A 56667-nucleotide genomic window follows, 5' to 3' on the forward strand; every position below is an offset into this window, starting at 1 on the left:
GAGGTCGCCACCGACTGGCTGCTGGCCCAGCGCTGGGCCGACCCGAAGCGGGTCTTCGCCACCGGCGGCAGCTACGGCGGCTACATGGTGGCCTGGATGAACGGCCACGTGGCGCCCGGTCGCTACGCGGCCTATGTCTGCCACGCCGGCTGCTTCGACTGGACGGCGATGTTCGCCGACGACGCCTATGTGGCGCACGCCAAGGACCTGGGGGCGTTCTACTGGGCCGACCCGGCCCGCGTCGCCGCCCAAAGCCCGCACACCCACGCCGGCGCGTTCAGCACGCCGACGCTGGTGATCCACGGCGCGCTGGACTACCGCGTGCCCGACGCGCAGGGCCTGGCGTACTACAACACGCTCAAGGCCCGCGGCATCCCCGCCCGGCTGCTGTGGTTCCCGGACGAGAACCACTGGATCCTGAAGCCCCGCAACAGCCGCCTGTGGCACGAGGAATTCTTCGGCTGGCTGCGGGCGCACGACCCGGGCGTCCGGCCGCGCCGACGCCAGCCTTGACCAGCGCCGACCGGCGCTGCCCGGCCCGCACCGCCATTCGGCACAATCGGGCTGGCGCCGCTGCCGGTCGGTGGACGCCCTCGCCATGCTGATCAACTTCTTCTACACGCTGCGCGCCGCCAAGCTGCCGGTTTCGGTCCGGGAATACCTGAGCCTGCTCGAAGCGCTGAAGGCCGGCGTGATCGGCCCGTCGGTCGACGATTTCTACTACCTGGCCCGCACCGCGCTGGTCAAGGACGAGACCCACTTCGACAAGTTCGACCGGGCCTTCGGCGCCTACTTCAAGGGCGTGGAGATGCTGACCGACTTCGGCAAGGAGATTCCGCTGGAGTGGCTGCAGAAGATCCTGGAAAAAGAGCTCAGCCCCGAAGAGAAGGCGGCGATCCAGAAGATGGGCTGGGACGAGTTGATGGAGACGCTGAAGAAGCGGCTCGAAGAACAGAAGGGCCGCCACGAGGGCGGCAACAAATGGATAGGCACCGGCGGCACCAGCCCGTTCGGCCACGGCGGCTACAACCCGCAGGGCGTGCGCATCGGCGGCCCCGGCAAGAACCGCAGCGCGGTCAAGGTGTGGGAGCAGCGCGCCTACCAGGACTACGACGACTCGCTCGAACTCGGCACCCGCAACATCAAGGTCGCGCTGCGCCGGCTGCGCCGCTTCGCCCGCGAAGGCTCCGATCTGGAACTGGACCTGGACGACACCATCCACAGCACCGCCGCCAACGCCGGGCTGCTGGACATCAAGATGGTGCCCGAGCGCCACAACAAGGTGAAGGTGCTGCTGATGATGGACGTGGGCGGCACCATGGACGAGCACATCCACCGGGTCGAGGAACTGTTCAGCGCTGCCAAGAGCGAGTTCAAGCACCTGGAGTTCTATTACTTCCACAACTGCGTGTACGACTTCATGTGGAAGAACAACAAGCGCCGCTACGCCGAGAAATCGCCCACCTGGGACATCATCCGCAAGTACAACAAGGACTGGCGGCTGATCTTCGTCGGCGACGCGACGATGAGCCCCTACGAGATCCTGCAGCCCGGCGGCAGTGTCGAATACAACAACGAGGAACCCGGTGCCGAATGGCTGCAGCGGCTGACCCACGCCTTTCCGAAATACGCCTGGATCAACCCCGAGCCGCAGGGCGTCTGGCAGTACCGGCAAAGCATTTCCATCGTCCAGCAACTGATGCCCCAGCGCATGTTCCCGTTGACGCTGCAAGGATTGGAATCGGCGATGCGGCCGCTGAGCAAATGACGCGCTGGCTCGATGGGCGCTGCGCCAGCCCGGCCTGGCGCGCGACCCTTCTCGCGCTCGCGCTGGCCGGCACGGCGGGCCGCGGTCAGGCCGCAGAGGCCGTCCCGCCGACCCCGGCCGCCTCCGCGCCGCAGCCCGCGGCATCGGCAGCATCGGCAGCATCGGCAGCATCGGCAGCGTCGGCAGCGTCGGCGGCCGAGGTGTCGGGCACCGATCCGTCGACCGCGGAGCCCGCCGCCGCAGACTCGCCGCCGACGACCGCCACCTCGTCGCCCGCCAGAGTGGGCGAAGGCAGCCTCGCCCCGCAGCTCGACATCGAGGCACCGGGGCCCATCAAGGACCTGCTGGCGAAGTACCTGGACCTGGCCCGCGCCATCGCGTTGCCGGGCGACAGCGGCATCGGCCGCTACGAGTGGTCGCGCCTGATCGCCGGCACGCCCGCGCAGGCCGCCAGCCTGATCCAGCCGCTGGGCTACTTCGCGCCGCGGATCAGCCTGTCGCGCGAGACGGGCAGCCCGCAGCGCGTGCACCTGAGCGTCGACCCCGGACCGATCGCCACTGTCGCCAAGCTCAGCTTCAACGTCGAGGGCGAGTTGAACGAGCGCGCCGAACAAGGCGATGCCCAGGCCCGCCGCGACCGCAGCGCGATCGAAGCGCTGTGGCCGCTGACCCCCGGCAACGCGTTCAGCAACGCGGCCTGGGCCCAGGCCAAGACGCAGATCCTCGCCCGCCTCTACACCCAGGGCTACGCGGCGGCGACCTGGGCCGGCACCCAGGCCGAAGTCGATGCGGCCCATCACACCGTGCGGCTGTTCGCGGTGGTCGACAGCGGCCCGCTCTACCGTGCCGGCGAGATCGAGGTCGACGGCCTGCAGCACCAGGATGCCGACCGCGTGCGGGCACTGGCCGGCTTCGTGCCGGGCGACGCGCTGACCGAGAGCCGCCTGCTGGACTACCAGGCCCGGCTGCTGAAGACCGGGCTGTTCGATCAGGTCAACGTCAGCCTGGACAACGACCCCGCGCAAGCCGCCCATGCCCAGGTGCTGGTGCATCTGCGCGAGGCGCCGCGCAAGGCCGCCACCGCGGCGCTGGGCTTCAGCGCCAACACCGGCCCGCGCGCCACGCTGGAATACGTCGACCGGCGCCTGTTCGGCCGGCCGCTGACGGCGCGCGACAAGTTCCTGTGGGGCGGCACCGAGCAATCCTGGGACGGCGACGTCTCGACCCAGCCCGACAGCCACTTCCAGCGCCGCCTGATCGGCGGCACCGTGGACCGCCTGCTGACCGACACCGACGTCGAGCTGTCGCAGCGGGTACGGCTGGGCGTCGGGCAGGACCGGCCCGGCATCGAGCAACTGCGCTTCGTCGAGATCGAGCGCTCGCGCGAATGCGCGCGGCTCAACGGCGTGGCCTTCGACTGCGCCGACATCAACGCCCGCTCGGTGCAGCTGCAGCAGACCCGCCACCATCTCGACAACGACCTCCTGCCCACCGCCGGCTCCACGCTGCAGTGGCAGCTGGGCATCGGCGAAGCCAGCGGTTCGGCCAGCCGCAGCGGCGGCTTCCTGCGCCTGTATGGCCGCGCCACCCACTACTGGCCGCTGGGCAACGAGTGGTACAGCCAGGCTCGGCTGGAGCTGGGGCGGGTGTTCACGCCGTCCGGCGTGCAGGTGCCCGATTCGCAGCGCTTTCGTGCCGGCGGCGACGACTCGGTGCGCGGCTATGCCTGGCGCACGCTGGCGCCGCTCAAGGCCGACGGCAGCGTGACCGGCGGCACGATGCTGTTCACCAGCAGCGTCGAGATCGCCCATCCGATTTCGGCCCGACTGCCGTCGGTCTGGTGGGACGCCTTCTTCGATGCGGGCCGTGCTGCCGACGACCTGTCCGCGCTCCGGCCGGCGCTGGGCTACGGCGCCGGCCTGCGCTGGCGCAGCCCGGTGGGGCCGCTGCGCATGGACCTGGCCTGGGGCCGGGAGGTGCATCACCTGCGCCTGCACCTGAGCGTGGGCATCGCCTTCTGACGCCATGGACCCCTCCGACGCCCGCCCCGACGCCACGCCGGCCCCCGGCGCGCCCGCACGCCGGGGGCGGCGGGCCGCGTGGACGCTGGCGGGCAGCCTGGCCGTGCTGGCCGGCGCGGCCAGCCTGCTCGCCGCCCTGGTCGGGACGCGCAGCGGCAGCGCGTGGTTGCTGGGACGCGTGCCGGGGCTGCAATGCGACGGCGTCCAGGGCACGCTGCTCGGACCCGCGCTGTCGGTGCAGCGCCTGACGCTGCAGCAAGGGGCGAACCGCCTGCAGCTGACCGGATTGCGGCTGCAAGGCCTGGACTGGCAATGGCGCCCGCAAGCCGGCGCGTGGTGGGGCCTGCGCCTGGCCCAGGCCCGTGCCGACGAGGCGATCTGGCAGTCCGGCCCGACGCCCGCTTCGGCACCTCGCCCCGCCGCACCGCGCAGCCTGCGGCTGCCCTTCACGGCCACCATCGGCAAGATCCGGATCGACCGCTTGCAGATCGACGGACAGTCGCCCCTCACCGATCTGCAAGCGACGCTGGCGCTGGGCGCCAACGCCGGGCGCGAGCACCGGCTGAGCGTCTCGCACGTCCGCTACGACCGCTTCGAGGCCAGCGCCGACTGGCAGCAGGACGCCGACGGGCCGCTGGCCGTGCAGGCCCAGGCCTCGCTGCACAGCCTGCCGGAGGCCGGCTCGCCCTGGCAGGCCGAGCTCTACCTCGCCGGCCCGCTGGCGGCCGTCGATGCGCAGGCCCGGCTCAGCGGCGCGCCGGGGGCCGACGCCGCGCATCCGGCGCCCTCGCTGGAAGCCCGGGCGCGCCTGCGCCCCTTCTCGGCCTGGCCGCTGGGCACGCTGCGCCTGAGCACCCAGGCCCTGGACCTGGCGGCCCTGCATCGTGGCGCGCCCCACACCCGCCTCAGCGGCGACGCCCAGGTCGACACCCAGGGCGCCGACCTGCCGATCCACCTGCACCTGCACCTGCGCAATGCCGCCCCGGCGCGCTGGGACCAGGGCGGCCTGCCGCTGCGCACCGTTCAGCTCGACGCCCTGGGCCACACCGCCGTCGACGGTGGCCGCCTGCACCTGGCGCGGCTGGCGCTGACCCGGTTCAGCGCCGAACCCGGCGCCGCCGGCTCGGCGCGCATCGAGGGCAGCGGCGAGTGGGCGCAGGCGCTGCCCGGCGCCGGCGCGTCCGCCGCACTGGGCGAGGGTCATCTGGCGCTGCAACTGGCCGAGGTGCAGCCCGCGGTACTCGATCAGCGCCTGCCGGCGATGAGCTTGTCCGGGCCGGTCGACCTGCGCCTCCAGGGCCTGCCCCCGCCCGACCTGCTGCTGGGCGAGGCGACGGCCACCCCGCACCCGCAGCTGACGATCACCAGCACGCTGCACGGCCAGCGCACCGGGCCGTCGACGGCCGGATCGCCCCTGGTGCAACTGCAGCTCGACGCCCAGGCCAGCGAGGATCACCTCGCGCTGCGCGCGCTGCAGGTCCGCTCGGCCGGTGCGCAGGCCAGCGCAACGGGCGACCTGCGCCGGGAAGGCCCGCAACGCTGGCGCTGGGACCTGCACGCCGCGCTGCAGGATTTCGATCCGCAGGTCTGGTGGCCCGGCGTGCCGGGAGGCGCCTGGCAGCGCGGTCCGCATCAACTCTATGCCACCCTGGACAGCCGCGGCGCCGCAGCGCAGGCCACGCTGCAACAAGCGCTGGCGACGCCGCAGGCGTGGCGCCGCGTGGACGGCCAGACCACGCTGACCCTGGCCCCCAGCCAGCTCGCCGGCGTGCCACTGCAGGGGCGTCTGGCGTGGGACAGCCGCGCCGCCACGCCGCTGTCGGCCCAGCTTCAGTCGGCCGCCAATCAAGTCACGTTGACGATGCAGCGTGGCACCGACCCGGGCATCGAACGCTGGGCCGTCGAGGCCCGGTTGCCGACCTTCGCGACGCTGGCCCCGCTGCTGGCACTGGCCGACCGCTCGGGCGCCTGGGTGCCGACCGCCGGCAGCCTGCAAGCCAACGTGAACGGGACCGGTTCGGCGGCGGCGGACGGCCCGTGGCAATGGCAGGGCCGGCTCGACGCCAAGAACGTTGCCACAGCGGCCTTGCGCCTCGGCGACGTCGCGCTGCAGGGCCAAGGCGGCAATCGCCTCGACGCGCCGCTGTCGATCACGTTGAAGGCCCGCGATCTCCAGGGCGGCGGCGGGCAGGTCGACACCATCGACGCGCAACTCGGCGGCAGCGCTGCCCAGCATCACCTGAGCCTGCAGCTCGACAGCCCGGCCCGCCCGCCGGCCTGGTTCGAGCAACTGTTGGGGGCCCACACCGGCAGCGGCAGCCGGGTGCGCCTGGTGGCCGACGGCCGCTGGCAGACGGCCGCCGCCGACCCGGCCGGTACCGACGCCCGCGCGCCGGGCCTGGCAGCGCCCGCGGCGGACGTCGCGATCCCGCTGGCGGGCCGCTGGGTCGGCCAGCTGACCCAGCTCGAAGGCCGTGCGCGCGACGGCTCCGGTCAGCCCTGGCTGCTCGCCAAGGATCTGGGTCTGTCGCTGAGCTGGAACGACCGGGCTCAATTGCTCAGCGCCGAAGCGCAACCGGGCCGGATCGAGCTGCCCGGCACGGCCCTGCGCTGGAGCACCGCGCATTGGCAGCGCCAGGCCGGCCACCCCTTGCCCGGCATCGACCTGCAGGCCCAGATCGAACCGTTCGCGCTGGCGCCGTTGCTGGCCCGTGCCCAGCCGGACCTGGGCTGGCACGGCGACCTGAGCCTGGCCGGCCAGATCCGCGTGCGCAGCGGCGAGCGCTTCGACGCCGACCTGGTGTTCGAGCGCCGCAGCGGCGACCTGAGCGTGGCCGACGACGCCCGCGACCCCACCAGCCCGATCCGGGCGCTGGGCCTGAGCGACCTGCGCCTGGGCCTGTCCGCCCACGACGGCACCTGGCACTTCACCCAGGCGCTGGCCGGGCGACGGCTCGGCGAGATGGCGGGCGTCGCAACCGTGCACACCAGCGCGGATCGCGACTGGCCGAGCGCCGACGCGCCGCTGGACGGCGTGCTGCAACTGCACGTGGCCAACCTCGGCGCCTGGGGGGCCTGGGTGCCGCCGGGCTGGCGCCTCGGCGGCGAGCTGGAAACCTCGGCCAGTTTCGGTGGCCGCTTCGGCGCCCCCGAGGTCACCGGCCGGCTCAGCGGCCAGCATCTGAGCGCGCTGCAGCCCTTGCTGGGCGTGGCGCTGACCGACGGACAGATCGAGATGAGCCTGCAAGGGGCGACCGCCCGGGTCGACAGCTTCAGCTTCCGCGGCGGCGACGGCCGCATGACCCTGCAAGGCCAGGCCTCGCTGGGCGAGAGGCCGCAGGCGCACCTGCGTCTGACGGCCGACCACTTCCTGCTGCTGGGCCGGGTCGACCGCCGCCTGGTCACCAGCGGCCAGGCCAGCGTCGACCTGACCCGCGACGCCTTGCAGCTCGACGGCAAGCTGGTGGTCGATGAAGGCCTGATCGACTTCAGCCGCGGCAACGCCCCCGGCCTGGACGACGACGTCAGCGTGATCGACGCCGATGCCGCCACGCCGGTCGACCCGGCCGCCACCGCCGCGGCCAAGCCGGCCCGGCCCACGGTGATCCATGCCCAGCTCGACCTGGGGCACCAGCTGCACGTCAAGGGCCACGGCCTGGACACCACGCTGCGCGGCGTCCTCGACGTCAGCAACCCGGGCCGCAAGTTGACGGTGCGCGGCAAGGTCAGCACCGAGCGCGGAACCTATGCCGCCTATGGCCAGAAGCTGGAGATCGAACGCGGCGAGCTGAGCTTCAACGGCCCGGTGGACGACCCCCGCCTGGACATCTACGCGGTACGGCCCAACCTCGACGTGGTCGTGGGCGTGGCCGTCACCGGCAGCGCGCTGAACCCCCGGGTGCGCCTGGCCAGCGACACCGACATGAGCGATGCCGACAAGCTCAGCTGGCTGGTGCTGGGCCGGGCCTCGGCGGGCCTGGGGCAGGCCGACACGGCGCTGCTGCAAAGCGCCGCCATGGCCTTGCTGGCCGGCGATGGCGAAGGACCGACCGACACGGTGCTGAAATCGATCGGCCTGACCGATCTGTCGTTCCACCAGACCACGACGGGCGACGTGCACGACACCGTCGTCACGCTCGGGCGGCAGCTCTCGCGGCGCTGGTACGTGGGCTACGAGCGCGGCGTCAACGCCACCACCGGCACCTGGCAGATCATCTACCGCCTGGCCCAGCGCTTCACGCTGCGCGCCCAGACCGGCGCCGACAACGCCCTCGACGTGATCTGGAGCTGGCGCTGGCCGTGAGGCCACGGCCAGCTGCGATTCACGGCGCGCCATGGAGGTTGCCCGATGGCCCTCCACCGGAGGCTTGCGCCAGCCGACCAGGCCGGGCAAAGTCAGGGCGAAGGGAGTGCCGCTTTTGTCGGCTGGATATATTGGATGAAACCACCGTCAGCGATCCGCAAAGCCAGCATCCATGCGGCCTGGGCCTCTTCAGCACCCGCCGAGTTAGGGAGACAGGCGCCGGAGTTCGGGCGCAAAACTGTCTCCCTATATAAGTTGGCCGTCATGAAACCACGTACCGTATTCCTCGCTCTGGCTGTATTGGCTGCGTCTGCCGTTCGAGCCGCGTCCGCTGACACGTCGTGTGCTCCTGAGGCCATTGCCGCTCTTGACGCTCGTGCTTCCCAAGGCGATTTTCGAGCGCAGTTCTGGCGCGGAACGCAACTCGAAATGGGCGAGTGTGGCGCGAAAGATGTTGAGCGCGCCGATTCGCTGTTTCGCCAATCTGCGGCGCAGGGCTTCCCACCCGCGGTTCATGTCCTTGGAGTCATCCTGCGGCGCGATGGCAAGGACGGCGAGGCAATCAAGTATTTCGAGCAGTCCGCCCAACTCGGGTATCAGGCGGGGTTCGCCGATCTTGGCTTCACCTATGGCTTACGAGATTCTCCCGTGAGAGACGCCGTACTGTCCTACGCGTGGCTCACCGTTGCAATCGCTCGTGAGTCCAAAGCGCCATTGCGCGAGTATCTGGAATCTTCGCGCGCTAAAGTCGCCCGAGCCTTATCCGAGAGCGATCTTGCTAATGCTCAAAGTGTCGCCGAAAGCCTGCGCCAGAAGTTTTCATCCATCCCCGTGTGGTCGGACAAGCAATGAAGGCCAACCCGGCAGTCGAGCGGACCTGCGCGAAAAGCCGCGCAGGCCGCTCACTTCAACGTTGGGCCTCAGCCGCCACCCACTCCGCAAGGCACGCATGATCAAGTCCGTCGGCGGTGTCGCCGTCCTGCCTAAACATCGGCTTTCCTGCCACTGCGGTTCGGTCGTGCTTGAACTCGACCTACCCGATGGCATCGTGAATCCTCGTCGCTGTGACTGCTCCATTTGCCGCAGAAAGGGTGCAATCGTCGCTTCGGTCGTACTGTCTGGCATCAAGGTCATCCAAGGCCAAGACGCACTTAAGCTCTACCAGTTCAACACGAAGGTGGCCCGGCACTACTTTTGTTCCAACTGCGGCATCTACACCCATCATCAACGCCGCTCGTTCCCGGATCAGTACGGGTACAACGTTGGCTGCCTGGAAGGCATCAACCCGTTCGATCTGGAGCCTGTGCCGTTGAATGATGGCGTCAACCATCCAGCAGACCGCAAGCAGTGAAGCATGGGCATCTCGGCGATCTGCGGCCACTGAGGCCTCTGAAGAAGCTCCCTGACGGGCTCCGAAGGTCATGACTTTGCGTTGTGACGGATGGGCGTTTCCTCGGCGCGACTTGCGGCGCAGGCCGCGATCTACCTCGTAGGCCGGCAGCTGAAGGCCCTGCCCCATGTCAAAATGGCGGGCTGGCCCGCCGCCGTAGTTCAATGGATAGAACGGGGACCTCCTAAGTCTCAGATGCAGGTTCGATTCCTGCCGGGGGCGCCACACTTCGCAGGCAGCGCCTGCTCCAGCCGCTCGGTGCTCGAAAAGGCCTTGATTCCAGGGCAACTTTCGGCGCTGGCCGGCATCAGACCCTCTCGGGTCGGTCCTATACTGCCGCATCTTGCGGGCGTCGGAAGCTGAATACATGGGTGCGAAATTGAAAGTGGCCGGGCTGCTGACCCTGGGGGCGGTGGCCGGAGCGTTGACCGCGATCCAGATTCAGGCGATGGCGCGCAGCAGCTACGGGCCGCTGCCGCTCGAAGAGATGCAGCAGCTGGCGGCGGTGTTCGGCATCGTGAAGACCGAATACGTCGAACCGGTCGACGAGAAGAAGCTGATCACCGACGCGATCAGCGGCATGGTCGCCGGGCTGGATCCGCACTCGCAGTACTTCGACAAGAAGAGCTACAAGGAATTCCGCGAGAGCACCACCGGCCAGTTCGTCGGCGTGGGCATCGAGATCGGCATGGAAGACGGGCTGGTCAAGGTCGTCTCGCCGATCGAGGGCTCGCCGGCCTTCCGCGCCGGCATCAAGAGCGGCGACCTGATCACGATGATCGACGACGCGGCGGTCAAGGGCCTGAGCATGGAGCAGGCGGTCAAGCGCATGCGCGGCGAGCCCAATACCAAGGTCACGCTGACGCTGTTCCGCAAGTCCGAGAACCGCAGCTTCCCGGTGACGATCACGCGCGAGGAAATCCACGTCCAGAGCGTGCGCGCCAAGATGATCGAGCCCGGCTACGCCTGGCTGCGGGTCAGCCAGTTCCAGGACCGCACGACCGACGATTTCGCACACAAGCTCGAAGAGCTCTACAAGCAGGACCCGAAGATCAAGGGCCTGGTGCTGGACCTGCGCAACGACCCGGGCGGCCTGCTCGACGGCGCGGTGGCGCTGGCGTCGGCCTTCCTGCCGGCCGATGACGTGGTGGTGACCACCAACGGCCAGATCCCCGAGTCCAAGGCCACGTTCCGGGCCACCCCCGACAACTACCTGCGCGGCACCGGCCCGGACCCGCTGAAGAAGCTGCCGATCGCGCTGAAGACGGTGCCGATGGTGGTGTTGGTCAACGAAGGCTCGGCCTCGGCCAGCGAGATCGTCGCCGGTGCGCTGCAGGATCACAAGCGCGCGGTGCTCATGGGTGCGCAGACCTTCGGCAAGGGCTCGGTCCAGACGGTGCGCCCGCTGACCGCCGACACCGCGCTGAAGATCACCACCGCGCGCTACTACACGCCCAGCGGCCGCTCGATCCAGGCCAAGGGCATCGTGCCCGACATCTGGCTGGATGAAACCGCCGCCGGCGATGTCTTCGCCGCGCTGCGGATGCGCGAAGCCGACCTGCAGCAGCACCTGATCAACGGCGACGCCAAGAAGGACGAGGCCCGCACCAAGGCGCGCGACGAAGCCCGGCAGAAGCTTGAAGAGCAGCTGGCCAAGTCCAAGGAGCCGCCCAAGCCGCTGCCCGAGTTCGGCAGCCCGGACGACTTCCAGCTCAATCAGGCGCTCAACCAGCTCAAGGGGCTGCCGGTCACGGTCAGCAAGACCATGAGCGAGCGCAAGGCCGAGGCCGAGACCGAATAGGCCCGCGCGGGTCCCCGCTCGTTGCGCCAGCGCAGGCGTCCCTTCCATGACTGACGACGACCTGCTGCGCTACTCGCGCCACATCCTGCTCGACGAGATCGGCATCGAGGGTCAGCAGCGGCTGCTGCGCTCGCATGCGCTGGTCGTCGGTGCGGGGGGACTGGGCTCGCCGGCGGCGATGTACCTGGGCACCGCGGGCGTCGGCCGCATCACGCTGGTCGATCCCGACACGGTCGACCTGACCAACCTGCAGCGCCAGATCGCCCACACCCAGGCCCGCGTCGGCCTGCCCAAGGTCCAGTCGGCGCGCGAGACCCTGCAGGCCTTCAACCCGGGTCTGCGCGTCGAGGCGCTGCAGCAGCGGGCCGACGCGGCGTTTCTCGCCCAGGCCCTGGCCGACGTCGACGTGGTGCTGGACTGCTCCGACAACTTCGCCACCCGCCATGCGGTCAACGCCGCCTGCGTCGCCCATCGTGTGCCTTTGGTCTCGGGGGCGGCGATCGGCTTCGATGGGCAGATCTCGGTCTACGACACCCGCTCGGCCGAGCATCCCTGCTACGCCTGCCTGTTCCCACCCGACGCGACCTTCGAGGAGGTGCGCTGCGCGACGATGGGCGTGTTCGCGCCGCTGGTGGGCATCATCGGCACGATGCAGGCCGCCGAGGCCTTGAAGCTGCTGAGCGGCGTCGGCCCGTCGCTGGCCGGCCGGCTGCTGATGCTCGATGCGCGCAGCATGCACTGGGACGAGATCCGCCTGCCGCGCCAGGCCCACTGCCCGGTCTGCGGCCAGCGTCCGCCGCCACCCGCACAAAGGTAAGCTCGCCGCATGAGCGCACACAAGACCGATCTGACCGCCCGCAATTTCCCCAGCGCCACCGAGGACGCCCACAGCGCCCAGGCGCCCAGCCCCTACAGCGGGCCCGAGAGCAGCTACCGGCTGGCCTACACCGACACCGAATTCCTGCTGCGCGAAGAGTTGCGGCCGGTGCGCATGCAGCTCGAACTGCTCAAGCCCGAACTGGTGCAGCGCGAACAAGGCATCGAGAGCACGATCGTGATCTTCGGCAGCGCCCGCATCCCGGCCCCCGAGGCGGCGCGGGTCCGGCTGGCCGAAGCCCAGGCCGGGGGCGACCCGGCGGCGGTCCGCGTGGCGCAGAGCCAGGTCGAGATGAGCCGCTACTACGACGAAGCGCGGCGCTTCGCGCGGCTGGTCACCGAGCGCTCGCGCTCGCTGGCCACGCCCATCGTCGTCAGCACCGGCGGCGGGCCCGGCATCATGGAAGCCGGCAACCGCGGCGCGCACGACGTCCAGGGCAAGAGCCTGGGGATGAACATCGTGCTGCCGCACGAGCAGCAGCCGAACCCCTACATCACGCCCGAGCTGTGCTTCCGGTTCCACTATTTCGCGCTGCGCAAGATGCACTTCCTGATGCGCTCGGTGGCCCTGGTGTGCTTTCCCGGCGGCTTCGGCACGCTCGATGAACTGTTCGAGACCCTGACGCTGATCCAGACCGGCAAGAGCCGCCGCCGCCCGGTGCTGCTGTTCGGCCGCGAATTCTGGGAGAAGCTGATCAACTTCCAGCATCTGGTCGACACCGGCATGATCGGCGCGGACGACCTGTCGCTGTTCCATTTCGTCGAGAGCGCCGAGCAGGCCTGGGACAAGCTGGAGGAGCACTACGCCTTCGACCCGCGCCGCGACGAGGTCGGCGAATACGCCGACGATTGACGCGAGCCGGACCGGGCCGCGACGCGCCACAATCCGGCCCATGCGAAAGAACGTCACCCTCATCGGCGCGCCCACCGACATCGGTGCCGGCGCCCGCGGCGCCAGCATGGGGCCCGAAGCCCTGCGCGTGGCCAACATCGGCCCCATCCTGGAAGGCCACGGCCTGCAGGTGCGCGACCGCGGCAACCTGATCGGCCCGGCCAACCCCTGGCAGCCCCCGGTGGACGGCTACCGCCACCTGCCCGAGGTGGTCGCCTGGAACCGCCTGGTGCACGACGCCGTGTACCAGGAGCTGCAGCAGGGCCAGTTGCCGATCCTGCTGGGCGGCGACCACTGCCTGGGTCTGGGCTCGATCAGTGCCGTCGCACGCCACTGCCGCGAGGCCGGCAAGAAGCTGCGCGTGCTGTGGCTGGACGCGCACGCCGACTTCAACACCCACGTGCTCACGCCCAGCGGCAACGTGCACGGCATGCCGGTGGCCTGCCTGTGCGGGCACGGGCCGCAGGCGCTGATCGAGATCGGTGGCCAGGTGCCGGCGATCAACCCGAAGTGGATCCGGCAGATCGGCATCCGCAGCGTCGACGCGGGCGAGAAGCGGCTGGTGCACGAGGTTGGGCTGGACGTGTTCGACATGCGCTACATCGACGAGATGGGCATGCGTCACACGATGGAACTGGCGCTGGCGACGATGGATGCGCAGACCCACCTGCACGTCAGCTTCGACGTCGATTTCCTCGATCCCGAGATCGCACCGGGCGTCGGCACCACGGTGCCGGGCGGCCCGACCTACCGCGAAGCGCAGCTGTGCATGGAGATGATCGCCGACACCGGCCGCCTCGCGAGCCTGGACGTGGTCGAGCTCAACCCCGCGCTGGACCTGCGCAACAAGACCGCCGACCTGGCGGTGGACCTGATCGAAAGCCTGTTCGGCAAGAGCACGCTGATGCGCCGCTGAGGCGCTCCGCGGCGGCGCGGCCGAGTGTGGCGGCGCGGCACAGTCCGGGCCGAACGCCGGTGCGCGGCACGCCGGCGGCTCCGGGGCAACCCTTGGTTTGCGGGCCGCTGCGCCGGCCCGGCGGGTGGCATGTGGCTTGCGATGGCTGGCCACACCCCACCATCGCACGCCCGAGGAGACCCCATGCTGCGCCGCCCCCCACTCATCGCCTTGACCCTGCTGAGCCTGGCCCTGCCGGCCTTCGCGTCGGACGACGGCGAAACCGTGTTCAAGCAGAACTGCGCGATGTGCCACGTGCCCGGCCTGGCCAACTCGCCGAAGTTCGGCGACAAGGCCGCCTGGGCGCCGCGCCTGGCCCAGGGCCGCGACGCGCTGCTGCACTCGGCGCTCAACGGCAAGGGCGCGATGCCGCCCAAGGCCGGCAACCCGAAGCTGGACGACGACGAGGTCGCCGCCGCGATGGACTACATGCTGGCGGCCGCCAAATAAGCCGCATCGCGCACGGCCCGCTCAGGCCGTCAGGATCCAGCCTTCCAGCGGATCGACCTGCGCCGGCCAGCCCCAGCGCGGCCGGCTGCTGGCCCACCCGGCCTGCAGCAGGCAGATGACAGCGTCCAGCCGGTCGCCGCGCGCGTCCTGCACCAGCGCGTCGCGCTGGGCATGGCTGAGCTTGAGGCGCAGCCCGAGCCGGTGCCGGCCCTGCTCCAGCGCGTCGACCAGGTCCTTGCGGGCGATCAGCCGCTCGGCCGTCTGCTGCGCCGGCGTGTCGCTCTTGTACGAGCGCCGGCCCAGGATCTCGCGCGCCAGCAGGCCCGGGTAGGCCTCCAGGGCGACGCGGCGGGCGTCGCCCGGCTGCAGGCCGGGCAGGTCCACCCCGGCGGCCCTCAGCAAGGGAACGCCGGCGTGCAGCATGAATGCCACCGGCGGGTTGACCCATTTCATGCTCGGCGACGAACCCGCCGGCCCGTCGCAGGCGCGGTGGGCGAACTTGCCGCCCGCGGGCCGCGCATCGCAGAACGCGGCAAAGGTCGCTCGGATCTCCTCGCGCGACAGGCCGGCGTAATGCCGCATCAGCGCGGCCCACTCGGTCGGCCAGCCCAGGTGCTCGACCAGTTCGCGCGGCAGCCCGAACGGCAGGTCGAAGCCGCCGACCCAGTCGCCCGGCTCGGCCAGCCAGTCGCCGAAGGCCGCCAAGCTGTCGTGGCTGGCCAGGCGGTCCAGGCGCAGCACGCGCGCCGCACCGGCGCCGCCCAGCCGGCCCTGCGCCACCACCACCGGCTTGGCGCGCGTCGGCGCGCTGCTGAAATCGACCCCCACCAGCATGGGTTCACCGTGTTGCATGCGGCGATTGTCGGCGCCGGACGCTTCCCCCGGGCCGGCCGGGGGAGTCCTTGCCAAGACCGGGGGGAAGACCGCACGATGGCGCGGCCGGGCCGCTGCTGGGACAATGCAGGCCTTGCGTCGACCGACGCCCCGCTGCCCGCCCGGCCCAGGCCGGCGCCGCCCCCCGCCCCCACCGTGAACGCCACCACCGCCCCCGTGCGCCCCCGCGCCGACACCCCCGCGCTGCCCAAGGCGCTGACGGCATACCGTCCCCACTGGGCCAAGCGCTTCGGCCCCGCGCCGTTCCTGCCGATGAGCCGCAAGGAGATGGAGTCCCTGGGCTGGGACAGCTGCGACGTCGTCATCGTCACCGGCGACGCCTATGTGGACCACCCCAGCTTCGGCATGGCGGTGATCGGCCGGGTGCTGGAAGCCCAGGGCTTTCGGGTCGGCATCATCGCCCAGCCCGACTGGAGCTCGGCCGAGCCCTTCCGCGCGCTCGGCAAGCCCAACCTGTTCTACGGCGTGGCGGCCGGCAACATGGATTCGATGATCAACCGCTACACCGCGGACCGCAAGCTGCGCAGCGACGACGCCTACACCCCCGGCAACGTCGGCGGCAAGCGCCCGGACCGCGCCACGCTGGTCTACACCCAGCGCTGCAACGAGGCCTACAAGGACGTGCCGGTGGTGATCGGCGGCATCGAGGCCAGCCTGCGCCGCATCGCCCACTACGACTACTGGAGCGACAAGGTGCGCCGCTCCATCCTGGTCGACGCCAAGGCCGACCTGCTGGTCTACGGCAATGCCGAGCGCGCGATCGTCGAGATCGCCCACCGCCTGGCCCAGGGCCGGCCGGTGGCCAGCCTGACCGACATCCGCGGCACCGCCTTCCTGCGCAAGCCCGACGAGGCCGCGCTGGCCGGCTGGTTCGAGGTCGACTCGACCGAGGTCGACGCCCCCGGCCGCGTCGACGCCCTGCTCAACCCCTACCTGACGCTGGAAGAGCAAGCAGCCGAGAACGGCGCCAGCTGCAGCCAGGGTGCTGCAGCGCCAACGGCTGCGGCCGACGGCAGCCAGCCGATCACGCTGGTCCGCCGACCGCTGGCCAAGCAGGCGGGCCATGCGGTGGCCACGCCGCGCGAGCGCACGGTGATCCGCCTGCCGGCCTACGAGCAGGTCAAGAGCGACCCGGTGCTGTACGCCCATGCCAGCCGCGTGCTGCACCTGGAGACCAACCCCGGCAACGCCCGTGCGCTGGTGCAGCGCCATGGCGAGGGCCACATCGCGCGCGACCTGTGGATCAACCCGCCGCCGCTGCCACTGAGCATGGCCGAGATGGACCACGTCTTCGACCTGCCCTACGCCCGCGCGCCGCACCCGGCCTACGCCGACGCGCAGGGCGGCTTCGATGGCGCGACCAAGATCCCGGCCTGGGAGATGATCCGCTTCAGCGTGAACATCATGCGCGGCTGCTTCGGTGGCTGCAGCTTCTGCTCGATCACCGAGCACGAAGGCCGCATCATCCAGAGCCGCAGCGAAGACTCGGTGATCCACGAAATCGAGGCCATCCGCGACAAGGTCAAGGGCTTCACCGGCGTCATCTCCGATCTCGGCGGCCCCACCGCCAACATGTACCGGCTGGGCTGCAAGTCACCCGAGATCGAGGCCGCCTGCCGCAAGCCCAGCTGCGTCTACCCCGGCATTTGCAGCAACCTGCGCACCGACCACGCACCGCTGGTCCACATGTACCGGCGCGCGCGCGGCCTCAAGGGCGTCAAGAAGATCCTGATCGGCTCGGGCCTGCGCTACGACCTGGCGGTGACCTCGCCCGAGTACGTCAAGGAGCTGGTCACCCACCATGTCGGCGGCTACCTGAAGATCGCGCCCGAGCACACCGAGGCCGGCCCGCTGTCCAAGATGATGAAGCCCGGCATCGGCACCTACGACCGCTTCAAGGCGATGTTCGAGAAGTTCAGCGCCGAGGCCGGCAAGAAGCAGTTCCTCATTCCCTACTTCATCGCCGCGCACCCGGGCACCAGCGACCAGGACATGATGAACCTGGCGGTCTGGCTCAAGCACAACGGTTTCCGCGCCGACCAGGTGCAGACCTTCTATCCCAGCCCGATGGCCACCGCCACGGCGATGTACCACTCGGGCCACAACCCGCTCAAGGGCATCAGCCGCGACGCCCGCAAGGGCGAACGGGTCGACGTGGTCAAGGGCGACCGGCGCCGCCGCCTGCACAAGGCCTTTCTGCGCTACCACGATCCGGCCAACTGGCCGCTGCTGCGCGACGCGCTCAAAGACCTGGGCCGCGCCGACCTGATCGGCAACGGCAAGCACCACCTGATCCCGACCTGGCAGCCCGCAAGCGAGGTCAGCTACGTCAGCGCCCGCCGCAGCAATTCGACGCCGGCCACCGGCCGTGGCCCGGCGCCGCGGCCCTCGGCCCCGCCGCGCGCCGCCGCGCCCGCTCCCGATCCGCGCCCGATCAAGGGCCGCGTGCTGACCCAGCACACCGGCCTGCCGCCGCGCGACACCGGCGCGCCGGCGCGCAAGGGCAAGCCGGGCCGCAAGACCGGGCGTTGATTCGGGCGTCGAACCGGACGCTGCGGTCCCGCGGCGCTCAGCCCGCGGACGAGGGGGCCGCCGCCGCGGCGTCGTGGTCCAGATCGGGCCGCGACCAGGGGTCGACGTGGGTCATCAGGTTCAGCACGCGGTGGCGCTGCATCACGCGGCGCTGCGCGGCCACGGCGATGTCGTGGCCCTGCTCGACGGTGAGCCGGGCGTCGACCTCGATGTGGGCATCGACCACGATCAGGTCGCCCATCTTGCGGGTGCGCACGTCATGCACGCCGCTGACGCCGGGCGTCTCGATCAGGGTCAGGCGGATCGCCGCCACTTCCTCGTCGTCCACCGCCCGGTCCATCAGATCGCCCAGCGCTTCCCAGCCGAAGGACCAGCCCATGCGGGCGACCATGAAGCCGACGATCAGCGCGGCGATCGGGTCCAGCAGCGGGTAGCCGGCCAGGTTGCCGACGATGCCCAGGCCGACCACCAGCGACGACGCGGCATCCGAGCGGGCATGCCAGGCGTTGGCCACCAGCATGCTGGACTTGACCCGCTGCGCCACCGCCAGCATGAAGCGGAACAGCGCCTCCTTGGCCAGCAGCGCGATGCCGGCCACCCACAGCGCCACGGTCTGCACCTTGGGCACGCTGCCCGGGTCCTGCAGCTTGACGACCGCCGACCACAGCATGCCCGCACCGACGGCCAGCAGCAGCACGCCCAGCGCCAGCGACGCCGCGGTCTCGAAGCGGTGATGGCCGTAGGGGTGGTCGGCGTCGGCGTCCTTGCCGGCATGCCGGCTCGCCACCAGCACCACCACGTCGGCCACCAGGTCGGACAGCGAATGCACGCCGTCCGCCACCAGGCCCTGCGAGCGCGCCAGCACGCCCACCACCAGCTGGGTGACGCTGAGGCTTACGTTCACCACCACGCTGACCCAGGTGCTGCGCGAGGCAGCGACGCGGCGATCGCGCGCGGAAATGATGTCGTGCTCCGAGGTGTCGTCGCGTTCGGTGAAGTGCATGGTCGCCAGTAGGATCGAGAAACGCGGCGACGCGCGTCGTGGCGCGGTCCGCAGGAGCCGCTCAGCTTAACAAACCCGGGCGGCCTGCCGGCGCCCTCCGGCTTGGCTCAGGGCCAGATCGCCTGCAGCAGCCGGGCCAGCCGCACCCCCGCCTTGATCAGCTGGCGGCGCTGCAGCGCCTCGCGCTGCCGGGCGCGCGCGGCCTCGTCGCCGCCGAGCACCGGCCAGCGCGGTGGCCAGCCCTGCGCCGCGCCGAAACGCAGCGGCGCGTAGGCGGCGCCGGCCGCCCGCAAGGTGTCGCTCGCCCACAGGGCGGGCCAGTCCGCCACCGCGCCCGGGGTGGGCGGCACCTGGCGCGCCCACGCGACGGCCTCGCGGCCCAGCCCACGCGGGCCCAGCGCCTCGGGCACGTCGTCCCAGCGGCGGTGCAGCGGCAGGCCGTCCTCGATCAAGCGATTGCCGCCGACCGTGTCATTGGCCACACCGTGGCGCTGCCGGTCCGGGTCGATGCGGTCGCCGTACTCGTCCAGGTAGACGGCGCCTACGTGCAGCGGCTGGTGCAGGTCGGCCACCCAGTGCACCAGCAGGCGCAACGCCTCGGTGGTGTCGTCGAAGCGGAACGGCGGGGGCACCGGCCGGTCCTGCAGCCGGGCCAGTGCGGCCGACACCGCGGCCACCAGATCGTCGTCGCGGGTACCGGCCAGGCCGCGCCGGTAGCCGTCGCGCTGCACGGCCACGTCGGTGTAGTGGTAGCGGCGATGGCAGGCTTCGTCGGCCGGTCCAGCGGTGGCGGCGCACGCACGCTCGCTGAGCCGGACGTAGGCGATCGCCGCCGCCGTCTCCTGCGGCGTCTCGAACGGCCGGCATTCGGGATGGCGACCCGGCTCGGCCCAGGACCCGCCCTCGCCCGCCAGGCGCAGGCCCTTGATGCAATCGGCCCACAGCCCGGCCTGCGCCAGATCCATGCCGCCCAGGCGTTGGCGCACCTGCGCCTCGGCCGCGCTGCCGGCAATCAACTGCTGCGCGATCGCACCGACCGTCTCGTGCCCGCGCAGTCCCCAGGCCCGGACCGTCCCCGGCACGCCCAGGCAGGCCGCCAGCAACGTCAACAGCGCCAACCGCACCGGGCGCCGTGCCATGGCCGGAAAGGTCATCGCTCCCTCGCCTCAGACCGGTGGCGGATGCGAGGCCACGGGCGCATCCTCGGGCTCGATGTCGCTGATCTTGCGCATGTCGGCGATCGAATGGTCGCCGCCCTCCCAGGTGATCGCGTCGGCGTAGCGCATGCCGAAGGCGATGTCGTCGCCACGGTAGGCTTCGGCCGCGTGCACCTGCGCGCCCAGCGACGGATCGCGCGCGGTGATGCTGAGCATGAGGCGCACGCCCGCCGCCGCGCTGGGGTCCTGCAACGCGGCGTGCAATGGGCTGGTCTCGTCGAGCTCGTGGATCAGCGTCCAGGTCAGCGGAAAGAACGGCAGCTCGGAGCGCACCAGCTTCAGGTCCACCGCGCGCCGGAAATGCTGCTCGCCCGGCGTCAGCTCGTGGACCAGCGCGGTCAGCCGCGCCACCGCATCGGTCAGCGCATTCACCCGGCCGTTGCCGATGCGCAGCATCAGCAGGCGGCGGCCGCGCTGGCGGGCCACCACCGCCTGGTGCGCGAACAGGATCTTCGCCTTCGGCTTCGAGAAGCGCACGAAGACCAGCCCGGTGGTGGTGGCGGTGAACAGCATGCCGACGAAGATCTCGGCCGTGACCACCCAGTGCCCATAGTGGGTCGCCGGCGACATCGCACCGTAGCCCACCGTGGACAGCGTCTCGACGCTGAAGAAGAACGCGTCCATCGGCGCGTCCGGCGGCAGGTGGGCGATGCTGCCGGGATGCGCCCAGTACAGCGCCGCGAACAGCAGGTTGACCAGCAGGTAGCACAGCACCAGCACGACGAAGAAGCCGGGCCAGCTGAGCGTCAAGGCGAAGTGGTACGGGTCGTTGAAGTCGTAGCGCGAGACCCCGAGCTTGAGCATGTTCATCGAGCTGGCGCGCTTGCTGAAGGGCGTGCGGATTCGGCGGGTCTTGGCGTGGCTCATGTCGGTGGCTGGCAGGTGGAGGATGGCCGCACGGCCCGCGCAACGCCCGACGGCGGGCCCTCCGGTCGGCTGAGCCTGCAGTGTAGGAGCGTGGCGGCGCGTACCCCTCCCGGCACGCGCTCAGGGCCCGCTAAGGCGGCGCCCCTAGGCTCCAGGTTGCGCAAATTCCTGCGCGTTCACGGAGCCGACACCATGTCCCGCCTCAGCAAGCCGGTTGTTCTGACCTTCACCTTCCTCGGTTTCGCCGCGGCCTGCGGCCTGGCCCTGGCCGCCCAGAGCGACCATGACAACGACGCACTGGCCGTCACCCGCGCCCCGGTCACGCTGGCCCAGGCCGTCACCACCGCCGAGCAGCACGTCCACGGCCGGGCATCCCGCGCCGAGTACGAAAACTCGAAGCAGGGCTGGGTCTATGACGTCGAGGTCGTCAGCGGAACCCAGGTCTTCGACGTCAGGGTCGACGCCGCCAAGGGCAGCGTCCTGGCATCGGCCGCCGACGCGGTCGATCGCGACGACGGTCACGACGCCCGCGACTGAGCCCCTTGCCTGCCTGACGCCGGAGCGCCCGCAACGGGACCGCTCCGGCCACCGATCCCATCATGGAAGACCTGAACCGCTCCCTTTTCCTGTGGCTCGACGCGCCGGTCCATCCCGGCACCGCGTCCCTCGCCATCGCCACCTTCCTGGCCGAGCAGGCGCTCTGGCTCGTCCCGATCGTTCTCGCGCTCGGATGGCTGCGCGGCCGCGAGCGCACCCGCCGCATCATGATCGAGGCCACCGCCGCCGGCCTGGCCGGCCTGCTGATCAACCAGCTCATCGGCCTGGTCTGGCAGCACCCTCGCCCGTTCATGATCGGCCTGGGCCACACCCATCTGGCCCACGTGGCCGACTCCTCCTTCCCGAGCGACCACCTGACCTTGCTGTGGTCCGTCGCCTTCAGCCTGCTGCTGCAGCGTCGCACGCGGCGTGCCGGCACAGCCCTGGCGGTGCTGGGCCTGCCGGTGGCGTGGGCGCGCATCTACCTGGGCGTCCATTTTCCGCTCGACGTGGTCGGTGCGGCCGCCGTCGCCGTCACCAGTGCCGGGCTGGCCCGGCGCACCGCCAGGCACGACCTGCGGCCCCTCTGGCAGCTTGCGGCCTGCATCCGTCACCGCGCCTTCGCCCCGCTGATCGAGCGCGGGTGGGTGCGCCGTTGAGCCCCCTATGACTGGCCTAAGCGGCGCTGAACACACTGACGCGCTGAACCTCCTCCCGCTGCAGGACGCCCCCATGACCCCACCACCCGTTGCCCCCTCTTCGCTCCGCTTCAACAAGGTCCCGGAGGTGACCCTGGCGTTCTGGGTCATCAAGATCCTGTCGACGACGGTCGGCGAAACGGCAGCCGACTTTCTGGCGACCGACGCGGGCTGGGGCGCGGCGATGACCGGCGCGCTCATGGCCAGCCTGTTGGCGATCGCGCTGTGGCTGCAGCTGCGCACGCCGCGCCACACGCCATGGATCTACTGGCTCTGCGTCGTGCTGGTCAGCATCGTGGGCACACAGATCACCGACGGTCTCACCGACGGCCTGGGCCTGAGCCTGTCCATCAGCACGCCGGTCTTCGCGCTGGTGCTGGCCGCGATCTTCGCGGTCTGGCACCGGATCGAACACAGCCTGTCGATCCACGAGATCGTCACCCGGCGCCGGGAACGCTTCTACTGGGCTGCCATCCTGTGCACGTTCGCGCTGGGCACGGCGGCCGGCGATCTCGCGACGGAAGCGCTCGGCCTGGGCTTTGCCGGCGGCGCCATGGCGTTCGGTGCGCTGATCGCGATCACCTACACCGCCTGGCGCCTGCGCGGCCATGCCGTCCTGAGCTTCTGGATCGGCTACATCCTGACCCGCCCCTTCGGCGCGGCGCTGGGCGACCTGCTGACCCAGGCCCGGCCCGCCGGCGGCCTGGGCCTCGGCACGGTCTGGACCAGCGCGCTGTTCCTGACGGTGATCACCCTGCTGGTGACCGCGGCGCAGGCCGGTGCGGACCGCCGCCATGCCGCTGCGGCAGAGGAATGAACTGACGGTGCAGGTTCACGCCAGCCGACGCCGGAACGACATCGCGCTCCCCATCGTCCGGTCTGGCGCGCCCCTCAAGGCCTGGCAGCGCTGGCCGCCGGCTCGGCCGGCAGCAGCGTGACGGGGGCCAGGCCTCCGACGCAGTCTCGCTGCTGCGCGGCCTGGCAGGGCTGGGGGGTGAACCAGTCGTAGTGGCCGCCGGGCTGGTCGAGCAGCAGCCACCACAGGGTCACCGCGACGGCCGCGGTGGCGGCGATGATGGTCAGCCGCTGACGGATGGAGATCGGGCGGTAACGGTCGTCGGGGTCGTCGGGGTCGTCGTCGGGGTCGTTCATGCGGCCACAGGGCGGTGCGCGGGATCGCACTATCGCATGTGCCGGGTGCATGCGCCGGGTGCATGCACCTGGCCGTCGCTCGCCTATCGCCCGCTCACACCGGCTTCCACAGCACCGGCAAGTCCGGCAGCGCGCGGAAGATCTGCGACAGCGCGCCGCTGCGCACCAGGGCGCTGGCGCGCTCGATGTCGGGCGCGAGGTAGCGGTCCACGGGCATCGCCGGGCAGGCGGCGCGCAGCAGCGCGTGAGCCTGTTCCAGCGCCGCCGAGCTGGTCAGCGGGCGCAGGAATTCGATCGCCTGCGCGGCGGCCAGCCATTCGATGCCGAGGATGGTCGCGACGTTGGCGATCATCGGCTGCAGGCGGCGGGCGGCGAAGGTGGCCATCGAGACGTGGTCCTCCTGGTTGGCGCTGGTGGGCAGGCTGTCGACGCTGGCCGGGTGGGCGAGCGACTTGTTCTCGCTGGCGACCGACGCAGCGGTGACGTGCGCGATCATGAAGCCGCTGTTCAGCCCCGCGTTGGCGGTCAGGAAGGGCGGCAGCCGCGAGACGCTGGCGTCGATCAGCATCGCGATGCGGCGCTCCGCGATCGCGCCGACCTCGGCGATGGCCACCGCCATCGCGTCGGCCGCCAGCGCCGCCGGCTCGGCGTGGAAATTGCCGCCGGAGATCATCGACCCGTCCTCGAAGAACACCAGCGGGTTGTCGGTGACGGCGTTGGCTTCCCGCACCAGCACCAGCGCGGCGTGGCGCAGCTGGTCCAGGCAGGCGCCGACGACCTGGGGCTGGCAGCGCAGGCAGTACGGGTCCTGCACGCGGTCGTCGCCGTCCAGCATCTGGCTTTGCCAGGGCGGGACATCCCCCTTGGGGGGCGACCGGTGCGCCGCGCCGGTCTGGGGCCGCATGTCCTTGTGTGACTGCCGGATCGCGCTGCCGGCCAGCAGGCCGCGGTAGTACTGGGCCACGTCGATCTGGCCGGGCTGGCCGCGCAAGGCGTGGATGCGGGGATCGAACGGTCCGTCGCTGCCGCGCGCGGCGTCCACCGTCAGCGCGCCGATCACCAGCGCGCTCTCCAGCACCGGCTCGAAGCTCAGCAGGCCGTGCAGCGCCAGCGCGGTCGAGGTCTGGGTGCCGTTGATCAGGGCCAGGCCCTCCTTGGCGGCCAGTTGCAGCGGCGCGATGCCGTGGTGGGCCAGCAGCGGGCCGGCGGGCTGGCGCCGGCCGTCGACCAGGAACTCGCCCTCGCCCAGCAGCGCCAGCGTCATGTGCGACAGCGGCGCCAGATCGCCCGACGCGCCGACCGAGCCCTGCGCCGGCACGTACGGCACCAGGCCGGCGTTGTGCACGGCGATCAGCGTGTCGATCACCTCCTCGCGCACGCCGGAGTGGCCGCGCGCCAGGCTGGCGGCCTTCAAGGCCAGCATCAGCCGCACCACCGCAGGCGCCAGCGGCTCGCCCACGCCCACCGAATGCGAGCGGATCAGGTTCAGCTGCAGCGTGGCCAGGTCGGCCGCGCTGATGCGCTGGTTGGCGAGCTTGCCGAAGCCGGTGTTGACGCCGTAGACCGGCGCGTCGCCGGCGGCCGCGGCCTGCACCACGGCGGCGCTGGCCAGGATGTCGGCGCGGGCGTCCGGGTGGATGGCCAGCGGCGTCGGGCTGGCGTGCAGGGTCTGGAGTTGTTCCAGCGTCAGGGCGCCGGGGATCAGGGTCAGGACAGAAGTCATGGTCAGGTCTCGGTGGGACGTCTTCAGGCGGGTCGGGTGGGCGGCACGGACTTCAGCCGCGCAGCAGCATCGGCAGATTCAGGCCGTGTTCGCGGGCGCACTGGCGCGCGATCTCGTAGCCGGCGTCGGCGTGGCGCATCACGCCGGTGGCCGGGTCGTTCCACAGCACCCGCTCGACGCGCTTCGCGGCAGCGTCGGTGCCGTCGCAGACGATCACCACGCCCGCGTGCTGCGAATAGCCCATGCCCACGCCGCCGCCGTGGTGCAGGCTGACCCAGGTGGCACCGCCCGCGGTGTTGAGCAAGGCGTTGAGCAGCGGCCAGTCGCTCACCGCGTCCGAGCCGTCCATCATGCTTTCGGTCTCGCGGTTCGGGCTGGCCACCGAGCCGCTGTCCAGGTGGTCGCGGCCGATCACGATCGGGGCCTTCAGCTCGCCGTTCTTCACCATCTCGTTGAAAGCCAGGCCGGCGCGGTGGCGCTCGCCCAGGCCGATCCAGCAGATGCGCGCCGGCAGGCCCTGGAAGGCGATGCGCTCGCCCGCCATGTCCAGCCAGCGGTGCAGGTGGGCGTCGTCGGGGAACAGCTCCTTCATCTTCGCGTCGGTCTTGCGGATGTCTTCCGGGTCGCCGGACAGCGCGACCCAGCGAAACGGGCCCTTGCCGCGGCAGAACAGCGGCCGGATGTAGGCAGGCACGAAGCCGGGGAAATCGAACGCATTCTTCACGCCCTCGTCGAACGCCACCTGGCGGATGTTGTTGCCGTAGTCCACCGTCGGGATGCCCATCGCCAGGAAATCCAGCATCGCTTGCACGTGCACCGCGCAGCCCTTGGCGGCGGCGGCGCGCAGCGCGCCGTGCTGCTGGCCGTCGGCCTGGGCCGCGCGCCACTGCGCCACGCTCCAGCCCACCGGCAGGTAGCCATTGACCAGGTCGTGCGCGCTGGTCTGGTCGGTCACCAGGTCGGGCCGGGGGCCGCCCGCCCGGGCGCGCCCGACCAGCTCGGGCAGGATCTCGGCCGCGTTGCCCAGCAGGCCGATCGACACGGCCTTGCCCTCGGCGGTGTAGCGGGCGATGCGCGCGAGCGCGTCGTCCAGGTCGGCGGCCTGTTCGTCCAGGTAGCGGCTGCGCAGGCGGAAGTCGATCCGGCTTTGCTGGCACTCGATGTTGAGCGAGCAGAAGCCCGCGAAGCTCGCGGCCAGCGGCTGCGCGCCGCCCATGCCACCCAGACCGGCGGTGAGGATCCACTTGCCGGCGGCGACGCCATTGAAATGCTGGCGCGCCGCCTCGACGAAGGTCTCGTAGGTGCCCTGCACGATGCCCTGGCTGCCGATGTAGATCCAGCTGCCGGCGGTCATCTGGCCGTACATCATCAAGCCCTTGCGATCCAGTTCGTGAAAGTGCTCCCAGGTGGCCCACTTGGGCACCAGGTTGGAGTTGGCGATCAGCACCCGCGGCGCGTCGGCATGGGTGCGGAACACGCCCACCGGCTTGCCGCTCTGCACCAGCAGGGTCTGGTCGTCTTCCAGCGTGCGCAACTCGGCCAGGATCTGCTCGAAACAGTCCCAGTCGCGTGCCGCCTTGCCGATGCCGCCATAGACCACCAGGGCATCGGGGTTTTCGGCCACCGCCGGATCCAGGTTGTTCTGCAGCATGCGCCAGGCCGCCTCGGTCAGCCAGCTGCGGCAGTGCAGCGTGGTGCCGGTGGGCGATTGCACGGGGCGCGGGCGGGCGGCGAGGCGGGGAGAGGACAGGTCGGTCATGGGAGTCTCCGTGACGGTTGGGATCGAGAAAAACGACGGCTGGGGTTGCACTCTACTTGTCTAGACAGGCTTATGCAAGTAGGATTCGCTCCATGGTCACCTCCACCCCCGCCTCGCTGGCGCCGTACGCCCGCGTCAAGCAGCACCTCAAGGACCGCCTGGCCGCGGGCGACTGGCCGGCCGGCGTGCTGATGCCGTCCGAAGCAGAACTGGTGGCGCAGTTCGGCGTCAGCCGCATGACGGTCAACCGCGCGCTCAAGGAATTGCAGGCCGAGGGTCTGGTCGACCGGGTCCAGGGCGTGGGCAGTTTCGCCGCGCAGCTGCACCGGGTGTCGTCGATGCTGCAACTGCGCGACCTGCACGAAGAGATCGCCGAGCGGGGCCACCAGCACAGCGCCGTCGTGCACCTGCAGGCCGAGGAGCCGGCCGGGGATGCGCTGGCGGCCCAGCTGGGCCTGGCACCCGGTGCGCCGGTGTTCCACACGCTGATCGTTCATTTCGAGAACGGCGTCGCGCTGCAGTGCGAGGACCGCTACGTCAATCCGGCGGCGGCGCCGCACTACCTGGCGCAGGACTTCAGCCGTACCACGCCGACGAATTACCTGTTCGAGGCCACTTCGCTGTGGCGCGCCCAGTACGCGATCCAGGCCGCCCAGCCGACGGCGCAGGAGGCGCGACTGCTGGGCATCGCCCGGACCGACGCCTGCCTGGTGATCGTGCGCCGCACCTTCAGCCGCGAGGCCCCGATCACGCTGGCGCGGCTGGTGCACCCGGGCCAGCGCTACCAGCTGGACGGGCAGTTCACGCCATGAACCGTCCCGCCGAATCCCCCGCTTGCGCGGTCCTGCATGGCGTCCGCCTCGACGACTGCGCCCCGCAGCCCTGGCGCAATGGCGGCGGCTTCACGCAGGAGCTGCTGACCTGGCCCGCCGGCCAGGCCGAATGGGCCCTGCGGGTCAGCGTCGCCGAGATCCACCAGGACGGCCCGTTCTCGCCGTTCGCCGGCGTCGAGCGCGTGTTCGCCGTGCTGCGCGGCGCCGGCGTGCAACTCAGCCGCGCCGGCGCCACCCATCGGCTGACGCCGACCAGCGCGCCCTGGCATTTCGACGGTGGCGAGCCGCCGATGTGCACCCGGCTCGCAGGCGCCAGCCAGGACCTGAACCTGATGGTACGGCGGGGCGCCGGGCGCGCCGGCATGCGGCGGGTGGCGGCCGGCGAGGCGCCCTGGCCCGCCGGGCCCCGCTGGCGCGCCGTCTACCTCGCCGAGGGCGCGGCCCGCTTGCAGCGTGGCGACGCGCCTGCCGACTTGCTACCAGCCGGCACGCTGGCCTGGAGCGAGGCCTGCGCGCAGGCCTGGCACCTGCAACCGCTGCACCCGGCCACCCAGGCGTTGTGGCTGTGGCTGGACGGAGACCCCCGATGACCTCTTCCCCGACACCCGGCGTCACCCTGTGGCGCGGAGCCCACCTGGCCACCCTGCGCGCCGGCCAGCCCTGGGGCTGGATCGCCGATGGCGCGCTGCTGGCCGAGGCCGGCCGCATCCGCTGGGTCGGCCGTGCCGCCGACCTGCCGGCCGGCCTGAGCGTCGACGCCGAGCACGAGTTGGGCGGCGGCGTGCTGACGCCCGGCCTGGTGGACGCCCACACCCATCTGGTCTACGGCGGCCACCGGGCGGCCGAGTTCGAGCTGCGGCTGCAGGGCGCCAGCTACGAAGACATCGCCCGCGCCGGCGGCGGCATCCGCTCGACGGTCGCCGCCACCCGCGCCGCGCCCGACGCGCTGCTGCTTCAACAGGCGCTGGCCCGCGCGCTGGCGCTCCGTGCGGAAGGCGTGACGACGGTCGAGATCAAGTCCGGCTACGGCCTGAGCGAGGAGCACGAGGCCCGCTGCCTGCGGGTGGCGCGCCAGATCGGCGCGCACACCGGCCAGACGGTGCGCACCACCGCGCTGGCCGCCCATGCGCTGCCGCCCGAATTCGAAGGCCGGCCGGACGACTACATCCGCGCAGTCTGCGACTGGCTGCCGCGCTGGCATGCGCAGGGGCTGGTCGACGCGGTCGACGCCTTCTGCGAGCCGATCGCGTTCACGCCGGCCCAGGTCGAGCGGGTGTTCCTGGCCGCCCTGGCCCAGGGCCTGCCTGTGAAACTGCATGCCGAGCAGCTCAGCGATTCGGGTGGCGCGGCGCTGGCCGCGCGCCACGGCGCGCTGAGCTGCGACCACCTCGAATGGCTGTCGCCCGACGGCATCCGTGCGATGGCGGCCGCCGGCACCGTGGCGGTGCTGCTGCCCGGCGCGTTCTACTTCCTGCGCGAAACGCGGCTGCCGCCGGTGCAGGCGCTGCGCGAGGCCGGCGTGCCGATCGCCATCGCCACCGACCACAACCCGGGCTCGTCGCCCACGCTGTCACCGCTGCTGATGCTGAACATGGCCTGCACGCTGTTCCGCCTGACGCCGGAAGAAGCCCTGGCCGGCATGACGCGCCACGCCGCCGCGGCACTGGGCCTGGGCGGGCAGTGCGGCCAGCTCGCCCCCGGCCTGCGGGCCGATCTGGTCCATTGGGCGGTGGACCACCCCCGCCAACTGGCCTACGCCTTCGGCCAGCGGCCGGCCTGCCGCGTCTGGCTGGCCGGCCGCGAAGCCCTCACCCCCCTTGTGGAAGCCTCGCCATGACCCCGGATGCCCCCTACACCCTGCAGCGCGGCCGCACGCCGCTGCTGATCAGCGTGCCCCACGCCGGCACCTTCATTCCGCCCGAGCTGCGCCACCACTACACCGAGCGGGCGCTGCAGGTCGAAGACACCGACTGGCTGCTGGACCAGCTCTACGCCTTCGCGCTGCCGCTGGGGGCCGGGCTGCTGGCACCGCGCTGCTCGCGCTACGTGATCGACCTGAACCGGCCGCCCGGCGATGCGCCGATGTACCCCGGCGTCAACAACACCGAGCTGTGCCCGACCCGGCACTTCAGCGGCGATCCGCTGTACCGCGACGGCCACGCCCCCGATGCCGCGGAGATCGCGCGGCGCCGCACCACGTACTGGCAGCCCTACCACGACGCGCTGTCGGGCGAGCTGGCCCGGCTGCGCGCCGAACACGGCCACGCGCTGCTGTTCGACGGCCACAGCATCTGCGCCGAGCTGCCGTGGCTGTTCGACGGCCGCCTGCCCGACCTGAACCTGGGCACGGCCAGCGGCGCCAGCTGCGACCCCGGCCTGCGCCAGGCGCTGGTCGGGGTGCTCGCGGCGCAGCGCAGCTTCAGCCAGGTGGTGGACGGCCGCTTCAAGGGCGGCTACATCACGCGCCAGCACGGCCGACCGGCCGAGCAGGTGCACGCGGTGCAGCTGGAAATGGGCTGGCAGTGCTATTTGGACGACCGCCAGCCTCCCACCGTCCAGACCCGCCTGGACCCGGACCGCGTGGCCCGCCTGCTGCCGGTGCTCGCGGCCCTGATGGACGCGCTGCTGACCTGGCTGCCGGAGCACGCCCGATGAGCCGCGCCGGTCTGTACTGGGCCGAGCAGGCCTGGATGGACGATGGCTGGCGCCCTGCCGTGCTGCTGCGCAGCGACGCCAGCGGCCGCTGGGCCGAGGTGCTGCCCGACACGCCCTGCCCGACCGCCGCCACCCGCCTAGCGGGCCCGGTGCTGCCTGGCCTGGTCGACGCCCACGGCCATGCCTTTCAGCGCGCCTTTGCCGGCCTGGCCGAGCGCCGCGAACAAGTGCATGACGATTTCTGGAGCTGGCGCGAACGCATGTACCGCGTCGCCGGCGCCGTCACGCCGGACGACCTGCAGGCCATCGCCACCCAGCTCTACCGCGAGCTGCTGTGCGGCGGCTACACCCAGGTCTGCGAGTTCCACTACCTGCAGCACCAGGCCGACGGCACACCGTACGCCGATCCGTGGGCGATGAGCCAGGCGCTGATCGCCGCCGCCGACGCGGCCGGCATCGGCCTGACGCTGCTGCCGGTGCTGTACGAGCGGGCCGGCTTCGCCCAGCCGACGCTGCAGCCCGGCCAGCGCCGCTTCCGCCTCGATGCCGACGGCGTCTGGGCGGCGCAGCGCGCGATCTCGGCGCAGAGCCATGTGACGCTGAACGCCGGCGTGGCGATCCACTCGCTGCGCGCCGCGGCCCCCACCTCGATCGGCCGCCTGCGGCAGCTGGCCGACGCGATGGACGGGCCCGTCCACATCCATGTCGCCGAGCAGACCGCCGAGGTCGACGACTGCCTGGCCGCCACCGGCCAGCGGCCGATCGAATGGCTGGCGAACCAGGGCCTGCTGGATGCGCGCTGGCAACTGGTGCATGCCACCCACGCCACGCCGGCCGAGATCGACGCGGTGGCGCGTGCCGGCAGCGCGGTGGTGATCTGCCCCAGCACCGAGGCCAACCTTGGCGACGGCCTGGCCGACCTGCCGCGCTGGCTGGCGGCCCGCGTCGGCCTGGCGATCGGCTCGGACAGCCACGTCACGCGCGATTGGCGCGAAGAAGTGCGCTGGCTGGACTACGGCCAGCGCCTGGCACTGCGCCAGCGCAACGTCGGCGCGGCCCCCGGCCAGGGGCAACCCAGCACCGCGGCACGCTGGTGGCAGCAGGCGCTGGCGGCCGGTGCCGGCGCCGCCGGCGCATCGGCCTGGGGCCTGCGGCCGGGCGCACGCGCCGACCTGCTGGTGGCCGACGCCGGCGACCCGGCGCTGGCCGGCCTGCCGGCCCAGGCGATGCTGGATGCGCTGGTGTTCTCCAGCCCGACGCGGCCCTGGCGCGATGTGATGGTGGCGGGCCGCTGGTCGGTGCGCGATGGCCGGACGCCGGGCGGCATCGACGGCGTCGCGCGCTTCGCCGCGGTGATGCGGCGGCTGTGGCCGGTCGGCGCGCCCGCCTGAACGACGTCAGGACGCGCGCCGCGCGATCAGAAGCTTTCCCAGTCCTGCCCGGCCGCCGGGCTCGCCACGGTCTCGGCCAGGGCCGGCGACGCCTGCGGTGCGAGCTTGGCGTCGGACGCCGGACGCGCCACGCCCTTCGCACGGGACGCGACGGGCTGCGGCTGCAGGGCCGGGCGCGCAGCCGCCGGGACGGCCGCCACCGGAGCGACCGCGCCGGCCTGGCCGAGCTTGAACAGCGCCACTGCTTGCACCAGCTGCCGCGCCTGCGTCTTCAGGCTTTCGGCCGCGGCCGCGCTTTCCTCGACCAGGGCGGCGTTCTGCTGGGTCACCTTGTCCATCTGGCTCACGGCCTCGCCGACCTGCGACACGCCCTGGCTTTGCTCGGTGCTCGCCGCACTGATCTCGCCCATGATGTCGGTCACCCGCTTGATCGAGCCGACCACCTCGGCCATGGTCACGCCGGCGCGGTCCACCAGCGCCGTGCCCTGATCGACGCGCTCGACGCTGGCGCCGATCAGGCTCTTGATCTCCTTGGCGGCCTCGGCCGAGCGACCCGCGAGGCTGCGCACCTCGGACGCCACCACCGCGAAACCACGGCCCTGCTCGCCCGCCCGCGCGGCCTCCACCGCCGCGTTGAGCGCCAGGATGTTGGTCTGGAAGGCGATGCCGTCGATCACGCTGATGATGTCGGAGATCTTCTTCGAGCTGTCGTTGATGCCCTTCATCGTGTCGACGACCTGGCTCACCACCTCGCCGCCCTTGATCGCCACGGTCGAGGCCCCCAGCGCCAGCTGGTTGGCCTGGCGGGCGTTGTCGGCGTTCTGCTTGACGGTCGAGCTGAGCTGCTCCATCGAGGCCGCGGTCTCTTCGAGGGCGCTGGCCTGCTCCTCGGTGCGCTGGCTCAGGTCATGGTTGCCCTGGGCGATCTGCACGCTGGCGGTGGCCACCGATTCGGAATGGCTGCGCACGCTCGACACGACCTTGATGAGGTTGGCCTGCATCGTGGCCATCGACCGCAGCAGGCGCGCGACCTCGTCGTCCCCGTCGACATGGATGGTCTTGGTCAGGTCGCCGGCGGCGACCGCGTCGGCCACGTCGACCGCGTGGCTCAAGGCCCTGGACATGCTGCGGATCAGCCAGTAGCCGAACACCGCGGCCAGGGCAACGCCGGCCAGGATCGCGACGATGGCGGCGGCGCGGATCGTCTGGTAGCGCGCCACCGCGGCCGCATAGGACGCCTGGGCGCCGTCGAGCTGCATCTTCATCAGCGAATCGATGTTCGCCCGCACCGGCTCGTAGAGCGGCCGGATGTGCTCGATCACCACCTGCCTCGCTCCGGCGATGTCGTCGGCGCGAAGCGCCGCGATCGCCGGCTTCAGGCCTTCGACGACGAACTTCTTGCGATCGTCGGCAAAGAGCTGGGCGAGGCGGGCTTCTTCGGGCGACAGCTGGTTGGCGCTGTAGCCGTCCCATTGCCTGCTGATGGCGGCGATGTTGGCCTCGACCTCGGCCGTGTTCTTCGCGATTTCCTGCGGCGTCGGGGTGATCAGCGAATTGGCGATCGCCAGGCGGTTGCTCAGCAGCAGACGCTGGATCTCGGCCACCTGGCTGATCGGCACCGTGCGTTCCGCATAGACCGAGTGGAGCGCATCGTTGGTGCGCGAGATCCCGAACAGGCCGACGCCGCCGATGGCGACCAGCAGCAACGACAGGATGCCGATCATCAGCATCAGGCGCGTCGAGATATTGAGTTTGTTCATGGCGATGGTTCCTTGTCGGGCTTCAGGTGGCGCGAAGCGTTGCCAGGGTTCGGTCACCCCGTGTTTGATCCACGTCAGACAATGTCGGCCAAGTCAGCCCAGGACTTGAGCCGAATTGAGGGGTAAACCACGGCCAGTTGATGGCGGGCGCGTGCATCGCGCCGTCGCCGCCGGTGTCGCGACCAGGTCCAGGGACCGCTCAGTACCGCCCGCTGAGCCCCGCCATGCGCAGGTACCAGTGCGCCGCCCAGGCGACGAAGCCGCGCCGCAGCACCGCCATCGCCCCCTTGCGGTAGGGCGCCACGGTGACCCGGCGCGAGACCGCGACGGCCTGGTCGAAATGGCGCGCCAGGGCTTCGCTGAACGGCCCGTCGCGCACCACCACGTTGGCCTCGAGGTTCAGCAGCAGCGACAGCGGATCGATGTTGGAGCTGCCCAGCGTGGCCCAGTCGCCGTCCACCACGCCCAGCTTGGCGTGCAGGAAGGCGGGGGTGTATTCGTGGATCTCGACGCCCTCGGCCAGCAGTTCGTCGTACAGCACCTGCGCCGCCAGCGCCGCGAGCCGGTAGTCGACCTTGCCCTGCAGCAGCAGGCGCACCTGCACGCCGCGTCGGGCCGCCTGGACCAGCGCGCGGCGGAATGCCCGGCCCGGGTAGAAGTACGGCGTGACCAGCTCGATGCGCAGCCGCGCCTGGCGGATCGCCTCGATGTAGCTGCGCTCGATCGCGCGGCGCTGGCGCACGTTGTCGCGCACCAGGAACGCCACCTGGACCGGGGTCGCGTCCGGCGCCGGCGTGGTGTCGGGCCCGAGGATGCGCAACTGCCGCAGCAGCTGGCGGGCGCCTTGCAGCGGCACCGGGCTGCGGGCGAGGGCCCGCATTTCGTCGCGCCAGTCGTGGCCGAACATCGCCCGGCTCCACATCGCACGCGCGGTCTGCACCACCGGCCCGACCGCGGGACCGCGCAGCGCGACCGCGAAATCCAGCCGCGGCGTGTCGGTGGCGCCGTGGTTCAGGTCGTTGCGGTCGTCGATGATGTTGATGCCGCCGACAAAACCCAGCTCGGCGTCGATCACGCAGAGCTTCTGGTGCAGGCGCCGCAACTGGCCCGGCTGCAGCCAGTTCCACCAGCGCTCCAGCGGCCGGAACACCGTCAGCGACACGCCATGCGGCACCAGCCACGCCTGCAGGTGACCCAGGCTGTGGTGCGAGCCGAAGCCATCGACCACCACCCTCACCTGCACGCCGCGGCGGGCCGCGGCGGCCAGCGCATCGGCGACGCGGCGCGCGGCCTCGTCGTCATGGAAGATGTAGGTGGCCAGCCAGACCTCGCGCCGGGCACAGGCCACCGCGTCGATCAGCGCCGGAAACAACTCGTCGCCGCCGCGCAGCAGGGTGACGGCGTTGCCGCCGCTGAACTGGGCCCGCGACTGGCCGTACCAGAACGGCAGCGGCTCGATGCCCGCATCGGCATCGGCCACCTCGCTGCGCTCGGCCTCCAACCCAGCCTCCCGCTCGGCTGCAGGCGTGGGCAGGGCGGATGGCCTGGCGCTCACGCCGGCTCCAGCTCGACGATCAGCGGCAGGTGGTCCGACATCCTCGCCCAGGCGGCACCGCGCGGCACCGAGGTGCCCAGGCAGCGGAAGCCGCGCAGATAGACCCGGTCGAGCGCGAACACCGGCACGCGCGACGGGAACGTCAGCCGCTGCGAGATCCGGCCTGCGGGCGCCACCGCGCGGTTCAGGCCGCAGGCGGCCATCGGCGCGTCCAGCCGCTCGCCCCAGTCGTTGAAGTCGCCGGCGACCAGCAGGGGCTCGCCCGCCGGCACCTCGGCCTCGATGAACTCGGCCAGGCGCTGGGCCTGGCGCACCCGGCTGCTGTGGATCAAGCCGAAATGGGCCACCACCGCATGCAGCTTCAGCCCCTGCCAGGTCACCGGCACATGCAGCAGGCCACGCTGCTCGAAGCGGTGGTCCGACACGTCGTGGTGGCCGATGTCGCCGATCGGCCAACGCGACAGCAAGGCGTTGCCGTGCTCGCCGTCGCGGGTGATGGCGTTGCTGCGGTAGGCCGACGCATAGCCTTCCGGCGCCAGGAATTCGGCCTGTCCCGCGTCGGGCCAGCCCAGCCAGGTCTGGTCGAAGCGGCGCGCGTCGCGGGCGTGGAACAGCCGCACCTCCTGCAGGCACACCAGATCGGCGTCCAGCGCCTCGATGCCCAGCCCGAGGTTGTGGATCTCCAGGCGCTTGCGTGCGCCGATGCCGCGCACGCCCTTGTGGATGTTGTAGGTCGCGACCCGCAGCACGTTCGAGGTGTGCAGGGTGGTGGCGAACGAGGAGGAGGGTTTGGTGCTGCGCATCGGCGGCTTTCAGCCCGCGCCCGTGAAGCGGGGCAGTTGCAGGATGGCCTCGGCGTTGGACGGCGAGAAGCAGCGATCCGCCGCCTCGCGCCAGGGCCACCAGGCGTAGGCGGTGTGCTCGCGCGGCGCCAGGCGCACCGCGGTGCCGGCCGGCACGCACAGGCCGAAGACATGCTCGGTGTTGTGGGTCACGCCCGGCGCGTAGCGGTGGCGCCAGCGCGGGTAGATCTCGTAGACGTTGGCCAGCTGCCAGTCGCGCAGCGCGCGATCGGGCACCTCGGCCGAGCCGACGACGATGCCCGTCTCTTCCTCGACCTCGCGCCGGCAGGTCAGCGCCAGCGGCTCGTCGATGGCGTCCTTCGAGCCGGTGACGCTTTGCCAGAAGCCGGGCGCGTCGGCGCGTTCGATCAGCAGCACGTCCAGCGCCGGGGTGTGGATCACCACCAGCACCGATTCAGGGATCTTGCTCGGACGGATCAGGGCGGCTTCGCTCATGGTGCGATGCTAGCGTGCGGCGGCCCCGGCCGCCGCCGCGCCGCATCAACTCAGCGCAGCCGGGCGATCGCGACGAAGGCCGCCGTCAGCAGCGCGCCGTGCAGCACCGCCGCCGCGATCGACAAGGCCATCACCGGCCGCAGCCGCGCCACCTGCCGCGCACGCAGCGCCAGCCCGAGCGCGGCCGCCACCGACAGCGGCAGCGAGCCCAGGGCCCACCACGCCGTCGAAGGCAGCCAGTCGGCCCACCACCACACCGCCAGCCACGCATGGGCGAACAGCACCAGGGCCGCGTAGACGGCGGCCGACACCGTCGGCCCCAGCCGGACCACCAGGGTGCGCTTGCCGGCCGCCGCGTCGGCCCGGGCATCGGGGAATTCGGCCGCCCACAGCACCGCCGCCACCAGCAAGGCGATGCTGACGCCCGAGATCGCCGCGATCGCGCTGAAGGCGTGGCGCTGCACATAGTCGGCACCGACGACGATCAGCCACCACCCCAGCGCCACCGCCCCCTCGCCCAGCCCGCGGCCCATCAGCGCCACGCCCGGGCTGGAATAGGCCCAGCCCAGCGCCAGGCCGGCCAGCCCCACCAGCAACAGCCCCGGGCCCGCCCGCGCGGCCAGCAGCAGTCCACCGCCCACCACCCCCATCGCCAGGACGCGGGCGGCGTCGCGCATCTGCCCGGCGCTGAATTCGCCGTCCTGGATCACGCGCGAGCCGCCGCTGAACGGGAACAGGCGCTCGGTGTTCAGCGCGTCGGAGCCGCCGATCGCGTCGCCGTAATCGTTGTACAGGTTCACCGCCGCATGGGTCAGCAGGGCCAGCACGACGGTGGCCACCGCGCCCGCCGGGTCCCAGCCGCAACCGCAGGCCTGGGACTGTGCGATGCCCGCCAGCGCGGCCACCAGCGTCACCAGCAGGAAGCCGGGCCGGCTGGCGGCGAGCCAGCGGATCACCACCGGACGACGGTGAACCGGCGTCATGGCGTGCGCCCGCCCGGGGTCTGGCCGGCTGCGGCCCCCGGCGCGATGCCGAAAGGCACAAAGGGGCCCCGGAGGACCCCTTGACGCCCCACGCCGGCCACGCTCAGGCAGCCGTCTGGGTGTTGCGCAGGCGGATGTGCAGCTCGCGCAACTGCTTGTCGTCGACGTTGCTCGGGGCCCCGGTCAGCAGACACTGGGCACGCTGGGTCTTGGGGAAGGCGATCACGTCGCGGATCGATTCGGCCTTGGTCATCAGCGTGACCAGGCGGTCCAGGCCGAAGGCAAGACCGCCGTGCGGCGGCGCGCCGTACTGCAGCGCGTCGAGCAGGAAGCCGAACTTGACCTGGGCGTCTTCCTTGCTGATGTTCAGCGCGCTGAACACCTTGCTCTGCACCTCGGCGCGGTGGATACGGATCGAGCCGCCCCCCAGTTCCCAGCCGTTGAGCACCATGTCGTAGGCCTTGGCGATGCAGGCGCCCGGGTCCGTGTCCATCAGGTTCTCGTGGCCGTCCTTGGGCGCGGTGAACGGGTGGTGCACCGCGTTCCAGCGGTTCTCCTCGTCGTCGTGCTCGAACATCGGGAAGTCCACCACCCACAGCGGCGCCCACTTGTCCTCGAACAGGCCCTTGGACTTGCCGAATTCGCTGTGGCCGACCTTGATCCGCAGCGCGCCGATCGCGTCGTTGACGATCTTGGCCTTGTCGGCGCCGAAGAAGATCAGGTCGCCGTTGCAGGCGCCGGTGCGCGCCAGGATCTCGGCGATGGCGGCGTCGTGCAGGTTCTTGACGATGGGCGACTGCAGGCCTTCGCGGCCCTTGGCGACGTCGTTGACCTTCATCCAGGCCAGCCCCTTGGCGCCGTAGATCTTGACGAACTCGGTGTAGCCGTCGATCTCGCCGCGGCTCATGTCGGCGCCACCCGGCACCTTCAGGGCCACCACGCGGCCGCCTTTGGTGGTGGCGGGGGTGGAGAAGACCTTGAAGTCCACATCCTTCATCACGTCGGTCAGCTCGGTGAACTGCAGCCTGACACGCAGGTCGGGCTTGTCCGAGCCGTACTTGTGCATGGCGTCGGCGTAGGTCATCACCGGGTACACCGGCAGGTCGACGCCCATCGCATTGCGGAACACGGTGCGGATCATGCCTTCGAACATCGCGCGGATCTCTTCCTCGCCCAGGAACGAGGTCTCGATATCGATCTGCGTGAACTCGGGCTGGCGGTCGGCGCGCAGGTCTTCGTCGCGAAAGCACTTGGTGATCTGGTAGTAGCGGTCGAAACCGGCCACCATCAGCAACTGCTTGAACAGCTGAGGCGATTGCGGCAACGCGAAGAAATGACCGTCGTGCACGCGGCTGGGCACCAGGTAGTCGCGCGCACCCTCCGGCGTGCTCTTGGTCAGCATCGGGGTCTCGATGTCGACGAAGCCGTTGGCATCGAGGAACTTGCGCACCTCCATCGCCACGCGGTAGCGCAGCATCAGGTTCTTCTGCATCTGCGGGCGGCGCAGGTCCAGCACGCGGTGCGTCAGGCGCACGGTCTCGCTGAGGTTGTCGTCGTCGAGCTGGAACGGCGGCGTGACGCTGGGGTTGAGCACCTCCAGCTCATGGCACAGCACCTCGATCTTGCCGCTGACCAGGTTGGCGTTCTCGGTGCCGGCCGGGCGCGCACGCACCTTGCCGACGACCTTCAGGCAGAACTCGTTGCGCACGCCCTCGGCGGTCTTGAACATGTCGGCGCGATCGGGATCGCAGACGATCTGCACCAGGCCTTCGCGGTCGCGCAGGTCGATGAAGATCACGCCGCCATGGTCGCGGCGGCGATGGGCCCAGCCCATCAGGGTGACGGTTTCGCCCATCAGCTTCTCGCTGACCAGGCCGCAGTAGGTGGTTCTCATCGGTGCACTCCGGTGATTCGTGGATTCGGATGGGGCTGTGCGGCGGGAACGCCGGCAGCCGATGTGGGCGAGCGCCTTCGGGGGGTGGGGTGTGGGCGACCCTCAGGGCTGACGACCGGGCGAGGCCGTCAGCCCGCCCGATTGGGGTCGGCCCCCTCCGGGCTGTCGGGCCCGGACTCGGCAAGGGGCGTCGGCGCGACCACCCCCATGGAAATGATGTACTTCAGCGCTTCGTCGACGCTCATGCCCAGCGGCTTGACGGCCGAGCGCGGCATCAGCAGGAAGAAGCCCGAGGTCGGGTTGGGCGTGGTCGGCACGTACAGGCCGACGTGCTCGCCCGGCAGCTGCCGGGCGACCTCGCCGCCGGGCTGGCCGGTGACGAAGGCGATCGTCCAGGACCCGGCGTGCGGGTACTGCACCAGCACCGCTTCGCGGAAAGCGTTGCCGTTGCTGGAAAACAAGGTGTCCGAGACCTGCTTGACCGAGCTGTAGATCGATTTGACGATGGGGATGCGGCTCATCAGCGCGTCCCATTGCCGCAGCCACCACTGGCCGAAGATGTTGGTGACGAAGATGCCCGTCATCAGCATCAGCGCGAGCATCACCACCACGCCCATGCCGGGCATGTGGCGCAGGCGCTCCAGGTCGTCGTAGGCGCTGTGCGGCAGCAGCGCCTGGGTGACCGACAGCACCGCGGCGAACATGCCGTCCATCAGGCCGAGCACCCACAGCAGCACCCAGATGGTGATCGCCAGCGGGAGCCAGGTCAGCAGACCGGCGATGAGGTATTTCTTCACGGTGCAGGGTTCATGCGGCGAGGCATGCCGTTGGGGGTAAGGCCATCGCCCACGGGCAGCGAGGTGGCGCCCGGCCGGTCAATGGCAGGCGCAGGAGCCGCCGCACGGGGTGGCCGGCGATGCGCTGCTCGGGGCTGCCTCGGCCGCCGGTGCGGCAGTTGCATCGGCAGCGGCGGCCGCCGGGGCCACGGCGGTGGCCGTGCCGCCGCCGTTGCGGAAATCGGTCGCGTACCAGCCCGAGCCCTTGAGCTGGAAGCCGGCCGCGGTCACCTGCTTCTGGAACTGATCGGCACCGCACTGGGGGCAGACCGTCAGCGGGTCGTCGGACATCTTCTGCAGCACATCACGCGAATGGCCGCAGGCCGCGCAGCGATAAGCGTAGATCGGCATGGCAACACCTTGGGGTCAAAACTTTCAATTATAGGTGGGGGTCATGACGGCCGCTTCAAGTTGACCGTCATGAAGGCTACGCTCCGGCATGGGCCGCCAGCTGCATCACCAAACGCGCCGCCACCGCCCCCAACAGGAAGCCGCAAGCCGACCAGATCAGCCCGCTGAGCAGGCGATTGGTGCGGCGCTGCTCGCTGACCAGCGCCGCGAGCATCGGCGCGGTATCGGCGGGTCGGTGCTGCAACTGCTGGTGCAGCAGGCGCGGCAGCTCGGGAATCAGCCGGGCGTACAGCGGCGCCTCGTCCTTCAACCGGCGCAGCAGCGCGCGCCAGCCGACCTGCTCGTTCATCCAGCCTTCAAGAAAGGGCTTGGCGGTCGTCCACAGGTCGAGCTCCGGATCGAGTTCGCGCCCCAGGCCTTCGACGTTGAGCAGCGTCTTCTGCAGCAGCACCAGCTGCGGCTGGATCTCGACGTTGAAGCGGCGCGAGGTCTGGAACAGCCGCAGCAGCACCTGGCCCAGCGAGATGTCTTTCAGCGGCCGGTCGAACTGCGGCTCGCAGGTGGCGCGCACGGCCTGCTCCAGCTGTTCGATGCGGGTGCCCGGCGGCACCCAGCCGGACTCCACGTGCAATTCGGCCACGCGCTTGTAATCGCGCCGGAAGAAGGCGATGAAGTTCTGCGCCAGGTAGTTCTTGTCGACCTCGGTCAGCGTGCCGATGATGCCGAAATCCAGCGCGATGTAACGCCCGACGTGGCCCGGATCGATGCTGACCTGGATGTTGCCGGGATGCATGTCGGCGTGGAAGAACCCGTCCCGAAAGACCTGGGTGAAGAAGATGGTCACGCCGTCGCGGGCCAGCTTCTTGATGTCGACACCGGCGGCCCGCAGCCGCTCGACCTGGCTGATCGGCACGCCTTTCATGCGCTCCATCACGATCACGCTGGAAGTGCACAGGTCCCAGTGCATCTCGGGCACGATGATCAGCGGCAGGTCGGCCATGTTGCGGCGCAGCTGCGCGGCGTTGGCGGCTTCGCGCACCAGGTCCAGCTCGTCGTGCAGGTAGGTGTCGAACTCGGCCACCACCTCGCGCGGGCGCAGCCGCCGGCCATCGGCCGACAGGCGCTCGACCCAGCGCGCCAGCGTGTGCAGCAGCGCCAGGTCGTCGTCGATCACGTCGAGCATGCCGGGACGCAGCACCTTCACCGCCACCTCGCGGCCGTCTTTCAGCGTGGCGAAATGCACTTGCGCGATCGAGGCGCTGGCGACCGGTTCGGCGTCGAAGCTGCCGAACAGCTCGCCGACCGGCTTGCCCAGCGCCTGCTCGATCAGGCGCTGCGACTGCGCCGCCGGGAACGGCGGCACGCGATCCTGGAGCTTGGCCAGCTCGACGGCGATGTCGGACGGGATCAGGTCGCGCCGGGTCGACAGCACCTGGCCGAACTTGATGAAGATCGGCCCCAGGTGCTCCAGCGCGAGACGCAGGCGGACGCCTCGCGGCGTGTCGTCGAAATTCCGGCCCACGGTCATCACGCGCGCCAGCCAGCGCACCCGGCGCTGGCTGAAGCCGGACAGGGCCAGATCGTCGATGCCGAAGCGCAGAAAGGTGAAGACGATGCGGATCAGCCGCAGCACATAGCGCATGGCGGCCGGGCTCGTCAGGCTTTGCGCAGCACGCCGGCCACGCCCTGGGCGAGCGACTTGGCGGTGGCCAGTGCCCGTTCACCGGCGCGGGACACGGCATCGGCCACCACGGGCCCGAAGACGCGCTCCAGATCGGCGGCCAGGTCCCAGCGCACGTTGGCGATGACCCAGTTGACGTCGGCCGCCAGGCCGGCATCCCCCTCGATCTGGACCGCCGGCAGGCCGCCCTCCACCACGCGGCGCGCGCTGTCCAGCGGCTGCGAGGCATCGACCCGCAGCCGCAGATCGGGCACGTCGGTGGAATCGCCGGCGTCTTCCAGCAGGCCCGCTGGCGTGATGCGCAGGGCCAGCGGCGGCGGTGGAGGCAGCGGCACGCGCCAGCCTTCCACCTCGACCTTCAGCACCCGGCCGTGGTGGGTCTTGAGCCGTTCGGTGGCTGGCGGCGCGGCCGCCAGCACATGGTTGGCCAGCAGCACGAAGCGGGCGGTGGCCGCGGGCAGCACGAGATCGATCAGGGGGTTCGCCATGGGCGTCGATTGTAGAAGTCGGAGCTCAGATCAGCACTTGATGCCGACGTGCAGCGCGACCACGCCGGCGCTCAGGTTGTGGACGTCGACATGGCCGAAACCGGCCGCCTTCATCATCGCCTTCAGCGTGGCCTGGTCGGGGTGCATGCGGATCGACTCGGCCAGGTACTTGTAGCTGGCGGCATCGCCCGCCACCCACTGACCCAGCTTGGGCAGGATGTTGAACGAGTACCAGTCGTAGGGCTTTTGCAGCGGCGCGGCGACCTTGGAAAACTCCAGCACCAGCAGCCGCCCGCCGTCGCGCAGCACGCGCGCCATCTCGGCCAGGGCCGCCTCCTTGTGCGTCATGTTGCGCAGGCCGAAGGCCACGCTGACCAGGTCGAAGCTGCCGGTCTTGAACGGCAGCTTCTCGGCGTCGCAAATCGTCGTGGGCAGCGACAGGCCTTCGTCGAGCAGCCGGTCGCGGCCGGTGCGCAGCATCGCCTCGTTGATGTCGGTGTGCACCACCTGGCCACGCTCGCCCACCTTGCGGGCGAAGGCACGCGCGAGGTCGCCGGTGCCGCCGGCGATGTCCAGCACCCGGTCACCCTCCCTCAGGTTGGCCACCGCGACGGTGTAGGCCTTCCAGGCGCGATGCATGCCCATCGACATCAGGTCGTTCATCACGTCGTACTTGGACGCGACCGAGTCGAACACGCTCCTGACCTTGTTGGCCTTGACGCTCTCGTCGACGGTCTCGAATCCGAAATGGGTTTGCGGCATGGGGGGCTCCGTCAAGAATCAATGGTTGCCGCAGGCGGCACCGGCCTTGGGCGGCATCGGGGCGTCGCGGTCCAGGCCAGCCTGCTGAAGACGCTGCTCGTAGCGAGCCCACAGCTGGGCTTGCTCGGCACCGAGGCGGTACAGGTAGTCCCAAGTGAACAGGCCGGTGTCGTGGCCATCGTCGAAACTGGGCTGGATCGCGTAGTGACCGACCGGCTCGATGGCCAGGATGCCGACCTGGCGCTTGCCGGTCTGCAGCGTCTCCTGCCCCGGGCCATGTCCCTGGACCTCGGCCGAGGGCGAGTAGACCCGCATCAGTTCGAACGGGATGCGAAAGGTCTGGCCGTCGGAAAATCCGATCTCCAGCACCCGGCTGGCCTGGTGCAGGGTCAGCGAGGTCGGCGTGTGCGAGGCGGTCATGGGGTCTCTCCGTGGCGGTCGTTCAGGGCCAGGTGCATGCGGCGGTCGAGTTCGTCGAAATCCACCGCCAGGCGCCCGGTGGCGGGCGGCTCGGGCGTGCGCTGCCGCAGGCCCCAGATGGGCTGGGGGAAATGGCTGTCCCAGTCGAACCGGGCGATCACGTGCCAGTGCAGGTGCGGCACCATGTTGCCCAGCGCCGCGAGGTTGATCTTGGTCGGCGCCAGCGCCTGGCGCAGCACCCGTTCCACCGCGACCACCGCGCTCATCAGGTGATCGCGGTCGGCCGGCGCCAGCTCGCTGAATTCGGCCACGTGCCGGGTCCAGATCACGCGGTAGAAGGCGGGAAACTCGGGCGCATCGAGCACCCGCACCACGCGCAGCCGAGCATCGCGGAACACCGTTTTCCAGCCGGCCCTGTCCGTGGGCTCGCACAATTCGCAGGCGACGGCGTGCAGGCTCACACCAGCACCCGTTCGATGCCGCCCGCGTTGGCACGGGCCACGTAGTCCTCGAGCCAGCGCTCGCCGATCAGCAGCCGGGCCATCTCGACCACGATGTAGTCGGCCTGCAGCAGACCGTTCTGGAGGTCGTCGCCATAGCGGGTCAGGCCTTGCAGGCAGCTGGGGCAGCTGGTCAGGATCTTCAGGTCCTGCCCGGCACCAACCCGCCCGCTGGCGCGCAACTCGGCTTCGCCCTTGCGGATTTCCTCTTCCTTGCGAAAGCGCACCTGGGTGGCGATGTCCGGCCGGCTGACGCCCAGCGTGCCGGACTCGCCACAGCAGCGCTCGCTCTTGACCACGCCGTCGCCGACCAGGGCCTTGACGGTCTTCATCGAGTCCTGCAGCTTCATCGGGTTGTGGCAGGGCTCGTGGTAGAGGTAGCCGCCCGTGGAGTCGGGCAATGTGATGCCCTTCTCCAGCAGGTACTCGTGGATGTCGACGATGCGACAGCCGGGGAAGATGTCCTCGAACTTGTAGCCCTGCAGCTGGTCGTAGCAGGTGCCGCAGCTGACCACCACGGTCTTGATGTCCAGGTAGTTCAGCGTGTTGGCCACGCGGTGGAACAGCACCCGGTTGTCGGTGATGATCTTCTCGGCCTTGTCGAACTGGCCCGAGCCGCGCTGCGGATAGCCGCAGCACAGGTAGCCGGGCGGCAGCACGGTCTGCACGCCGGCGCGCCACAGCATCGCCTGGGTGGCCAGACCGACCTGGCTGAACAGCCTCTCCGAGCCGCAGCCCGGGAAATAGAACACCGCCTCGGTCTCGGGCGTGGTCGCCGCCGGGTCGCGGATGATGGGGACGTAGTTCTTGTCCTCGATGTCCAGCAGGGCGCGCGCGGTCTTCTTGGGCAGCCCCCCCGGCAGCTTCTTGTTGATGAAGTGGATGACCTGTTCCTTGACCGGCGCGGCCCCGACCGTCGACGGCGGCGCCTGGGTCTGCTTGCGGGCCGCCAGCTTCAGCACGTCGTGCGCCAGCCGCTGGGCCTTCATCGCCACGCCCACCATCGCGCCTCGGGCGAGCTTGATCGTCTGCGGATGGGTGGCGTTGAGCATGAACATCGCCGCCGCGTTGCCGGGGCGGAAGCTCTTCTGGCCCATCTTGCGCAGCAGGTTGCGCATGTTCATCGACACGTCGCCGAAATCGATCTTCACCGGACAGGGGCTCAGGCACTTGTGGCAAACCGTGCAGTGGTCGGCCACGTCCTCGAACTCCTCCCAGTGCTTGATCGACACGCCGCGCCGGGTCTGTTCCTCGTACAGGAAGGCCTCGACCAGCAGCGAGGTCGCCAGGATCTTGTTGCGCGGGCTGTAGAGCAGATTGGCGCGCGGCACGTGGGTCGCGCAGACCGGCTTGCACTTGCCGCAGCGCAGGCAGTCCTTCACCGAGTTGGCGATCTCGCCGATGTCGCTCTGCTGCATGATCAGCGACTCGTGCCCCATCAGCCCGAAGCTGGGCGTGTAGGCGTGGCTCAGGTCTGCCGGGTGAACGTAGTCATCAAGCCGCGCGGCTTGATCGCCGGGCCGCCCCAAGATCAAGCCACCCCCTTGGGGGGCGACCGTCGCTTGCGAGGGTCTGGGGGCCCTGAGCAGCTTGCCCTTGTTGAAGCGGCCTTCCGGATCGACCCGGGCCTTGTAGGCGCTGAAGTCGGCCAGCTCGTCGTCGGTCAGGAATTCGAGCTTGGTGATGCCGATGCCGTGCTCGCCGGAAATGACGCCGCCCAGCGAGCGCGCCAGCACCATGATGCGGGCCACGGCTTCATGCGCCGTCTGCAGCATCTCGTAGTTGTCGGAGTTGACCGGGATGTTGGTGTGCACGTTGCCGTCGCCGGCATGCATGTGCAGCGCCACCCAGACACGGCCGCGCAGCACCTCTTTGTGGATGCGCTTGGCTTCGTCGATCACCGGCAGGAAGGCCGAGCCGGCAAACAGCACCTGCAGCGGCCGCAGGATCTGGCGCTTCCACGAGGCGCGCAGCGACTGGTCCTGGATCTGGTCGAAGAAGCTGCGGCCCACGTCGGCCTGCACCACGTCCAAGCCCTGTTTCCACCACTGCCACTGGGTGCGCACCTCGCGGATCAGCGCCAGCGCCTGCTGCACCCGGTCTTCCAGCAACTCGGCGCTGGGAATCTCGTTGGCATCGTCGGTCTTGCCCAGCGGCAGCTCGCGGCGCTCGAACAGCAGCTCCAGTTCGTCGGCCAGCGCGATCTTGTTGCGCAGGCTGAGCTCGATGTTGATGCGCTCGATGCCCAGCGTGTACTCGCCCATGCGTTCGAGCGGGATCACCACGTCCTCGTTGACCTTGAAGGCGTTGGTGTGCTTGCTGATCGCGGCGGTGCGCTTGCGGTCGAGCCAGAACTTCTTGCGCGCGTCGGCACTGACCGCGACGAAGCCCTCGCCCGAGCGGCCGTTGGCCAGGCGGATCACTTCGCTGGTGGCGCGTGCCACCGCGTCGGCATCGTCGCCGACGATGTCGCCCACCAGCACCATCTTGGGCAGGCCGCCGCGCTTGCTCTTGGTGGCATAGCCCACGGCCTTCAGATAGCGGTCGTCCAGGTGTTCCAGGCCGGCCAGGATCGCGCCCCCCGGCCGCTTCATCTCGTCGAACATGAAGTTCTTGATCTCGACGATCGACGGCACGCACTGGATCGGGTTGCCGAAGAACTCCAGGCACACCGTGCGCACGTGGGCCGGCATGCGGTGCACCACCCAGCGCGCGCTGGTGATCAAGCCGTCGCAACCCTCTTTCTGCACGCCCGGCAGACCGGCCAGGAACTTGTCGGTGACATCCTTGCCTAGGCCTTCCTTGCGGAAGACGCGGCCGGGGATGTCGAGCCGCTCGGTGCGCTCCAGCTTCTTGCCGCCGGCATCGAAGTAGCGCAGCTCGAAGCTCGCCACCTCCACGTCGTGGATCTTGCCCAGGTTGTGGTTCAGCCGCACCACCTCCAGCCATTTGGCGTCGGGGGTCACCATCTTCCAGCTGGCCAGATTGTCCAGCGCGGTGCCCCACAGCACGGCCTTCTTGCCGCCCGCGTTCATCGCGATGTTGCCGCCGATGCAGCTGGCCTCGGCCGAGGTCGGGTCGACGGCAAACACGAAACCCGCCCGCTCGGCCGCATCGGACACGCGCTGCGTGACCACGCCGGCGCCGGTCCACACCGTGGGCACGGGCGCGGCCAGCCCCGGCAGCGCCACATGCTCGACCTCGGTCATCTGTTCGAGCTTCTCGGTGTTGATCACCGCACTCTTCCAGGTCAGCGGCACCGCGCCGCCGGTGTAGCCGGTGCCGCCGCCGCGCGGCACGATGGTCAGGCCCAGTTCGACGCAGGCCCCCACCAGCCCGGCCATCTCGGCCTCGGTGTCCGGCGTCAGCACCACGAACGGGACCTCGACCCGCCAGTCGGTGGCGTCGGTCACGTGCGAGACGCGCGACAGGCCGTCGAACTTGATGTTGTCCTTGCCGGTGTGCCGGCCCAGCAACTTGCGGCAGCGCTGGCGCAAGGCCGACACGTCGTCGAAGCGCCGCGCAAAGCGGTCCACCGCCGCCCGCGCGGCCTGCAGCAACTCGCCGACCGCGGCGTCGCGCGCCAGGTCGTCGGCCGGCCTGCGGCGCTTCTCGACCTCTTCCAGACGGTGATGCAGCGCGGCCGTCAGCAAGGCCCGGCGCTTGGGGTTGTCGAGCAGGTCGTCCTCGAGGTACGGGTTGCGCTGAACCACCCAGATGTCGCCCAGCACCTCGTAGAGCATGCGGGCCGAGCGGCCGGTGCGGCGTTCCTCGCGCAAGCGGTCCAGCACCGCCCAGGCTTGCGCGCCCAGCAGGCGCAGCACGATCTCGCGATCGGACAGCGACGTGTAGTTGTACGGGATCTCGCGCAGCCGCGGCGCCGCGGTGTCGCGGGCCGGGCTGGCATCGGCAGCAAGGGAAACGGTGGGAAGCGGTGCGTTCATGGCGGGCAGGCCACACCGGCTGGGCCACGCGGCCACCGGCACCTGTCTGGGGCACGTGAGGGCGAATCGTACCGCAGCGCAGCATCCCCGCCGCCCGGTACGGGCTCCCGCCCGCCGGGCCCGGGTCGACGGCGACCTACGGGTCCTCCCGCTTGTCCGCGATGTCGTCGGCGTGCCACAAGACAGTCCTGTCACAAAAGGCTGCCAGACTGGCGCCCTTCCGCTCTGAAGCTGTCTGTACGGAGACCCTGATGCAACTGAAATCCCTCGCACTGGCCGCTGGCCTCCTGGCCGGCATCGCCTCGTCGGCCCACGCCCAGGTCGAAATCCAATGGTGGCATTCGATGACCGGCGCGCTCGGCGACCGGGTCACCGAGATCGCCAATGGCTTCAACGCCAGCCAGCACCAGTACAAGGTGGTGCCGGTGTTCAAGGGCACCTACCCGGAGTCGATGACCGCGGCCATCGCGGCCTACCGCGCCGGCGACCCGCCGGCCATCGTGCAGGTCTTCGAGGTCGGCACCGCGACGATGATGTCGGCCAAAGGGGCGATCAAGCCGGTCTACCAGCTGATGAAGGAATCCGGCCTGCCCTTCAACCCCAAGGCCTACCTGCCCGCGGTGGCCGGCTACTACACCGACCGCCAGGGTCACATGCTGTCGATGCCGTTCAACGCCTCGACCCCGGTGTTCTACATCAACGAAGACGCTTTCCGCAAAGCCGGCCTGGCGCCGGTGGCGCCCAAGACCTGGAAGGAGTTCGCGGTCACCGCCGGCAAGCTCAAGGCCAGCGGCCAGAGCTGCGTCTACACCACGGGCTGGCCGGCCTGGGTGCAGGTGGAGAACTTCAGCGCCTGGCACAACCTGCCGATCGGCACGCTGGAAAACGGCATCGGCGGCGTCAAGACCGAGCTGAAGATCAACGCCCCGGCGCAGGTCGCGCAGATCCAGATGCTGGCCGATTTCGCCAAGAACGGCTGGTTCACCTATGCCGGACGCAAGAGCGAAGGCGAAGCCAAGTTCTACAGCGGCGAGTGCGCGATGATGACCTCCAGCTCGGCGGCGCTGGCCAATATCCGCCAGAACGCGAAGTTCAAGTTCTCGGTCCACTTCCTGCCGTACAACGACGCCATCCCCGGCGCGCCGCAGAACACCATCATCGGCGGCGCCAGCCTGTGGGTGATGGGCAAGAAGTCGCCTGCCGAATACAAGGGTGTCGCGCAGTTCTTCAACTACCTGTCGAACACCGACCTGCAGGTCAACTGGCACGAGAAGACCGGCTATGTGCCGATCACGCTGGCCGCCTACGAGGCCGCGCGCAAGTCCGGCTATTACGACAAGAACCCTGGCGCCGACGTCGCGATCCGCGAGCTGGACAACAAGCCGCCCACCGCCAACTCCAAGGGCCTTCGCTTCGGCAACTACGTGCAGGGGCGCGACATCATCGAAGAAGAAATGGAAGCGGTGTTCGCCGGCAAGAAGACCGCCCAGGCCGGCATGGATGAAGCTGTCCAGCGCGTCGACGAGCAGTTGCGCCGCTTCGAGGCCACGGCCAAGGAATAAGGCCCGGCGCCGCCGCTGCCGCCCCCGGTGGCAGCGGCCTGCCCCCTCCCCATGGAAAAACGTGTCCTCTTCGGCAGCCGCTGGCTGCCCTATGCCTTGGTGTTGCCGCAGATCGCGGTGACGCTGGTGTTCTTTTTCTGGCCCGCGCTGCAAGGCGTCTGGTATGCGTTCCAGCTGCAGGACCCGTTCGGAGAGAGCTCGCGCTTCGCCGGCCTGGCCAACTTCCGGGCGCTGTTCGCCGACACCACCTACCTGGCGTCGTTCGAGACCACCGCGCTGTTCAGCGCGCTGGTCGCCGGGCTGGGGCTGAGCCTGTCGCTGCTGCTGGCCGTGATGGCCAACCGCGTCCTGCGCGGCAGGCGCGTCTACCGCACGCTGCTGATCTGGCCCTACGCCGTGGCGCCGGCCGTGGCGGGCGTGATCTGGGGCTTCCTGTTCGCGCCCAGCCTGGGCGTGGTCAGCCCGCTGCTGCACCGGCTGGGCGTCGACTGGAACTGGGTGCTGCGCGGCGACCAGGCGATGGCTCTGGTGGTGATGGCCGCCACCTGGAAGCAGATCAGCTACAACTTCCTGTTCTTCCTGGCCGGCCTGCAGGCCATTCCCTCGTCGCTGCTGGAAGCGGCGGCCATCGATGGCGCCAGCCCGCTGCGCCGTTTCTGGACCATCGTCTTTCCGCTGCTGTCGCCCACCACCTTCTTCCTGCTGGTGGTCAACATCGTCTACGCCTTCTTCGACACCTTCGGCGTGATCGACGCCACCACCTTCGGCGGGCCGGCCCAGGCCACCGACATCCTGGTCTACAAGGTCTACACCGACGGTGTGCAATCGGCCGACCTGGGCGGCTCGTCGGCGCAGTCGGTGATTCTGATGGCGATCGTCGTGGCGCTGACGGTGGTCCAGTTCCGTTTCGTCGAACGCCGGGTGGCCTACCAATGATAGAGAACCGTCCCTGGCTGGACCGCTTCGCCCACCTCGTGCTGATCGCCGGCGTGCTGGTGGTCGCGTTCCCACTCTACATCGCCTTCGTGGCGTCCACGCACACGCTGGACGAGGTGCTGACCGTGCCGATGCCGCTGCTGCCCGGCAGCCATCTGATCGCCAATTACAGCCAGGTGCTGCATGCCGGATCGACCCAGGGCGCCAGCGCGCCGGTGGCTCGGATGATGCTCAACAGCCTGGCGATGGCGTTGATGATCGCGGTGGGCAAGATCGCGATCTCCATCATCGCGTCGTTCGCGATCGTCTACTTCCGCTTTCCGCTGCGCCGCACCTTCTTCTGGATGATCTTCGTCACCCTGATGCTGCCGGTGGAAGTGCGCATCATCCCGACCTTCAAGGTCATTTCCGACCTGGGCCTGCTCAACTCCTACACCGGGCTGACGCTGCCGCTGATCGCCTCGGCCACCGCCACCTTCCTGTTCCGCCAGTTCTTCCTGACCGTGCCCGACGAACTGACCGAGGCCGCCCGCATCGATGGCGCCGGCCCGATGCGGTTCTTCTTCGACGTGCTGCTGCCGCTGTCGTCCACCACGCTGGCGGCGCTGTTCGTGATCCAGTTCATCTACGGCTGGAACCAGTACCTCTGGCCGCTGCTGGTGACCACCGACGAATCGATGTACACGACGGTGATCGGCATCAAGCGCATGATCGTCGGCGGCGACGCGGCCACCGAATGGCCGCTGGTGATGGCCACCGCGATGCTGGCCATGCTGCCGCCGGCCGCGGTCGTGCTGTTGATGCAGAAATGGTTCGTCAAGGGCCTGGTCGACTCTGAAAAATAACTTACCTCGCATGGCTTCCATCTCCCTTCGCCAGATCACCAAGGCCTATGGCCAAGGCCCCCACGCGCAGACGGTCATCCACGGCGTCAGCGCCGAGATCGCCGACGGCGAGTTCATCGTCATCGTCGGTCCCTCGGGCTGCGGCAAGAGCACGCTGCTGCGCATGGTGGCGGGGCTGGAACCGATCACCGGTGGAGAGATCGCGATCGGCCCGCGGGTCGTCAACCGGCTCGAGCCCGCCGAGCGCGACATCGCGATGGTGTTCCAGAACTACGCGCTCTATCCGCACATGAGCGTCTACGACAACATGGCTTACGGCCTGAAGATCGCCGGCCAACCCAAGGCCGAAATCGAGCAGCGCGTCGCCCGGGCAGCGCAGATCCTCGAGCTCGGCAGCCTGCTCGACCGCAAGCCCCGCCAGCTCTCGGGCGGCCAGCGCCAGCGCGTCGCGATGGGCCGCGCGATCGTGCGCCAGCCGCAAGTCTTCCTGTTCGACGAGCCGCTGTCCAATCTCGACGCCAAGCTGCGCGCCCAGACCCGGCTGGAGATCCAGAAGCTGCACGGCGAGCTGGGCGTCACCTCGCTGTTCGTCACGCACGACCAGGTCGAGGCGATGACGCTGGCGCAACGCATGATCGTGATGAACGCCGGCCGGGTCGAACAGATCGGCACGCCCGAGGAAGTCTATGCCCGTCCGGCCACGACCTTCGTCGCTGCCTTCATCGGCTCACCGCCGATGAACCTGCTCGAAGGCCGGGCCGAAGGCAGTCGCCTGCACCTGGGCGACCTGGTGCTGGCGCTGCCCGAGCCAGCGCCGCGCGACGGCCCGCTGGTGCTGGGGGTGCGCCCGGAGCACGCGACCCGGGCCGATGCCGGTTGGCCGCTGGCGGTCGACCTGGTCGAGATGCTGGGCGCGGAACGGCTGGTCCACGGACAGCTGGCCGGCCACCGCTTCACGCTGCGCATCAGCAGCAGCGAGCCCGCCCCCCATGCCGGCCAGACGCTGTCGCTGGCCGTGCCTGCGGCCGATCTGCACTGGTTCGACCCCTCCAGCCGCCAACGGGTGCAGCGGCGATGAACACGTTCAAGCTGCCCGACGCCGAGTGGCCGCTGCCGCGCTGGATCGCCCACCGCGGCGCCGGGAAACTGGCGCCCGAAAACACGCTGGCGGCGTTCCGCGAAGGGGCGCGCCACGGCTACCGCGCCTTCGAGTGCGACGTCAAACTCTCGCAGGACGGCCGTCCGTTTCTGCTGCACGACACCGCCCTGGAGCGCACGACCAACGGACACGGCGTGGCCTCGACCTGGCCCTGGCGCGCGCTGTCCGGCCTGGATGCCGGCAGCTGGCACAGCCCGGCGTTCGCCGGCGAGGCCCTGCCCGACCTGGCCGCGCTGGCCACCTGGCTGCAGCAGCAGGGCCATGCGCTCGATCTGGAGATCAAGCCGACGCCGGGCGACGAGGAGCGCACCGGCCGCGAGGTGGCCGCCGAGGCGGCGCGGCTGTGGGCGGCCCATCCCGGAACCCTGCTGCTGAGCTCGTTCCGGCCCGAGGCCTTGCAAGGTGCCCGCCAGACCGCGCCGCACCTGCCGCGTGCCCTGCTGCTGGACAGCGACTGGCCCGGCTGGTTCGACGCCGCGCTGGCGCTGGATTGCGTGGCGCTGATCGCCAACCATCGTCTGGTGGACGCCGCGCTGGTGGCCCGCCTTCACCAGGCCGGCCTGCGCGTGCTGGCCTACACCGTCAACGAAGCCGACGAGGCGCAGCGGCTGTGGGCGCTCGGCCTGAGCGGCTTGATCACCGACGCGGTGGACTGCTTTCCGCCCGACGCGCCGGACGGCGTCTAGGCAGCGCGCCGCTCACAGGGCGGCGTCCTCGACGACCTCGATGCCGCTGATGTCGGCGGCCTGCGGCAGGCCGGTCACGCCCCGGATCGCCGGCAGCCGCCAGGCGACCCAGGCCATCGCGCTGCAGGCCAGGCCGGCGAACAGCAACGACGAGCGCAAGCCCTCGTGCTCGCCCAGCCAGCCGCCGATCAGGGCACCCGGCACCGCCGGCAGCAGGATCAGCCAGCGCATCGTGCTGGTCATCCGGCCCAGCAACGGCGCCGGCGTGACGGCCTGGCGCAGCGCGATGAAGTTGATGAAGATCAGCACCGCGCCCAGGCCGAACAGGCTCAGCATCAGCACCAGGTTCACCCGGCCCCAGACGCCGGCCGGCGCCACCGCCAGCAACAACCAGCCCGCCGCCGTCAACGCGAAGCCCAGCACCAGGCAAGGCCCCGGCCCCAACCGCTGGCTGACCCGGTCGCCGAAGGCGCTCGCCATCACCGTCCCCACGCCCAGCGCGACGTAGCTCAGACCCACGCCCTTCTCGCTCAGGCCCAGCGTGCGGGTGGCGAACAGGATCTGCACCACGATCGCCGCCTGCTGGCACATCTGCCAGATCCCGACGCAGGCCGCCAGGCTGAGCAGCAGGCGGTGGTGGCGGACAAAGCGCAGGCCGTCGAGCAGATCGGTCCAGAAGCGCGTCGCGCGCGGTGCCGGGCGCGTCTCCGTCACATTCAAGCCGCCCAGAATGGCCGACGATCCCAGCAGCAGCGCAGCGTCCACCAGCAACGCCACCGGCGCCCCCAGCAACCGGATCAGCACGCCCGCCACCCCCGGCCCGGCCACCTCGGCGCCCGAGCTGGCCAACGCGTTGCGGGCATGGGCCTCGACCAGACGTTCGCGCTGCACCACCTGGGTCAGCACGATTTGCGCGGCGGATCCCGACACGGTGTTGACCGTCCCGACGCAGAAGCTGACCGCGTAGAGCCAGGCCATGTCCAGGCGACCCACGGCCCAGGCCAGCGGTACCGACGCCACCGCCAGCGCCAGCGTCATCTCGCCGCCGACGTAGACCGGCAACTTGCGCACCCGGTCCAGCCAGACCCCGGCGGGCAGCGAGAACAGCGCGAACGGCAGCATCTCCATCGCGGTCAGGCGGCCCATCTGGATCGGGCTGGCGTGCAGCAGCACGGCCGCCGTCAGCGGCACGGCCAGCAAGGTGACCTGACCGCCGAACGAGCTGATCAGGATGGACGTCCACAGACGCCGATAGGTGGCATCGCGCAGCAAGTCATGGGGCGGCAAGCGCAGCCGCGCCCAAAAAGACCGGAGCCAGGACCTCATGCACCCCCCACCAGAGCTGAATACCGAGAAAAACAGGGCGACCTTCTGCGTGTCCCCAGGTTGGCCGCCGCATCGTATCAGCGCGCGGCGGCGCGTCCATAATGCGAGCCCATGCAGTCGCCCGAGGCCATCGATCGCTATTTCACCGAGCAGGTCGTGGGTCGCCGGTTCGTCGTCGACATGGGCTCGTCGGCCGATGTCCGGCACTGGCCCCGCCGCGGCGTCCTGGTGGACTGGTTGAGCGGCGCCGCCGAGCTCACCGCGATCGCGACCCGCAGCGCCTGGGCCGACGAACCTGCCGACGCGATGCTCGGCCAGCCCGTCTCGCTGCCCGGCCTGGTGCGCTGGCGCCGGCGCGTGCTGGCGGCCGCGTTCGGCGGCTGGTCGGCCTTGCTGGCGGCCGGGCTGTGGTGGTGGTGGAAGGCATGAGCGCGCCGGGCCGCTCCCCAGCGCGAATCCCGCAGCGCGTGGCGCGGAGGGCCGACTCGTGAGCACCCCCTCGGCCCTCGCAGGCCAGGCCTTGCTCGGCGCCGGCAGCGACACCCTCGTCATCGATCCGGTCAAGATGAACATCCTGAACCGCATTGCCGAGGGCTCGGTCGTCGACGGGCTGAACCGCTTCCAGGGGGGCTTGCTGCTGCAGGGCTCGCTGCACGGCCGCGGCGAGGTCGCGGGGCGCCTGGTGATCTGGCACACCGGCCAGTTGCGCGGGCGCTTCCGCGTGCTGGGCGACCTGTACCTGCTGGGACACCTGGGCGGCGTCACCGACGACACCGACCCGGACACCGTGATCGAGTGCCAGGGCACGGCCTACGTGGCCAGCACGGGTGTCTCCACCGGCACCCTGCTGGCGGCGCGGCTGCGTATGTATGATGGGGCGGTCCTTCAAGGCCCGTTCAAGACCCTCAAGAGCGAGGACTCCCTCCCGGTGCTGGGCGACGCGCGATGAAGCGCCGCACCCACGCTCACCGCAACCGACACCTTCCCATGGACTCCTTCCAAGACCCCTCGGCGCCGGTCGACGCCCTGCCTCCCGAAGTGCCGATGGGCCAGGCAATGCCCGGACAGCTGGGCCAAGTGCCGGTGCTGCAGCCGGCGCTGCAGGCGGTGGCGCCGCTGCAGGCCATGGCGCACCACACGACGCTGGCCAGCGGCTTGGCGTTCACCGGCTCGGCCCGCATCGAGGGTTCGGTCACGGTGGCCGGCGAAGTGCAAGGCGACCTGCTGCTGCAAGGCGCTGCCGATGGCCACGTGACGGTGACCGAAACCGGCACTGTGGTCGGCGACATCTCCGCCCCCAACATCTCCGTGCTGGGCCAGACGGTGGGCTTGCTCGACGCCTCGGGCGGCCGGGTCACGCTGCATGAGACGGCGAGCGTCTCGGGTCGCATCCGCTACACCCATCTGCAGGTCAACGGTGCCGACCTCAACGCCCAGCTGGAGCGGGTCCGCCCCGATGCCGAAGGCGCCGGCCGCAGCTGATACGCGCGTCGCGACCACCCAGGAACTGCGGCGCGCCGCCCTGCAGCGCAGTGCCCGGCGCAATGCCCGCGTGGCGCGGTGGCGGCTGGGTTGGCGCTGGCTGCTGTGGGCCCTGGGCCGGCTGGGACGCTGGCTGAGCCTGCCGCTGGCGCTGGGCCTGGCTCTGGCCTGGGCCTGGCACGCCTGGCATGCGAGCGCGGCACCGCAGACGCCTGCCGCGCCGCCATCTGCGGCGTTGCGGACGACCGCCCCGACACCCGCCCCGACACCCACCCCGGCCGCCAGCACCGATCCCGGCGTAGGCATGGCGTTGCGCCTGGATGCCGAGCCGGCGAACCGGCGGCGTCCGGCTCGGCTACCATCCGCGCAGCCTGCTCGTGCCAGTGCCGCTCAACCCGAGGAGTCTTTGTGAACGTGAATGACAGCCATCGCGCCCCTGCCCGCCTGGTGCCGGTCGAGCAACTCAATGCCATCTCCAGCCT

The 56667-nt window shown here is 70.5% G+C and carries 52 protein-coding genes and 1 tRNA gene (2 of these 53 cut by a window edge); 31 read left to right on the top strand and 22 right to left on the bottom strand.

Annotation, left to right across the window (positions count from 1 at the left end; translation table 11 throughout):
- From AC0N04_RS00490 to AC0N04_RS00545, 12 genes are all read left to right on the top strand, one after another.
- A protein-coding gene (locus AC0N04_RS00490) for a dipeptidyl-peptidase 5 (RefSeq protein ID WP_474277525.1) crosses the window boundary here: on the top strand, nt 1-513 show its final stretch. Its footprint begins 1503 nt before the window's first position; 513 of the gene's 2016 nt are visible here — the last part of the coding sequence; its start codon lies beyond the left edge, outside the window; its stop codon occupies nt 511-513.
- 85 nt (nt 514-598) lie between these two features.
- Nucleotides 599-1768, top strand: coding sequence for a vWA domain-containing protein (locus tag AC0N04_RS00495; RefSeq protein WP_474277527.1), 1170 nt, complete (start codon nt 599-601; stop codon nt 1766-1768).
- On the top strand, nt 1765-3789 hold the full coding sequence (locus tag AC0N04_RS00500) for an autotransporter assembly complex protein TamA (RefSeq protein ID WP_474277530.1): 2025 nt from the start codon (nt 1765-1767) through the stop codon (nt 3787-3789). The genes AC0N04_RS00495 and AC0N04_RS00500 overlap by 4 nt, the downstream gene beginning before the upstream one ends.
- A 4-nt stretch (nt 3790-3793) precedes the next feature.
- Nucleotides 3794-8092 (top strand): translocation/assembly module TamB domain-containing protein, encoded by a 4299-nt coding sequence (locus AC0N04_RS00505; protein ID WP_474277533.1) that lies wholly within the window; start codon nt 3794-3796, stop codon nt 8090-8092.
- Nucleotides 8093-8227: 135 nt separating this feature from the next.
- Nucleotides 8228-8944, top strand: a complete 717-nt coding sequence (locus AC0N04_RS00510) for a tetratricopeptide repeat protein (protein ID WP_474277535.1) — start codon at nt 8228-8230, stop codon at nt 8942-8944.
- 97 nt (nt 8945-9041) lie between these two features.
- Complete coding sequence (locus AC0N04_RS00515; protein ID WP_474277538.1) at nt 9042-9443, top strand: GFA family protein; 402 nt, start codon at nt 9042-9044, stop codon at nt 9441-9443.
- A gap of 189 nt (nt 9444-9632) precedes the next feature.
- A tRNA-Arg gene (locus tag AC0N04_RS00520) sits at nt 9633-9707 on the top strand.
- Between the two features lie 142 nt (nt 9708-9849).
- Nucleotides 9850-11283, top strand: a complete 1434-nt coding sequence (locus AC0N04_RS00525) for a S41 family peptidase (protein ID WP_474277541.1) — start codon at nt 9850-9852, stop codon at nt 11281-11283.
- A 46-nt stretch (nt 11284-11329) separates the two neighbouring features.
- Entirely contained in the window at nt 11330-12100 is a 771-nt protein-coding gene (locus AC0N04_RS00530; RefSeq protein ID WP_474277543.1) for a HesA/MoeB/ThiF family protein, read from the top strand.
- A 9-nt stretch (nt 12101-12109) separates the two neighbouring features.
- Nucleotides 12110-13012: an LOG family protein gene (locus tag AC0N04_RS00535; RefSeq protein WP_474277544.1), complete on the top strand. Its 903-nt coding sequence runs from the start codon at nt 12110-12112 to the stop codon at nt 13010-13012.
- Nucleotides 13013-13052: 40 nt separating this feature from the next.
- Complete coding sequence (gene rocF / locus AC0N04_RS00540) at nt 13053-13967, top strand: arginase (protein ID WP_474277547.1); 915 nt, start codon at nt 13053-13055, stop codon at nt 13965-13967.
- Between the two features lie 183 nt (nt 13968-14150).
- Nucleotides 14151-14456, top strand: coding sequence for a c-type cytochrome (locus AC0N04_RS00545; protein ID WP_474277549.1), 306 nt, complete (start codon nt 14151-14153; stop codon nt 14454-14456).
- Nucleotides 14457-14477: 21 nt separating this feature from the next.
- Here the strand turns inward: AC0N04_RS00545 and AC0N04_RS00550 are convergent, their stop codons facing one another.
- A complete protein-coding gene (locus AC0N04_RS00550; protein ID WP_474277552.1) occupies nt 14478-15308 on the bottom strand; it encodes a DUF429 domain-containing protein in 831 nt (276 codons plus the stop codon).
- A 177-nt stretch (nt 15309-15485) separates the two neighbouring features.
- Here AC0N04_RS00550 and AC0N04_RS00555 point away from each other — a divergent pair, with 177 nt between their 5' ends.
- A complete protein-coding gene (locus AC0N04_RS00555) occupies nt 15486-17882 on the top strand; it encodes a YgiQ family radical SAM protein (RefSeq protein ID WP_474277554.1) in 2397 nt (798 codons plus the stop codon).
- Between the two features lie 37 nt (nt 17883-17919).
- On the opposite strand, the gene AC0N04_RS00560 is transcribed toward AC0N04_RS00555, so the two are convergent.
- The 3 genes from AC0N04_RS00560 to AC0N04_RS00570 all read right to left on the bottom strand — a co-directional run bounded on the left by AC0N04_RS00560 (nt 17920) and on the right by AC0N04_RS00570 (nt 20969).
- Nucleotides 17920-18885 (bottom strand): cation diffusion facilitator family transporter, encoded by a 966-nt coding sequence (locus tag AC0N04_RS00560; RefSeq protein WP_474277557.1) that lies wholly within the window; start codon nt 18883-18885, stop codon nt 17920-17922.
- 107 nt (nt 18886-18992) lie between these two features.
- A complete protein-coding gene (locus tag AC0N04_RS00565; RefSeq protein ID WP_474277558.1) occupies nt 18993-20039 on the bottom strand; it encodes a S1/P1 nuclease in 1047 nt (348 codons plus the stop codon).
- A 12-nt stretch (nt 20040-20051) separates the two neighbouring features.
- Nucleotides 20052-20969, bottom strand: coding sequence for an ion channel (locus AC0N04_RS00570; RefSeq protein ID WP_474277560.1), 918 nt, complete (start codon nt 20967-20969; stop codon nt 20052-20054).
- 192 nt (nt 20970-21161) lie between these two features.
- Here AC0N04_RS00570 and AC0N04_RS00575 point away from each other — a divergent pair, with 192 nt between their 5' ends.
- From AC0N04_RS00575 to AC0N04_RS00585, 3 genes are all read left to right on the top strand, one after another.
- Nucleotides 21162-21506, top strand: coding sequence for a PepSY domain-containing protein (locus AC0N04_RS00575; RefSeq protein ID WP_474277562.1), 345 nt, complete (start codon nt 21162-21164; stop codon nt 21504-21506).
- Between the two features lie 62 nt (nt 21507-21568).
- Nucleotides 21569-22165 (top strand): undecaprenyl-diphosphatase, encoded by a 597-nt coding sequence (locus AC0N04_RS00580; RefSeq protein ID WP_474277564.1) that lies wholly within the window; start codon nt 21569-21571, stop codon nt 22163-22165.
- Nucleotides 22166-22238: 73 nt separating this feature from the next.
- Nucleotides 22239-23021 (top strand): COG4705 family protein, encoded by a 783-nt coding sequence (locus AC0N04_RS00585; RefSeq protein WP_474277566.1) that lies wholly within the window; start codon nt 22239-22241, stop codon nt 23019-23021.
- 74 nt (nt 23022-23095) lie between these two features.
- Here the strand turns inward: AC0N04_RS00585 and AC0N04_RS00590 are convergent, their stop codons facing one another.
- The 3 genes from AC0N04_RS00590 to hutU form a co-directional block, all read right to left on the bottom strand.
- A complete protein-coding gene (locus AC0N04_RS00590) occupies nt 23096-23356 on the bottom strand; it encodes a hypothetical protein (protein ID WP_474277567.1) in 261 nt (86 codons plus the stop codon).
- Nucleotides 23357-23450: 94 nt separating this feature from the next.
- A complete protein-coding gene (gene hutH / locus AC0N04_RS00595) occupies nt 23451-25079 on the bottom strand; it encodes a histidine ammonia-lyase (protein ID WP_474277569.1) in 1629 nt (542 codons plus the stop codon).
- Nucleotides 25080-25131: 52 nt separating this feature from the next.
- Entirely contained in the window at nt 25132-26838 is a 1707-nt protein-coding gene (hutU, locus tag AC0N04_RS00600) for a urocanate hydratase (RefSeq protein WP_474277571.1), read from the bottom strand.
- 92 nt (nt 26839-26930) lie between these two features.
- On the opposite strand from hutU, the gene hutC reads away from it, so the two are divergent.
- Genes hutC through AC0N04_RS00625 form a run of 5 tightly spaced genes read left to right on the top strand, consistent with a single transcriptional unit; the run spans nt 26931 to nt 31717 of the window.
- Nucleotides 26931-27650, top strand: a complete 720-nt coding sequence (gene hutC, locus AC0N04_RS00605) for a histidine utilization repressor (protein WP_474277573.1) — start codon at nt 26931-26933, stop codon at nt 27648-27650.
- Nucleotides 27647-28261 (top strand): HutD/Ves family protein, encoded by a 615-nt coding sequence (locus AC0N04_RS00610; RefSeq protein WP_474277575.1) that lies wholly within the window; start codon nt 27647-27649, stop codon nt 28259-28261. The genes hutC and AC0N04_RS00610 overlap by 4 nt, the downstream gene beginning before the upstream one ends.
- Nucleotides 28258-29508, top strand: coding sequence for an imidazolonepropionase (gene hutI / locus AC0N04_RS00615; RefSeq protein WP_474277577.1), 1251 nt, complete (start codon nt 28258-28260; stop codon nt 29506-29508). The genes AC0N04_RS00610 and hutI overlap by 4 nt, the downstream gene beginning before the upstream one ends.
- Nucleotides 29505-30326, top strand: a complete 822-nt coding sequence (gene hutG / locus AC0N04_RS00620) for an N-formylglutamate deformylase (RefSeq protein WP_474277579.1) — start codon at nt 29505-29507, stop codon at nt 30324-30326. Before hutI ends, hutG begins: the two co-directional genes overlap by 4 nt.
- Nucleotides 30323-31717, top strand: coding sequence for a formimidoylglutamate deiminase (locus AC0N04_RS00625; protein WP_474277581.1), 1395 nt, complete (start codon nt 30323-30325; stop codon nt 31715-31717). The genes hutG and AC0N04_RS00625 overlap by 4 nt, the downstream gene beginning before the upstream one ends.
- Before the next feature lie 26 nt (nt 31718-31743).
- On the opposite strand, the gene AC0N04_RS00630 is transcribed toward AC0N04_RS00625, so the two are convergent.
- The 14 genes from AC0N04_RS00630 to AC0N04_RS00695 all read right to left on the bottom strand — a co-directional run bounded on the left by AC0N04_RS00630 (nt 31744) and on the right by AC0N04_RS00695 (nt 48189).
- Nucleotides 31744-33477 carry a methyl-accepting chemotaxis protein gene (locus AC0N04_RS00630; protein WP_474277582.1) on the bottom strand — a complete coding sequence of 578 codons (1734 nt, stop codon included), beginning with the start codon at nt 33475-33477 and terminating at the stop codon, nt 31744-31746.
- A gap of 199 nt (nt 33478-33676) precedes the next feature.
- Nucleotides 33677-35032, bottom strand: a complete 1356-nt coding sequence (gene clsB / locus AC0N04_RS00635; protein ID WP_474277584.1) for a cardiolipin synthase ClsB — start codon at nt 35030-35032, stop codon at nt 33677-33679.
- A complete protein-coding gene (locus AC0N04_RS00640; protein WP_474277586.1) occupies nt 35029-35835 on the bottom strand; it encodes an endonuclease/exonuclease/phosphatase family protein in 807 nt (268 codons plus the stop codon). The genes clsB and AC0N04_RS00640 overlap by 4 nt, the downstream gene beginning before the upstream one ends.
- A gap of 9 nt (nt 35836-35844) precedes the next feature.
- Complete coding sequence (nudB, locus tag AC0N04_RS00645) at nt 35845-36330, bottom strand: dihydroneopterin triphosphate diphosphatase (RefSeq protein ID WP_474277588.1); 486 nt, start codon at nt 36328-36330, stop codon at nt 35845-35847.
- Nucleotides 36331-36380: 50 nt separating this feature from the next.
- Nucleotides 36381-37313: a UbiA family prenyltransferase gene (locus tag AC0N04_RS00650; RefSeq protein WP_474277590.1), complete on the bottom strand. Its 933-nt coding sequence runs from the start codon at nt 37311-37313 to the stop codon at nt 36381-36383.
- A 103-nt stretch (nt 37314-37416) separates the two neighbouring features.
- The gene (gene aspS / locus AC0N04_RS00655; protein ID WP_474277592.1) at nt 37417-39207 is read right to left on the bottom strand and encodes an aspartate--tRNA ligase; all 1791 of its coding nucleotides are present in this window, start codon (nt 39205-39207) and stop codon (nt 37417-37419) included.
- A gap of 128 nt (nt 39208-39335) precedes the next feature.
- Nucleotides 39336-40004: a DUF502 domain-containing protein gene (locus AC0N04_RS00660; RefSeq protein ID WP_474277594.1), complete on the bottom strand. Its 669-nt coding sequence runs from the start codon at nt 40002-40004 to the stop codon at nt 39336-39338.
- A gap of 78 nt (nt 40005-40082) precedes the next feature.
- Nucleotides 40083-40394, bottom strand: a complete 312-nt coding sequence (locus AC0N04_RS00665; protein ID WP_474277596.1) for an FmdB family zinc ribbon protein — start codon at nt 40392-40394, stop codon at nt 40083-40085.
- Nucleotides 40395-40470: 76 nt separating this feature from the next.
- Complete coding sequence (gene ubiB, locus AC0N04_RS00670) at nt 40471-42036, bottom strand: ubiquinone biosynthesis regulatory protein kinase UbiB (protein ID WP_474277598.1); 1566 nt, start codon at nt 42034-42036, stop codon at nt 40471-40473.
- Between the two features lie 14 nt (nt 42037-42050).
- On the bottom strand, nt 42051-42563 hold the full coding sequence (locus AC0N04_RS00675) for a hypothetical protein (RefSeq protein WP_474277600.1): 513 nt from the start codon (nt 42561-42563) through the stop codon (nt 42051-42053).
- A gap of 30 nt (nt 42564-42593) precedes the next feature.
- Nucleotides 42594-43325, bottom strand: a complete 732-nt coding sequence (gene ubiE, locus AC0N04_RS00680; protein WP_474277602.1) for a bifunctional demethylmenaquinone methyltransferase/2-methoxy-6-polyprenyl-1,4-benzoquinol methylase UbiE — start codon at nt 43323-43325, stop codon at nt 42594-42596.
- Between the two features lie 18 nt (nt 43326-43343).
- Nucleotides 43344-43745 (bottom strand): gamma-butyrobetaine hydroxylase family protein, encoded by a 402-nt coding sequence (locus AC0N04_RS00685; protein WP_474277604.1) that lies wholly within the window; start codon nt 43743-43745, stop codon nt 43344-43346.
- Nucleotides 43742-44143 (bottom strand): HIT family protein, encoded by a 402-nt coding sequence (locus AC0N04_RS00690; RefSeq protein WP_474277606.1) that lies wholly within the window; start codon nt 44141-44143, stop codon nt 43742-43744. Before AC0N04_RS00690 ends, AC0N04_RS00685 begins: the two co-directional genes overlap by 4 nt.
- A 59-nt stretch (nt 44144-44202) precedes the next feature.
- The gene (locus AC0N04_RS00695; RefSeq protein WP_474277608.1) at nt 44203-48189 is read right to left on the bottom strand and encodes a DUF3683 domain-containing protein; all 3987 of its coding nucleotides are present in this window, start codon (nt 48187-48189) and stop codon (nt 44203-44205) included.
- A 251-nt stretch (nt 48190-48440) separates the two neighbouring features.
- Here AC0N04_RS00695 and ugpB point away from each other — a divergent pair, with 251 nt between their 5' ends.
- From ugpB to ugpQ, 5 genes are read left to right on the top strand one after another with little or no spacing between them, the layout of a single operon-like run.
- Nucleotides 48441-49751 carry a sn-glycerol-3-phosphate ABC transporter substrate-binding protein UgpB gene (ugpB, locus tag AC0N04_RS00700; RefSeq protein WP_474277610.1) on the top strand — a complete coding sequence of 437 codons (1311 nt, stop codon included), beginning with the start codon at nt 48441-48443 and terminating at the stop codon, nt 49749-49751.
- 51 nt (nt 49752-49802) lie between these two features.
- Nucleotides 49803-50687: a sn-glycerol-3-phosphate ABC transporter permease UgpA gene (gene ugpA, locus AC0N04_RS00705; protein WP_474277611.1), complete on the top strand. Its 885-nt coding sequence runs from the start codon at nt 49803-49805 to the stop codon at nt 50685-50687.
- Entirely contained in the window at nt 50684-51532 is an 849-nt protein-coding gene (gene ugpE / locus AC0N04_RS00710; protein WP_474277613.1) for a sn-glycerol-3-phosphate ABC transporter permease UgpE, read from the top strand. The genes ugpA and ugpE overlap by 4 nt, the downstream gene beginning before the upstream one ends.
- Before the next feature lie 10 nt (nt 51533-51542).
- Nucleotides 51543-52610 (top strand): sn-glycerol-3-phosphate import ATP-binding protein UgpC, encoded by a 1068-nt coding sequence (locus AC0N04_RS00715; protein ID WP_474277615.1) that lies wholly within the window; start codon nt 51543-51545, stop codon nt 52608-52610.
- The gene (gene ugpQ, locus AC0N04_RS00720; protein ID WP_474277616.1) at nt 52607-53377 is read left to right on the top strand and encodes a glycerophosphodiester phosphodiesterase; all 771 of its coding nucleotides are present in this window, start codon (nt 52607-52609) and stop codon (nt 53375-53377) included. Before AC0N04_RS00715 ends, ugpQ begins: the two co-directional genes overlap by 4 nt.
- Before the next feature lie 12 nt (nt 53378-53389).
- Here ugpQ and AC0N04_RS00725 read toward each other — a convergent pair whose 3' ends face one another.
- Nucleotides 53390-54649 (bottom strand): MFS transporter, encoded by a 1260-nt coding sequence (locus AC0N04_RS00725; RefSeq protein WP_474277618.1) that lies wholly within the window; start codon nt 54647-54649, stop codon nt 53390-53392.
- 165 nt (nt 54650-54814) lie between these two features.
- Here AC0N04_RS00725 and AC0N04_RS00730 point away from each other — a divergent pair, with 165 nt between their 5' ends.
- The 5 genes in view from AC0N04_RS00730 to AC0N04_RS00750 are tightly spaced (at most 58 nt apart) and all read left to right on the top strand, a layout consistent with a single transcriptional unit that may run on beyond the window.
- Nucleotides 54815-55132, top strand: coding sequence for a hypothetical protein (locus AC0N04_RS00730; protein ID WP_474277620.1), 318 nt, complete (start codon nt 54815-54817; stop codon nt 55130-55132).
- A gap of 58 nt (nt 55133-55190) precedes the next feature.
- Complete coding sequence (locus AC0N04_RS00735) at nt 55191-55652, top strand: polymer-forming cytoskeletal protein (protein ID WP_474277622.1); 462 nt, start codon at nt 55191-55193, stop codon at nt 55650-55652.
- A gap of 38 nt (nt 55653-55690) precedes the next feature.
- Complete coding sequence (locus AC0N04_RS00740; RefSeq protein ID WP_474277624.1) at nt 55691-56185, top strand: bactofilin family protein; 495 nt, start codon at nt 55691-55693, stop codon at nt 56183-56185.
- Nucleotides 56160-56597 carry a hypothetical protein gene (locus AC0N04_RS00745; protein WP_474277626.1) on the top strand — a complete coding sequence of 146 codons (438 nt, stop codon included), beginning with the start codon at nt 56160-56162 and terminating at the stop codon, nt 56595-56597. The genes AC0N04_RS00740 and AC0N04_RS00745 overlap by 26 nt, the downstream gene beginning before the upstream one ends.
- Nucleotides 56594-56667, top strand: the 5' end (the start) of a protein-coding gene (locus AC0N04_RS00750) for a bactofilin family protein (RefSeq protein ID WP_474277628.1). 358 nt of this gene lie beyond the right edge of the window; the window shows 74 of its 432 coding nt (coding positions 1-74); the start codon lies at nt 56594-56596; its stop codon lies beyond the right edge, outside the window. The genes AC0N04_RS00745 and AC0N04_RS00750 overlap by 4 nt, the downstream gene beginning before the upstream one ends.

This window comes from Ideonella sp. sgz306126, from assembly GCF_056032705.1.

Coding starts and splice junctions, on each gene's coding strand:
- AC0N04_RS00495 (WP_474277527.1), top strand. CDS start 599: ATGCTGATCAACTTCTTCTACACGCTGCGCGCCGCCAAGCTGCCGGTT.
- AC0N04_RS00500 (WP_474277530.1), top strand. CDS start 1,765: ATGACGCGCTGGCTCGATGGGCGCTGCGCCAGCCCGGCCTGGCGCGCG.
- AC0N04_RS00505 (WP_474277533.1), top strand. CDS start 3,794: ATGGACCCCTCCGACGCCCGCCCCGACGCCACGCCGGCCCCCGGCGCG.
- AC0N04_RS00510 (WP_474277535.1), top strand. CDS start 8,228: ATGAAACCACCGTCAGCGATCCGCAAAGCCAGCATCCATGCGGCCTGG.
- AC0N04_RS00515 (WP_474277538.1), top strand. CDS start 9,042: ATGATCAAGTCCGTCGGCGGTGTCGCCGTCCTGCCTAAACATCGGCTT.
- AC0N04_RS00525 (WP_474277541.1), top strand. CDS start 9,850: ATGGGTGCGAAATTGAAAGTGGCCGGGCTGCTGACCCTGGGGGCGGTG.
- AC0N04_RS00530 (WP_474277543.1), top strand. CDS start 11,330: ATGACTGACGACGACCTGCTGCGCTACTCGCGCCACATCCTGCTCGAC.
- AC0N04_RS00535 (WP_474277544.1), top strand. CDS start 12,110: ATGAGCGCACACAAGACCGATCTGACCGCCCGCAATTTCCCCAGCGCC.
- rocF (WP_474277547.1), top strand. CDS start 13,053: ATGCGAAAGAACGTCACCCTCATCGGCGCGCCCACCGACATCGGTGCC.
- AC0N04_RS00545 (WP_474277549.1), top strand. CDS start 14,151: ATGCTGCGCCGCCCCCCACTCATCGCCTTGACCCTGCTGAGCCTGGCC.
- AC0N04_RS00550 (WP_474277552.1), bottom strand. CDS start 15,308: ATGCAACACGGTGAACCCATGCTGGTGGGGGTCGATTTCAGCAGCGCG.
- AC0N04_RS00560 (WP_474277557.1), bottom strand. CDS start 18,885: ATGCACTTCACCGAACGCGACGACACCTCGGAGCACGACATCATTTCC.
- AC0N04_RS00565 (WP_474277558.1), bottom strand. CDS start 20,039: ATGACCTTTCCGGCCATGGCACGGCGCCCGGTGCGGTTGGCGCTGTTG.
- AC0N04_RS00570 (WP_474277560.1), bottom strand. CDS start 20,969: ATGAGCCACGCCAAGACCCGCCGAATCCGCACGCCCTTCAGCAAGCGC.
- AC0N04_RS00575 (WP_474277562.1), top strand. CDS start 21,162: ATGTCCCGCCTCAGCAAGCCGGTTGTTCTGACCTTCACCTTCCTCGGT.
- AC0N04_RS00580 (WP_474277564.1), top strand. CDS start 21,569: ATGGAAGACCTGAACCGCTCCCTTTTCCTGTGGCTCGACGCGCCGGTC.
- AC0N04_RS00585 (WP_474277566.1), top strand. CDS start 22,239: ATGACCCCACCACCCGTTGCCCCCTCTTCGCTCCGCTTCAACAAGGTC.
- AC0N04_RS00590 (WP_474277567.1), bottom strand. CDS start 23,356: ATGAACGACCCCGACGACGACCCCGACGACCCCGACGACCGTTACCGC.
- hutH (WP_474277569.1), bottom strand. CDS start 25,079: ATGACTTCTGTCCTGACCCTGATCCCCGGCGCCCTGACGCTGGAACAA.
- hutU (WP_474277571.1), bottom strand. CDS start 26,838: ATGACCGACCTGTCCTCTCCCCGCCTCGCCGCCCGCCCGCGCCCCGTG.
- hutC (WP_474277573.1), top strand. CDS start 26,931: ATGGTCACCTCCACCCCCGCCTCGCTGGCGCCGTACGCCCGCGTCAAG.
- AC0N04_RS00610 (WP_474277575.1), top strand. CDS start 27,647: ATGAACCGTCCCGCCGAATCCCCCGCTTGCGCGGTCCTGCATGGCGTC.
- hutI (WP_474277577.1), top strand. CDS start 28,258: ATGACCTCTTCCCCGACACCCGGCGTCACCCTGTGGCGCGGAGCCCAC.
- hutG (WP_474277579.1), top strand. CDS start 29,505: ATGACCCCGGATGCCCCCTACACCCTGCAGCGCGGCCGCACGCCGCTG.
- AC0N04_RS00625 (WP_474277581.1), top strand. CDS start 30,323: ATGAGCCGCGCCGGTCTGTACTGGGCCGAGCAGGCCTGGATGGACGAT.
- AC0N04_RS00630 (WP_474277582.1), bottom strand. CDS start 33,477: ATGAACAAACTCAATATCTCGACGCGCCTGATGCTGATGATCGGCATC.
- AC0N04_RS00640 (WP_474277586.1), bottom strand. CDS start 35,835: ATGCGCAGCACCAAACCCTCCTCCTCGTTCGCCACCACCCTGCACACC.
- nudB (WP_474277588.1), bottom strand. CDS start 36,330: ATGAGCGAAGCCGCCCTGATCCGTCCGAGCAAGATCCCTGAATCGGTG.
- AC0N04_RS00650 (WP_474277590.1), bottom strand. CDS start 37,313: ATGACGCCGGTTCACCGTCGTCCGGTGGTGATCCGCTGGCTCGCCGCC.
- aspS (WP_474277592.1), bottom strand. CDS start 39,207: ATGAGAACCACCTACTGCGGCCTGGTCAGCGAGAAGCTGATGGGCGAA.
- AC0N04_RS00665 (WP_474277596.1), bottom strand. CDS start 40,394: ATGCCGATCTACGCTTATCGCTGCGCGGCCTGCGGCCATTCGCGTGAT.
- ubiB (WP_474277598.1), bottom strand. CDS start 42,036: ATGCGCTATGTGCTGCGGCTGATCCGCATCGTCTTCACCTTTCTGCGC.
- AC0N04_RS00675 (WP_474277600.1), bottom strand. CDS start 42,563: ATGGCGAACCCCCTGATCGATCTCGTGCTGCCCGCGGCCACCGCCCGC.
- ubiE (WP_474277602.1), bottom strand. CDS start 43,325: ATGCCGCAAACCCATTTCGGATTCGAGACCGTCGACGAGAGCGTCAAG.
- AC0N04_RS00685 (WP_474277604.1), bottom strand. CDS start 43,745: ATGACCGCCTCGCACACGCCGACCTCGCTGACCCTGCACCAGGCCAGC.
- AC0N04_RS00695 (WP_474277608.1), bottom strand. CDS start 48,189: ATGAACGCACCGCTTCCCACCGTTTCCCTTGCTGCCGATGCCAGCCCG.
- ugpB (WP_474277610.1), top strand. CDS start 48,441: ATGCAACTGAAATCCCTCGCACTGGCCGCTGGCCTCCTGGCCGGCATC.
- ugpA (WP_474277611.1), top strand. CDS start 49,803: ATGGAAAAACGTGTCCTCTTCGGCAGCCGCTGGCTGCCCTATGCCTTG.
- ugpE (WP_474277613.1), top strand. CDS start 50,684: ATGATAGAGAACCGTCCCTGGCTGGACCGCTTCGCCCACCTCGTGCTG.
- AC0N04_RS00715 (WP_474277615.1), top strand. CDS start 51,543: ATGGCTTCCATCTCCCTTCGCCAGATCACCAAGGCCTATGGCCAAGGC.
- ugpQ (WP_474277616.1), top strand. CDS start 52,607: ATGAACACGTTCAAGCTGCCCGACGCCGAGTGGCCGCTGCCGCGCTGG.
- AC0N04_RS00730 (WP_474277620.1), top strand. CDS start 54,815: ATGCAGTCGCCCGAGGCCATCGATCGCTATTTCACCGAGCAGGTCGTG.
- AC0N04_RS00740 (WP_474277624.1), top strand. CDS start 55,691: ATGGACTCCTTCCAAGACCCCTCGGCGCCGGTCGACGCCCTGCCTCCC.
- AC0N04_RS00745 (WP_474277626.1), top strand. CDS start 56,160: ATGCCGAAGGCGCCGGCCGCAGCTGATACGCGCGTCGCGACCACCCAG.